The following is a 57,671-nucleotide window of genomic DNA, read 5'->3' as shown; positions in this document are numbered from 1 at the left end:
TATCCCTCCTCGGGCTGGTACTTCGCCATCTCGGTAAAGTGTCTGTCGCCGGAAAGCAGCACGACACCGTCAATCTCGCGCTCCGCAATCGCATTGAGCAGCCGCTTCCGGTCCTGCGGGAATCGTGCGAGCGTCTCGTACTCCGTATTCGGATTCAGCATTTGTCCCCCGTTCACGATCACCTTGAATGGCGCCTCGCTCGTCGTGAGCGCATCGATTAGCCACTGAAGCTGTGCGTCTCCCCACTGCGTCTTCTTCTCGCTGCGAGGGGCCGTCGTCGGGGACCGGTGATAGCGGTCATCCATCAGGAAAAACTCCACGTCGTTCCACATGAACGAACCAAACACGCCGGGAACATCCGGCATGCCGAACGTCGGGTTGGCCCAGTAGCGCTGAAAGAGTTCGAGCGCAGCATCCTTAAGTGGATACGAGCGATCCGAGTTGTTTGGGCCAAAGTCGTGGTCATCCCATGTCGCGTAGTGGTGCGTGCTACCCAGAAGCGCCTGCATCTCCGGGAGCTTCCGCGTGTGAGCGTAGCGATCGTTCATCGTCGACGCGTCCGCCCAGTCGACCTCACGGAGATACGTGTTGTCACCCGTCCAAAGCATCAGATCGGGATTTGCCTCCGCAATGGTCTCGAAAATACGGTAGTCCCCGCCGTACGGTCGGCCCGGCCGGTCGTACACCTTTTGGTTTACGTACGCGCAGGACCCGACGGCGACATCGAACGCGGGCGGGTCGGATCGCCACTGCCAGAGCCGCTGCGACTGGAACTCCAGCGGATACGGGCGCTCCACGCGAGCACCGTCAATGTACACTTCGTACCGGTACGTATGTCCCGGCTCAAGGTCCGTGAGCCTAATGAGCCCGATGCCGTCGGCCCCCGTTATGAGCGGTGTTGTCGTGGTCGTATCCGGGTCCGGGATGATACCCGCGTTCATCGCAACCGAATCTTCGGGCGTCACGGACCAGTAGCGCAGGTGGACAGGCGCCGGGTCGGTCGTCTGCACCCAGACGGCGGCGGTGCGGTGCGTTCCATATCCGACCATTGGACCGGCCTGGAGCGCGGGAGCCGATGTGACGGGGTTTGCCGGACGAGCGGTTGTGTCCGGAGCCTGTGCGACTGCAGCCGTTGACCACGTTGCGGCAACAGTAAGGAGAAAGACCAGCACACACGGTGCGAGCCGGCGAATCAACGTATCGGTACGAAGCATATTAGGCAACCGGAATGGCAGGAGGATGGTACCGTAAACTACAGCCCGTGACCCCCACGTTCAGTTTCCCGACGTTAACCCGCTTTGAAAAAGACGTGATGGATCGCTCTGTGCTGGCTCCTCTCGAATTATGATCGTGCCGCGGCCGGCCGTCTCGCCATCACCTGGTGGTTCCTTTCTTCTTCACCGTTTTGACGGAAACACAGAGACACATATCCGGCATATAACCGTGGTGCTTGGCTAAGATACGCAACCCCGAAGCCGAGCATTTACATTTTCCTGGCGTGGTAGCTCAGTTGGTGAGAGCGTCGGATTCATAACCCGGAGGTCGAGGGTTCAAATCCCTCCCACGCCACTGTCCGCTGAATACCAGCGGGCAATTAAGCCGTCCTGCTCATGGTGGAGTGGGGCGGTTTTTTGTTTGCCAATACGCCTTAGACGCCGATAAACCCGCTTTTTCGGCACGTATTGAAGATGTTTGTCGCCCGAGCGCTAGCCCCCGAACGAACCCGACCCTCTCCCCAACTGAGCTACCCTTCCGGGGCTTTCCACCCGTCGAAGCGCCGCTCTGTGTACAAACTGTGTACAATCGCTCCCTCCTGAAGAGGCGATAGGAAATCACTTCTTGTAACGCCGAGACATGGGCCGCGTTCGCCTTCTCTTCACATCGCGTGCGTAGCTGTCACCCATCGCCCCGGAAGGGCGGCCTCGAGGCGGTTCCTGAATCTCCACCTCCACCGCCTCCCTCTCAGGTCCGCGTCGCGTCCTGCTCGATGCCGCAGGTCGATGACCCGCGGTCCGGTACAAGGAGGTAAAGATCTGCTAGAAGTAGCCCCCTCCCTCCTCTCGGAGTTCGCGCTTTCGGCGTTCGTAGTCGGGCATGGCTCGCTCGACGCGGTGCCAGAAGGCATCGTCGTGCCGCGGCTCATGGATATGGGCCGACTCGTGTACGATCACGTAATCGATCAGCCGAGCTGGCAGGCAAGCCGTTCGCCAGTGGAAGTTCAGGGTACCGTCTCGACTACAGGATCCCCAGCGGTACCCCAGCGGCCTCACAGCGACCCCAGACGGGGATACCTCAAGACGGTCGGCATACCGTTCAACGCGTCCCCGAATGTAATCTTTGCCGTGGCGGACGTACCATTCGCGGAAGTGATCTTGGGCTCTAGATCGCTCCGTCGATAAAAGTCGCCACCGCCCCTGATAGAGGCGCAGGGGGGCCGTCTCAGGTGCCGCATCGTCCACGAGACGCAGCCGGTAGCTTCGCCCCAGGTAGTAGTGCCCTTCGCCTTCTACAAAGCGTTTCGAGGCCGTAGGGCGGCGGAGGAGCTTCTTCTCAGCCAGCTTCGTGTAAACCCAAAACTGCTTCTCTTCGGCAAAGGCTCGCCCCTCTTCGAGCGGGCAATCTTCGGGCAGGGCCAGTACTAGCGTCCCGTCCCGGTCGACCGTGATGCCCAGGGTGGTTCGCCTCGCACTCCAGCGCACCTCGAACGTCAAATCATTGCCGACAGAGACCGTCGTCGGGGTCTTGGTGGAGATCGGAGAAGCCATCGGGCAGGGTCGACGAGTGTCGATCAAACAGTGAGGTACGAATGACGGTGCTTCGCGAGGTCGACGATCTTGTCGGCCGTGGCCTCAAGCTTTTCGAAGGGGACAACCTCGTGTTCGTCAAGGTACATCACGAGATCACTGCGGAGTTGTTGCTGCGCAGCGTTGTTTCGCCAAAAGTCAACGGTTCGGACCTCCTGCTCGATGTGATCGACCATCTCCACCGTGACGTTGGCTAGATGCTCTCGCGTCGCGTCCGAAAGCGAATCTGCGTCGTACGGAGCAGGTGGCTCCGCCACGCCCTTCGCAGCGCGCTCCGCATCATTGGTTTGGCCCTGCGCCTCTGCGACGATCCGCTGCAGAAGGCTGAAGAAGGGAGCTTCTCGATCCGTGTCGAGCCCCGTGTCATCGGACGTGCGTCCCTGCCGCAGGTCGTGGATGAGTTCGTCGAAGAGCTTCGTCTGCGTCTCCCAGTCTTCTTCGTACTCGGCAAGGATTTGCTCCAGTCGCTCACTGAAGCGGTCGTAGAAAGCCGGGTCTTCGTCGCGGTGCTTCCGAATGTGGTGCCGCGCGGCGTGCTCCATCTCGGACGCCTTCGCCCGGTGCGAGGGCTGCTCCTGGACATGCTCCGAGAAGCCTGCGTCCAGCAGAGACACCGGGGGGATCTTCGGATCGATGCCCTCGGCGATCAGGTGCTCGTCGATCAGCTCTCGGACCTTGGCGCCCGCGTCGATGTGGGCCAGGGACTCGTCGCGGTACCGGTTGGCCGCCCGCTTCTTAATCTTGCCGAGCTGCGCCGCGTCGCTCTGATACTTCAGGGCTTCCGGGCGAGGCATGACCGTGTCCATCGAGGCCATGAGGTCTTTGTACCGCACGACAAACTCCGCGCGGAGCTTCGGGTCGCGCAGTAGCTGAACGGCTTTCTCTTCGTCTTCCCAGAGATCGTCAATCCCGTGCTTCTGAAAAAAGCCCATCACACGTGCGTGCCTGTCCCGCAGCCGGGGCAGTTCATCGCTAATGTCCGTCAGTGCGCCCCGGACGTCGTCGTCGCTGTACACGTCGAGGGCTTCGTCGAGGTGACTTGCGACGTTATAGTAGTCGACGACGAGGCCGTGCTCTTTGCCCGTGTACAGCCGGTTGACGCGGGCGATTGCCTGAAGCAAGTTGTGCTCGCGAATCTGCCGATCCAGGTACAACACCTGCTCGACCGGAGCATCAAACCCCGTCAGTAGCTTCGTGCAGACGCAGAGGAAGGCCAGCCCGTTTGCTTTACCGGGATCCGCATGCTGGAGGGGATCCTTAAATGAACCAATGTGCTGCTTTGTGGCGGCGTCCCCGCTCCATTGTCCCCAATCCTTAGGATCGTTCTTCTTGCCGGAGATCACGGCTGCAGCCTTGAGTCGACGCAGCACGTCGAGGTGCGCATGGGCCGTCGCTAAAAGCGCGTCCTCCGGGTTGGTCTTACGAAGCTCTTTGCGCTCATCGACGGTCAACTGGACCAGGCGGGGGTCGATCGATTCCGCTTTGGCGATGAGCTCATCGAGTGCCTCGCGAATGGCCGCCTGATACCGGACGGCAGCCTTGCGGCTGGCCGCGACGACTTGCGCTTTCATCTGGTTCGGCAGGACATGGGCGACGTAGTGCTGCACCATGTCTTTGGCCTTCGCCTGAATCAACTGCGTGGCCTCCAGCACGCTGCGCCGCGTTGCATGCCGCCGCTTGATCTCTTCGCGCTCCTCGTCCGTCTTTTCGGCAAACGCCGCGTCGAAGAGTTCATCCAACGTCCGCCCGTCCTTGAGCGCCGCCCGTTCCATGCGGCCCTCATAGAGGATCTTGACGATGACGCCATCGTCGACGGCCTGCTCGATCGTATAGGTGTCGAGGTACTCGCCGAAGATCTCGTGCGTCCGCTTCTTGGCCCCCATAAGAATGGGCGTCCCCGTAAACCCGATCTTGGCGCAGTTGGGGAGGGCCTGCATAAGGTTCGCATGCAGGCGGTCCGTATGCGATCGGTGCGCCTCATCAATTAAGACGACAATATCTTCGGACGTGTTGAGGACGGGAAAGTCCTCGGTCTCTTCCTGCTCTTGATACTTCTGGATCGTGGCGAAGACAAAACCCGGCCCCTCCTCCTTCAGGTAGTCCTTCAGCTCGTCCGTCGAATCAGCCACCCGGACAGTTTCCCCGGAAAGGGTTGCGGTCTTCGCAAGTTGCTCCTGCAGGTCGACGCGGTCCGTGACGACGACAACCTTGAACCGACGGAGGGCATGGAGCGATCGCATGACGCGAACCAGAAAGACCATCGTCAGGCTCTTGCCCGATCCCTGCGTATGCCAGACGATGCCACCCCTTCGGTCCTGGTTACCATCCTCGAGGCGCGTCTCGCCGTGCTGAAGACGGTACACGGTGTTGTGCACGGCACGAAACTGCTGATATCGCGCCACCATCTTGATGGTCTTGCCCTGCTGATCCTTAAACAGGATGAAGTGGCGCAACAGCTTCAACAGGTGCTCCGGGCGCAGCATCCCCGCGACGAGCGTCTCCTGCTGGCTAAGGCGCTCCACACCGAGGTTTTCGGCAATGGTATTGGACGGAACCGGGCTCGTGTCTTTCCAGGCAAGGTAGTGCTCCGGTCGCGCACCGACGGTGCCTGCGACTGCCTTGTCGTAGCTCGTCGCGACGAGCACCTGGTTGGTGTAGAAGAGCCGGGGGACGCCTTCCCGCTCCTCGATCCCATGCCGCTGGTTGGAGTACTGCAGAAGGTCTTCGACGGCGCTGGCGATCGGGTTGGTGGCCGTGGGACTCTTGCATTCGACAACGACCAGAGGGATGCCGTTGACGAAGAGGACCACGTCCGGGATGGCGTAGCCGGACGCTCCCGCATAGTCCACGCGAAACTGGCGGATGGCTCGAAAAGAGTTCCGGCTGGGATCGCCGAAATCGATGTAATGGATCGTCTGATCCCGGCCATCGTGATGCTCGGGATGCCCGTCCACGACCGTGCCTTTGCGGAGAAGGCGCGTCGCCGCCTTGTTCGCTTCCATTAAGTTGGGGGAAGCGACGCGCTCAAGTTCGTGGATGGCCTGGTCGATGCGTCTGTCGTCGAGCCACGGGCTGCCTCCCGCCCGGTTGATCCGAAGGAGCGCATCGCGGAGGTCCTGCCGCAAGATCACATCCCGAAAGCTGCTCCGGTCTCCCGACAAGTAGGGCACGTCCGTATCCCCGTCTTCCACGGTCCAGCCCATCTGTTCGAGCTGGTCCATAAATGGATTCTCCGTTTTTCGATACTCTCCCGGCGTCGATAGATCGTCCATCATTAAAGCCCGTTCTAACTACATCAGTAGACGGTTTTGGCATGCACTCATGCCTTAGATCCCGGCGCATCTTCGATGCTACCTAATCCTACGAACGCCACCTCATATCCTCCTCTTCTTCTTGCTGTCTTTCACGCTTTATGACCTCCCTATGGTGAGCGATTTCCTCGGTTGCCCATTGTCGAACAGCAGCGACATCATGTTCGAGTAGCTCTTCTAGCAGTCCAATTCTCCGCTTGTAGTACGGAATACGAGATCCCGTCGAACTGAAGCTGAACATATTGCTTCTCAAGGCAGAACGTACCTCGTCGACTTCTCCAAACTCGTCGAGAATCCGACGAGCCAAGGGGTACCAAACCGGGTTTGTCGGTTCGTCATCTAGACCTGCACGCTGTTCGGCGTTTGAATCATTCGGCTTGTCAAAAATTGGCACCGTCTCGGCGAGTAAGACTGGGGCTTGGGGAGTGTTGTTGTGACTCCAGTCAATTAAGAAGTCATCATCAATGCTTCGAAAGAGTGGCCCACCGGGAGCCGTTTCGGAGGTTGATACCACCGGGTTGGATGCGACGATTGCCGTGATGGCCATACTCTTGTAGGAGCCGGACAGAAGCGCATCGCTAAACGTCTCCCAAACGGTATCGACGTATTCCTTAAATAGAGCTTCCACAACTTGATCTAATTCATAAGCAAGCGATGTGGACGGTGAGGCAGACTCTGCGGTCTTTACAATCTGGGAAGCTACTGCTCGGGCCAACTCATCATCGTCTTCGCCGCTAAGTAAAGAGACGATAGCATCACGCCAAGAATAAGAGCGTTGCCAAAGGTCCTCTGTGAGGGTCAACCCTCTGAGACTCGTCAAAACAATTTGACGCTGAACGTCACGGAGTTGGCGAGACGTCTCCTCACGATTATGCTGATAGGACTGGATTATCTCTAAAAGTGCTGGTCCGTATTCAACACTTTCCTCCAACACCTGAAGTGCAAAATTAGAGAGATCGCCAGGCGATACGTCGTGAAATGAATAGGTAAGTTCGGTTAAATCCCGAGCGGCGATTGAACCCTCTTTAATGATATCCAGAAGCGAATCCAGATCGTCTTCTTCTACACCGACCGAAGAAAGGATGCGCCAGTACTCAGATCGCAAAGTATCTGACTGGAGAATCCAAGTTAAGGCGTGGTTCCTTTGACTTTGAGTAACTTGAGAAATCAAGCCCGCTAATAGCCCCCAGTGCCGACCTTTATCCTCAGGAATCTTCTCTAATACCTCAAGGATGTCCTCAATAACCGGAACGGGGTCCTCGAGTATCGACGCAATCTCAATTCCAAACACCCTGGCGAACTTTTGCCTACCGGTACATAGAACTCTCGCTATCGTCGTCCAATCCGCTTCGTCGTCATTCGCCAAGTCTCTCGCAAGAGTTCGCGCTCTCTGTTCCGCAACCTTTAGGTATTCGCCGTCCTCGGTTCGTCGCACCCACTCCGACTGGGGTGGAGAGGTAACCACGTACTCCAACTTTCCGACGAGGTCGGTAGGTTGAAGGTCGTCTCTGAGACGCTCTAATCGACTTCGGAGCCCCTCAGGCATCTTACCCGGACGAGTACCCAATGCCCGTCCCACAGCTTGTAGTGCTCCTCTCCAAACTCCATCGACACCCTCTGCTGCTACGCGTATTGATTCCTCTGCCTTCCTACTAATCCCGAGAATCGCCAGAAGAGAACCAGCCGTTCCTTCTAGTTGCTTTCTCGCCAGAGCCCCCTCATCTCCTCCATTCTTTATCTTGTCCACGAGGAGGTCAAGGCAACCTTCCCAATATTCGTATATCTCCTCGTAGCGATCAGGAGTCCAGTCGTGTGGACCACTTCCTCCAACTCTACCCTTAGCTTCGTCGCCTACGTCTCTAGTGAAGTGTTTTGTCTTTAATGCGCTACCTAACGCTTCTATAGCAATCCGTCGTCTGGCAGCATCATCAGACTCGAGACCATCCTTAAGAACCGTCAATCGTTCGGGCGCGGGTACCTGCGTCCCGGACAGGTACACGTGGAAAAGTCGTTTGAACCTTCCCGTGGCGTTGTTCGCCCATCCCTCCGTCTCTGCTGCAGCAAAGTGGTGAAGTATGCGTGCTGCGGGAAGAAAACTCTCTCGATGGAAGACCAGGTGTTCTAGTGCTCTCACAAGAGCGCGCCGCCCATCCTTAACTTCAAGGAGTTCGTCAGTTGACTTGTCGCCGAATGCCCGCTCTAATGCACCTGCAGCTGCTGGAGGATTGAGTACGGCCAAGGCTCGAAAGATTCTACCACCCGCGGAGGTCCTCAGGACCTCCGCTCGGGTAAAAGGACTGCCATCCTCGCAGAGCTCGCCTGCAATCTCGCGTGCATTTTCGACTTCACTAAGCCGCTCTAGCTGCAAGCAAAGAGAATCAACCAGTCCGGCCTCGTGCGCTGTCCTTAACAATTCCTCTGCTTCAACGGGTGGAGCCGTCTGCCACCATTCCGCCGCCAAACGAAGAGCGAGCGGGAGCGGCCGGACACGCATGTATCGCCCCCGTTCTTGGATTATGCTCCTTAGCTTAAACTCATTACATACCCGGTGAAACCGACGGGGATCAACATCGGCAACCTCTTCTGCAATAAATTGCAACTGATGATCCAGGTCACCCGCCACACCGAAATACGCGAAGAGAGCGCAACATCTAATCATGTGTCTCTTCTCTGGGTCATCACTGCGCCCAAAAAGCATCCGCGTGATGAGACGCTCATCACTCAACGTATCTCCGCCTACTCCCTCCGTTTCCCATGTTTCGAGGAGCAGTTCTGCAATCAAAGGAAACCCCTGAGCAAATTCCTCGACGCGCTCCAAATCCGGCTTACTCAGCCCGCGGGCGGCAGGAGTTTCTTCCAACATCTTGCGAACGACGGGGCGCTGCACCTCGGGGCTTAATTCGACTCGCTCACCCCTTCCTTCTCCTTTATCAAAATCGTAGTCCAACGTCAGCAAGCGAACTCTCGACCCCCCCCTGTCCACTATCGATGCGAGACGATCGTGAAATGCGATCCTGCAATCGTCGACAACGACTACTGCATCTACCTGTGCTTGGACTAAGCCTCGGACGCTCCTTAGCAAGTCTGGCTCATTTATGTCGCCCTCTTTAGCATATAACACCAGTTTATTCAGATAATCCCGAATACCAAGAGCACCATTGTCATCATCACTAATTTCGTTTTGCTCCGGGTTCCGCAAAGCCTCCAAGGCTAGACGCGTTTTTCCAAGACCAGATAGCCCAACAATTCTTGAGACGGATCCGGGATTTGACAGCCTCGACCGAATCCACTCCATGTTCGATGACATCTCATCCGATACGGCTAAATTGGCCGCAAGCCGAGTATTACCTGCCCAATCCTCCCACCGGATAAAACCATTCGAAACACGTTGATTGGTTAATCTGCGGATCAACGTAATGACGCTTGGATACTGCCGGGCCCAATTAACCAATTTGCTGGCATCAATGACATCGAATTGTATGTCCTCGGAATCTAGGTCGGCGTTACTCTCGCGAACCGCCTCCCGCATTTTCTCAATCCGGTCGTTGATTAGCTCATACGTTAATTGGCGGTTGTTAACCAATACGTACGATGCTCCTTCTTGGAGGACTCGTTTTACTCCTGGCTTCAGGTCATTCCCGCTACTATCAAGCAGTTCTTCTTTACAGGCTGACGGCCCCACATTGGTCGCCTTCACCTGAAAGGCAGTATCCCGAGAGTTGAACCCGGAAAGATTTTCGGGCGGCGGGTCTCCTTCCCACTGAACTCTACCGTCAATCCCACCGTCCCTGACCGTGATATTTAGAGGAATGTGGACTTTACTTAGCGAGCCTCCATGCTGGTATAACTCCAACCAGACTAGTTCTCGAAGGACCTTCGTTAATCCACCGCCATCAAGATCATCTAGAGAACTAGGCTCAACATCGAACAGCGGGTTGTCTGCACTCATATTCTGGCTAAAGCTGGTTTAGAGAAGCGACAACTACGGGAGGTTAATTTATACCTGCGCAATGTCCCTCAATAAAGTCGGCACGCTCACGGAGAGCCTGGTATTTATCTTGTTCGTCGCGACAAAACTTATACAGGTCTTGGAGCTCATCCTCCAACGTTTCACACATCTGAACCGCCCTATTCAAGATCGCATTGCATGGCTCTTCACCCAATTTTGCGCCATAGACTTGATCATTAGTACGAAGACTCGACAGGAGACGTCGCATCTGTACTTCATCAAAGTGCTCAATAAATTGCACCACAACCTTTCCGTAACGCTCTGTTTCAAAATAGCTACTTGCGTTGACGAAGTCATCCACAACCGTTTCTGCCAGGGAGTGGAATCCCTCCCATTCCATATTTTCGGGCAGGTAAGGTGCTGCCTCGGCAATTGCTTTTGGTCCTTCCCCCTTGATCCGTTGCATCGCTAGGTCCCTCAATTGACGAACCTTCAGGGCAAAGAGGAGATCTGGATGCACTAGCGATAGCGGCCGCCAAACAGTTTCATCCTTTCCAGAGGGTGTCACATCTATGTTTTGTAAATAGTCTGTGATTCGCTGCTGCTTGTTTCCAATAGAGGGAAATATATAATCGATACCGCCACACATAAACACAAACCTACCAAGCTGCACATCATCCATTCTATCCAGTACCTTTGTAGATTTACTTACAATGATATCTCGGACTGGATGAGAGTCTGCAACTTCCGGTAATGCCTTTAAGACTACACAGCGATTAAGAATCTCTTGACTTTGATCGTATCTGTTCAGGTCAAGCAGAGCATCTTTTAGGGTGATGTCAACAACGCTGCTAATCAACGACTTGCGAGCATGCCGAATCGGTGTAGCCTTGAGCCGTCGAACAGCACTTTCTTGCTCACCAGGAAAATAATCCGACCGGATATCGCGCATGATGCGATCGAGCGCTTCTGCTCCCTGCAGTGGCTCCCGTGAAAGTAGATGATCGACCGCATTTCTCATGTGAGTTCGAGCCACTTCTGGTGCAGGTTTATAAATTACCCCGCCGGGAAGTGCCGATGGGTGGGCACATCGATTTCGATCTTCGTAAATGCGTTTGAGATCTTCGTATTCGATTGGTGAAATCAGGCTAAACTCATCCTTTGCATCATCAAGAAGCGAACCTTCAAAATCGAGAGCTTGCTTCACATCTGCATTTTCAATTATTGTCTCAAAGCGCTTCACGCGCTGATCAGCCAGACTGTTATCTCCCAGAGCTAAGTCTCGAAATTTATCGATGATATCGTAACCGACAGCAACCCAAGTAGCGACGATACACGATCTATACGCAGTTGACTTATAGCAATTTATGGCTTCCCGGATGTATGCCTCTGATCTCTTCGTTCTGCAATCGAGAATAAGAGTTTCCAGATCTAGAATGCCTCTACTATTTCGCTGCAAGATTAACCTCGTTGAGTATTCTTGAATTTAATTTGTATCGCCCCAAAACCGATTTCCGAGCGTCACAACGATTGACTGGTTGTGATATTCTCTCAACTGAGTCAGTTCTCCACCCTCAAGCGCGCTCCCCACCTTCTTTTGAGGTCATGCGATCACATCGTTTACTCGCTTTTTGGCTTCAGGCACGCGGACACGTCCGTTGAGTAGGTCCTGCATGAGACCTGTTTTGAGGCATTGGAGCTTAGACTTGTACTCCCTTTCTTGATCAACGCGACTCTCTTGGGAGTGCAAGCGCTGAACGATGCTCCGCTGCTCCTCTCGTGGCGGAACCGCTACAGATAGCGAATACAAGTCCGACATATCAAACCTTTTGGTTCCATGCGTAGCCTCTGTGACAAGTCGCAAGAACGCGCCTTCGTGGGCTTGCATCCACTTGCCAAGATACTCACTCGCAATTTCGGCACTGGGAATGACAGCCTTCACATCTTGATTGAATGCCATCGGTCTATCGCTCACACAGACCGGGAACGTGTGGGCCAAGATCATCCCCCTAACAACGACGAATATCGATCCGGCAGGTGCGACTTTTGTCCCTGAAAGCCCTTCACTAGTCACGTAATCTGTCGTCCGCTCAACTCTGTAGGACTTCATGTCCTTCGGAGTGAGCCACGGGGTCTCACCTCCCCAATACGAAGGATTGCTGCGGCGCGGCGTGCCTCCACTTTTCCAAATGCCCACTTCACCTAATGTGGTGAGGTCCCACTCAGCCGGGACCTTACCTAAATCCGTAGTCTCCCGAAACGCCTCCGGCTCCTTCTCCGGGTCCCGCAGTCGTCCCTGGGCATCGAGACCGCGCGTGAGGAGATCTTGTAGGAGCCCCGTCTTGACCTGCTCCTGCTTCGCGATCACTTCGTCTGTTTCTTGGATCGCCGCGTCGACCGTGGCCAGCACGTCCGCGATGCGGCGTTGCTCAGACAGGCTCGGACGAGGAACAACGATCTCTGTAAAATCAGATTTGGAGATCTCGTCGAACGTACTTCCGCTTGCGAGTCGCTTCATCTCATCCGCGACGAATCGCAATACGTAGTAGTAGAAAATGGGATCATCGCCCGAGCCTAGCACCAGGTTTTTGAATCCCTGGTTCGTAGTTATCGGCATTGCAGCAATTGCTACCTCACCAATTGTTGCGCGCGTAGTCACAAGTAGAGACCCTTTAGGCACGAGATGGACCGACGTGCTTTCGTACCCAGATTTAGAGATCTGCTCCTCGGTATGGTGAATCCACTTACTCGTCCGACCAGTCACTTCGCTTGGCGTTAGCCATGGAATGCTGCCCTCCCAGTATTGAGACTCCGAACGTCGGGGGGTACTTCCTGCATAAACGCTTCCTAAATCACCGAGGCGAACTCTTCCCCACTCGGCAGGCAAACCGTCAAGATATTCCTGATGTGCTAGTGTAGACATGATAAATTGGTCCTGTGCCGTTTGCTGGCTCGGCAGATTATGCATACCCCATCGCATCGAGGTAACCATCCAGCTTCGCCGTCGTCTGCTCGCGTCGCGCCTTGATGTCCTGCATCGTCGTCCGATACTTGTCCCACCACGTCTCGAACGCAGCCACCACGCGCTGCCGGTGGACGTCGACGTAGCTGGAAAGTTCGTCTGCCAGTACGGTGCGGGCCACAGTGAGGACCAGGACCTGCTCGGCCTCCGTATCCAGCGCCTTGCGAGCCGCCTCGAGGCGCTCCAGCAGCTCCCCGCGGAGTTGCTTGACCGTCTTCTTGGCCTCTTTGATCTCGGCTTTGATCGCCTTGTACTGCGCCTGCTGCTTCTTGCAGTGCTTAATGGCAGCCTGCAAGTCGGCAGCCCGTGATGGGTTCTCTTTCATCTCGGCCTCAAGGTCGGTGATGTGCTCACCGAGAAATTTGTCGTATCGAACTGCGTCCTCATCGGCCCAGTCGTCATCCACCGGGTCGTCACCGGGCGGGTCCCCGCTCTCGAACGCATCCTTTCTCCCCTGCGCTTCTGAAAGAGCCTCCTCTGCCCCCTCGATTTCAGCGATATAGTCCGCCAGGAGCTGCGGGATGCAACGGTGGTCGAACGGATCGGGCGCGTCCTTATCAGTCCGAGCCGCGGCATCCTGAATCGAGGTCACCCACGAGTCGATTAGCCCGGAGAAGCCCTGGGCCGACAGCGTCCGGAAGTCGTTCTGCAGCGCATCCCACCACTCCGCGATCACCCCCGACACCTTGAACTCATCCAGGAGCCCGACCGGGCGGAGCGCCGCCTCGAACGAGTCGAGAAAGTCGGCCCTCACTTTCATCACGTCGGCCCCGTCGGCGAGCGCCGTGACCCGGGCTCGGTGATCGTCCCACCAGGAGCGAAACGCGTCCCGTAGGGCCTCCTCCTGGGCCTGTAGCGCGTCGTCGGCCTCGATGGCCTTCTTGATATCCGCCTTGGTCTCGAGGGCGTCTCGGAACGCGTAGTAGTCGCCGTGGCCGTTCCCGGTGGACGCATGCGTGAGCACGCTCGAGAGGTCGAGACCGTGGGCCTCAAACAGGTCCTGCTTGGCCTCTACCTCCGACGCCGGGATGCCCCCGTAGAGGTGCGCCCGCACGTCCTGCGGCTCGGGAGGCGGGGCGTTGTCCGCGTAGCGGCGGATGTTGAGGTTCCAGTCGTTGTTCTCGAGGTCCTCTACCGGAACGACCTTCGCGTAGCCGTCCACGTCCTCAAAGGTCCGATAGGTCGAGACGATCTTCTCGATGTGCTCGGCGCGAAGATGGTTCTGCGCACGCCCTTCCTCGTACTCCCGGTCGGCGTTGATAAAGAGTACTTTCCCTTTGCGCTCAGCCGGTTTGTCTCCCTTGTGGCGGAAGATCAAGATCGCGGCCGGGATGCCCGTGTTGTAGAACAGATTGCCCGGGAGCCCGATGACGGCTTCCAGGAGGTCGTCCTCGATCATCCCCTGGCGAATGCCCTGCTCTTTGCGGCTTCGAAAGAGAACGCCGTGGGGCATGACCGTGCAGACCTTGCCGCCCACGCGGAGGGAGGAGATCATGTGCTGGACGAACATGAGGTCCGCCCGCTTCGAGCGGGCCGACGTGTAGCCGTAACGGAAGCGCTCCTCGTGCGAGAGGTTCGTCTTCGAGTATTTCTGGCTGAAGGGCGGATTGGTGATGACCCGGTCAAAGCGCATCAGCTCCCCGCCCTCGAGGTGCTGCGGGTTCGAGAGGGTGTCTTCGTTTCGGATGTCGGCCCCCCGGATGCCGTGCAGAAGCAGGTTCATCTTGCAAATCGCCCAGACGCCCCCGTTTTCATCCTGACCGTAGAGGCCGAGGTCGCCCGCGTCCTGGTCGTGCTCCACCACGTAGTCTCGGGCCTGAACGAGGATGCCCCCTGACCCGACGCACGGATCGTAGATGCGCTGCCCCGCTTCCGGTTCAGCCAAGCGCACGAGAAGGCGAACCACCTCTCGAGGCGTGTAGAACTCGCCGCCCTTCTTCCCGGCCGTATCCGCGAATTGCTTGATCAGGTACTCGTACGCCGCACCGAGCAGGTCGGGAAACTCGAAGTCTTCGTTGCGCAGGCGGTACTTGTTGAAGTGCGAGATCAGGTCCCGCAGCTTCTGGTCGGAGAGGCGGGTCTTGCCCACCTTCCGGTTGAAGTCGATGTGCCCCAGCACACCCTCGAGTTCCGCGGCGTTGGCGCGCTCGAGGCCGCCGAGCGCCATGTTTAGATGGTTTCCGACGTCCTCGGTAAACTCCTGCACGAACGCGGTATATTCGTCGTCGCCTTCCGTGATGACGGAGACGTCCTCCCGGTCCCCGTACGCGTCGATGTAGCGCCACCGCGCTCCCTTGGGCACGAAGAGCGTCTTCCCGTACCGGGCATCGTGCTCGGCCCGTTTTCGAGCCTCGGCTGGGCTTTTCCCCTTTTCAATCCATCGGTTGAATATCTCCTCGTAGCGCGCTTCGAACACGTCGGAGGCACGCTTCAGAAAAAGCATCCCGAAGATGTACTCCTTGAACTCCGAGGCGTCCATCTTTCCCCGGAGGATGTCGGCAGCAGCGTAGAGATGCCGCTCGAGTTGCGGCAGCGTGAGAATATCGCTCAAGAGTTGTCGAAACTAATAATGGCAGAGGTGACCTCGAGGGCTGCCGCGATGTGGACAGCCGCATGTGGATGATACAAAACCTAAGCCCCGATCCCAACTCGACCTAAGTGAAAACGACGTATTTGGCGGTCATCCCCATGCCTATAAACTCATGCAATCATATACCCCGCTTTTCAATCAACTCCGCCTGCCCACACTGCGCTAGACAGGGAGTACATCGGCAGCCGACAGACGATTGCTCGTTGACGTGACCGACCAAGCAATTCCGTTTCATAGCGCCCAAGCGATGAACGGTCGTAACGCGATCAACGAACTGTCGCAATCATTCTATTTGGCGCTACAATTCCATCGGGCACTACACCAGCCACTCGGATAACTTCGGAACGTCACCCGCGCTTTACTCAGCGGGTCGCCGCATAGGTGGTCTTTTTCTCCCCTAGCATCGTTCACTCTTTTTGCCTCCCGGGGCGGCCTCGAGGCTGCTTTTCAAGCGAAGCGCCGCGTCCGTTCGCGAACCAACAAACTGTCTACCGCGCGCTTCCTTTACGCGCGCGTAATCCCTGCTCATCGGCTCGTGCACATCGCGATCGTCGAACCGCCTAGCTTCCTGCAGAAGACAAATACAACAGCATCTTCGGGCGTCCATCGAGGCAACGTTCGGGCCTTGACGCGACGATCCCAGAGTGCACGCAAAAAATCGGATCTGGGTGTACTTGACCTGCTTAACTGACTCCCTCCGGATACACCAACCCCTAGTCTTAAGGTACCGTCCAATCCCAGCCCACTCAGACGCGTACTGCCAACAACCGAGGCGCGATTTCTTGATCCGCAACTTCTTGATCTTGTTTGCGCCTCATCATGTTTGCGCGCGTCTACGGTGGAACGCGCGCCGCATCTTCGACGCCGCAAGCGGCGAAGGAGCAGGTTCTCGCTTCACGGTGGAGAGGCGATGACCAGCCAGAGTCCGAGGTCGATCGAAGACCCCACTACGCGCACCCATTTCCGGGCCGCTCGTTCTCTCAGTACCCGCTCCCTGTTCGGCGGTATCGATAACGAATCCCACGGTGAGGCCGCATGTAGCCTTGTGCGTCTGTAGCAACCCGAAGACTAGGTAAAGGGGGGGCTACAGGATCGTGGGGCGTAAGGGAGGGGGACAACGTCGATCTTCGCAGGGGCATACCCTGCTCTCGGTCACTACGAACCCGGCAGCCGAGCCTCAGATCCGCCTCAAGCGCCCAGAAACCCCGAAAAAATGCCCGCGTCAGGCTGAATTCGCATAAGTATAGGGTGATCGGTCATTTCGTATTGCCGAGCGTCGAGAGCAGGTTCAATACGTAACATCCGTCGGTTACAGCCCCCTCCCCACCCTCATTTCTTAACTAAAACTGCGCGGGATCGGGTGATTTTTTGCTCTCGATTGGCACGGCCGCCTACCTCAAGAGACCGTCCCCCCGGTTGCGATGGTGGGTAGGGGGGCGACTTCGTTGAAACGCGAAGCGCCCCCCTCCCCCTCGGTTGCCTTCGCTCTCCCTCCGAGCGACGGACCGATCCGAAAACCGACCATCGCCAACTGTCTACCCATGACGTACCGTCCTCGCTTTCCCTTCGTTGAAGAAGGGACGCCGATCTCTGTTCGGGAGGCCATTCTACGAATGCAGCCCGAACTCTCCACCTTTGCCTCCACCGCCACGCTTAGCTACTACAAGAGCGTGCTGACGCCACTTAAAGCCCGCTACGGCTCTGCCTCGCTCGACCAGATGTCCCGACCGCTCGTCCTCGAAATGGCAACGCGCGACGAGCCATCGACCGAGACGATTGAGCGACGCCTTGTCGTCCTCCAGGAGCTTGTTCGATGGGCCGCCAGCCGCGGCTACGCCTACCACGCCTCGGCTCTTGAGATCGATATCCAGGATGCCCTTGGCCCCCACGGCGACCGGGCCGCCCCGCCTTCCCTCTCGCCTGCCATGTGGCAGCGGCTCCGCCCGCACCTCACGCGCGGGGATGTGTTCGACCCGACGCGCTACCGCCACGAATGGCTGCACTGGGCCGTCCGTCTTGCCATCACGACGGGCCTCGGCCCCAAAGAGCTGTGTCAGCTCCGATTGCGGATGATCCACCATCCGCTCGGGTCGATCGTCCCAGCTGGCCTCGCGGCCTCGCCTGAGGGACCAACTCATTTCATCCCCATCTTCCGTGCGACGTGGGACACGCTGCACGCGATCGGCGCGGATGTCGAATCGCAATTCGTGCTCGTCGGGCCGGACAACCGGCCACTTCGTCCCACCCGTCTCCTCCAGGGCTTCGACGCCGCACGGCACAAAGCGGGGCTTCCCGAATCCATTCGATTCGACATCTGCCAACAGACGTTTATCGCAAGCCTCGTGCAGACGGGACACCTACTGTATCCCATCGCTGGGTGGCTCGGCCACGGCGACATCACGAAGGTCCTCCCGTTTCTCCCGTTGCAGCCGGGAACGGCCCCTCGCACGAACCGGCCCTTCGGTTGGTTGGACACTCCGCCCGACCCATCTCCTGGCGCGGCCGACAGCTAAACCTTTCGTGAGTCGATGATCCCTCAGCCCTCTGGCTGGGGGATCTTTTTTTGCTTCGTGAGAGACCCAAACAAGCTCGCGCCCCTCTCGGCTCGATAGAACAGGAAGAGACGCGTTAGTCATCGAAGGCATCCGCTAGTTCTCGCTTCAGCGTGTCGTTTGCCATATGGACGTATCGCATGGAGGTGCTGATATCTGCGTGACGGGCGGCCTCTTTGATGACCACAGCACTCTTGCCCGCTTCGGCCAAGCGCGTGCAGAAGCCGTGGCGGAGCGAGTGCAAGTTGAGCTTTCGCTCGATCCCCGCCCTTCGCCTCGCCTCACGAAACGCCTTGGAGGCACGCTCGCGGAAGCTGCGCGTGCTTCTTTTCCTCCTGTCAAAGGTCGGGCTTCGAAAGACGAAGTCCTCCGGGTCCCCCGCGCGGACTTCCTGCAATTGGCAAGCCGCCCTCGAGGTCAACGGGATGGTTTGTTCGCGGCCGTTTTTTTGCCTTCGAATGACAATCAACTCCCGCTCTCGATCAAGGTCGCGCCAGCGGAGCCGGGCGAGCTCAGATGCGCGCATTCCGGTGTAGAAGGCAAACCGAAACAGCGGCACCCGCCAGATCAGCTCGCCGTCGCGAACGTGACCGCGCTCTAGCTTCGCCCTGTAGTCCTTCCAAACAGCCGCGCAGATGCGATCCAGGTCGTTTACCCGGACCGCTTTTGGAAGCTTCTGGGGCCGCCTGGGGGCTTCTACGGCCTCCAGGGGGTTGCGTCGAGCATGCCTGCCCGCAACGCACCAACGGAAGAAGGTGCGTAGGTGCCCGTACCGCTTATGCTGCGTCGCCCGGGATAAGTCCGACCGCCAGACAAACCGTTGGAGGGCGTCTTCGGGTATGTCATCGACTCGAGGGTTTCCGTCGACCTGAGCTCGAAAGAGGGAAAGCACCTCCCGGTAGGTCCGAAGCGTGTTCGGGCGCCGCCCCGCCGCTTCCTTCTCTGAAAGGAACGCCTGCTCTGCTTCGGGAAGCCGTAGTAGGTCATACACCGGCTGGTCGAACGTCCAGGGGTCGTCCGTCCACGGATCGAACGCGCCTCGCAGATAGGCGTCCTCGAGGCGCACCATGCGGCGCCGCGCCTCGTGAGCATCTCTTGTCTTCAGGGAAAAGCGGTGTCGCTTCGGCGTCTTGGATGTATCGAAGAACTGTGCGTAGTAATGATCGGAGCGCTTGATAATGGAAGCCATGACTGGAAGGCAAATCGTGAGGAAATGCCTTCAAGAGGGAAGCGAACAGCTCGTTTGGGTACAGACTGTGTACAATTTGGGGCGGCGACCTCGAGGCCTCCGTTCTGTAACTCCAACCGAATTAGCAACTTAGCCACGGTACAAGAAAAGGGATCCGTCGGATTCATAACCCGGAGGTCGAGGGTTCAAATCCCTCCCACGCCACTGTCCGCTGAATACCAGCGGGCAATTAAGCCGTCCTGCTCATGGTGGAGTGGGGCGGTTTTTTGTTTGTCGCACGCCGAAACGTTGAAGCGCGGACAGCCGGTTCGCCGTGCCCACGACTCACTCGCGTCCGTCAAAAGGCAACGAGCAGTCCCACGCTCATTCCAAATCGGTCAATCTCGTTGCCGTTGGTGAATTGCGCCTGTGCAAACGGCCTGAGCAAACCGAGGTCGAGTTCGGCCCCCCCGACAATGTTCAACCCGGCCTCTGTGCGATCTCCCCCGAAGTAGGATTCTCCGACCTCCCCGCTCGATGAAACGCGAGCCACGCCGAGGCCAAGACCTACATACGGCATCAAGGCTTGATCTTCGGTAATGAAGACGAACACGGCGTTCACATCGAGGGTGAGAACGCTAAGGTCGTCGTTGATGGAATAATAGTCGATCGCGCCGTTCGCCTGGATAGAATACTCTTCGTGTCGGATACGAGCGTCCCCTCCGAGGGCCCAGCTGTCACCGGGGGCGTCGGAGATATCCCCAAATTCGACCGTCATGCGCGGCCCAACCTTGACGATGGCCTGCCCCTGGGCCGACGGTGCGGTCAGCAGCATCAGAAGAAGGATAGCAATCGTCGAGACGGCTTGCAGTCGTTGTTTTTGCATGGCCTCAGGCAGGTTACAAGAATCAGACGAAAGGCCACATCTGAAGTGAAAACACCGGCGCCATCCCACGGACTACTGTTCCCGCGGTGTGGTTGCGATTCACGGTCCTCCCTCCAGGGACCCGGACGAGCTTTACAGGGAGAAGGACGCACGGATTCAGCGATAGAGAGCGTCTTACAAAGTTGTTGCGCGCGTGATGGTAGGAGCACCGGGGTCAGCCCCACGCGAAATGACGTCGCTCGCCACGTAGCTCCCCACAGAATCAACTCCCTGCGGTCCGGCCCGACTACATAGCTCGCTGGAGCGCTCCGCGGTCTTCGCTCACTGGTTTATTGCCTCAGTGCCAAAGGGCGACCTTCGGCCCTACCAGGAGCATGACCTTCGGCTCTTGTTTCGCTCGTGTGGCTTCGAATCCATCCGCCAAACAGCACCTCCAACCACTACTTGAACTACATTTGACGGTGCACTCGGCACAGGGCCAGCAATCCACCATCGGTGTCGATCGGTTTCTCTGGTCGTGTATCCAGGTTTAGAACCTCACGAAGCCGCCGATGGACGTGGAAAAGCCGGGGACGGACTCGCTGATGCCGACGTAGAACGAGGTGTTGATTCCGTAGGACCCATTGTCCAGAAAATAGGACAGTCCGGCGCCGACTTGAACGGGCGGTTCTACATTGTCGATGATCTCAGCCTCGTAGCCAGCTACGCTGATCAACGCGCCGAGCTGGCCATCGAGAAACGCGCGTCCGATCGATGCGCTGTACGCGATTGAGTCGTTCAGTTCGAGCCCGTCCAGATCGCCGAGCCACCAGTACGCTACGTCCGCGAAGAGGAACCACGTCTCCACCCGCTGGGTGAGCCGCAGTCCGAGTGCGCCGTCCCATGCGCCCGTGCCGAATCCGGAATCTTCGTCAGCTACGGGCGCCTTCGCCGATGCTGTGAGCCGGATGCTCGGCCGCTGGTCTTTGCTCGTGATGAGAGCGAAAGAAGCGGACACGGAGGGGTCGCCGATACCCACATCCTGGTAGCTGACGGTGTCCTGGAGAATGACCGTGTCCCGCGACCGGGACCCCGACTGCTTACTCTGCCCCTCGGTAGAAGCATGTCGTCCACGCCGCTGCCGAACCACGTCCTGCTGGGGACCGCCGGACGGAACGCCCCCGATCGGCGTGTACGAGATCCACGGCGACGACTGGTAGAGAAGAGGAATCGAAAACGATAGATCATATCGATCTCCGCGAATGCCGAGGCCGTGTGTAAATGCAAGCGTGTGCGTCCGCTCGGAAAAGATGTAGGTACCAGTGGAATACCGGAGGGAGGTGTTGTACGTCCACTGCTGGGCATCCGCCGGATAAGCATAAACGCCCATCCACGTGATGGCGACGAGAGCGAGCAGGCAATGTCTGGATACGCGCCCAACTGGCTGAAACGGGAATACGCGCATAACGAATTGGAGAAAGGATAAAACGAAGGCCGCTGGATCTCGCACCTCGAACGGTTACGACATCCAGCGGCACGTTGTGTGAGGGTTAGTCCGTGCTCGCTGCTGTCGTCACGCCAAGCTTCTTCGACATGGCCTCCACCGACTCCACGGCTGCAGTTAGGTCTTCGCTCAGACGATGGAGCCGCGTCTGCAGTTGCTCCATCTCTGCTTCGGCGTTCTGCTGACGCAGCATATCGCGGTTCTGATTCATCGTTTGCGCACGCTCGGCAGCCGTCTTCAGCTGACCGGCCATTTCCCCGAGGTTCTGCCCCATCTGATGCATGTGCTGCAACTGCTCGCGACGCTGCTGGTCCTCAGCTTGCTGCATGTGCTGCTCCATCATGCGCGACATCTCCTGCGTCCGCGTCATCAACTTATCCATGTGGGACTGCATGTCCCGCATCTGCTGCATTTGGTGCTGCATAGCGCGACCGGGATCATCGACCTGGCCGAACGCCGGGTACGACAGAATTCCTGCGAGTAGCAGAGCGACCGTGAATGTGCGGGCGATCGAAATCATAGAACTGTCCGTATGTCGGGTATCGAGTGAAGGAGTCGCATCGCGACCCAACCGGACAATACGGCACAATGACGCAGAGCCATTCCTCATCCGCAGACATCAAGCGTCCACGCTTGTTGCAGTCCTCGGTAGGAGTTTTCCGGACAGCCGTCGGGGGAACCGGATGAATCTCCGGATTCGATCGACATACGGCCTTCGAGGATACCGAGGCGACGAATCCCAAGACGTGGCGTGGGACGGGCCGTCGGCGTAGGGCTCTTCGCAGAAACGAACGTTATCGCTGCGACAACGAACGGACTCCGCGCAGACGTGCACGGACGTACCGTTCTGACCTTTTTGGCGGACTGTGTCCTCCAGGCGCACTAACTTCCCGAAGATCGGCTCTAGCTTCACCGGTGTCGGCTTCCGGCCCATCCGCCAAACACGTGCTCGGACATAAAAAAAGCCCGCCAGACGTGGCGAGCGCTGCACTTTTTTGATTTGATCAACTGATTACAACATAGCAGGATTGCCGCACTTCTCCAAACGCCAAACGTAACGGTGACGTAATTCAGGGAGGAAAAGCACCGGATCACGGTCCATATTGAGGCGAAACGGGCTGCAACTTCCCCTTTTTGCCACTGTACAGATACGCCCCGTTCCAACACAATTCAGCAATCGCCTCATGTCCGACGATCCCTTCGGCATCCGTACAGCCCCCCGCCGAACCGAGACGGCGGGCCCGGCCGGCTACCTCCGCACCGCCCCCGACCGAGACGCTCTGGATGTTGCCGGCGCCGACCTCGACACCCAGCGGCGCGTCCTCCAGCGGTACGCCGACGCCGAAGGATTGGGCGAGTTGACCTGGTTCACCGATGAAGATACCCAGGGAGCAGACCTCGACCGAATCGGACTCCGCCGACTCATCACGGCGGTCAACAAGGGGGAGATCACCCACCTGCTCGTCTATCGCATGAATCGGCTCGCAAGCGTCCGTGCTCAACTCGTACACCTCTTCGATACGTACCTCACGCCGCAGTCCGTTCCGCTAATTTCCGTGACCGAACACATCGACACCGACGCGCCACGTGGAGCGTCGGTGATCGACATGCTACGCTCCTTCGAAGACCCGGCGCCACCTCCCTCCGATCATGAGGCGCAGATCCGGTCCCGGCAGCGCCAGCGCGAACTCGCGGAGTCGGGGGCATATGCCGGGGGGCGCATCCCGTATGGGTATCGCCGCATTGAGTCCAGCGGCTCGGATGCGGAGGACCGGACGCTCCGCATCGACCCGGACGAGGCGCGGGTTGTCCGGCGGATCTTCGACCTACGACGGGACGGACGCTCCCTCCGCGCCATTGCCAGCGAACTCAACGACGACGAAATTCTCTCTCCCCGGGGCGGCACGTGGTACGCCTCAACCGTGAAGTACGTGCTGTCGAACGAGACCTACTTCGGCTACCGGACCTACTCGCTGGACGGGCAGACGGTCACGCAGGATCTACCCCACCTGCAAATCGTCGCATCCCCACGAGACTAGGCATGACCATTCTCGAAAGCCCGCCCGCCGCCGGTCGTCGCTACGGACATTGCGACGATCTGCTCGTGCCATCCGAAAAGGTCGAACGTCTGGACACGCAGGTCAACCGCGAGCACCTCGCCGTTTCAAAGCAGAGCGAAGACGAGCAAAACCCTCGTCTCTAAATAACGCGTCTCACAGCAAAACGAACAAAACGGATGCATTGCGCGACATGCGCGTCACGAGATGAAGTCAGTCATATGGAAGACGCCACGTGCGCATCTCGCCCGGAATGGTGTAGACGACGGCGTCGGCTCCGTTTCAAACCGAGCGGGTCGGGCATGACCGATGGGGTTTCCTTTCCACATCCCGATAGAACCTGAGTCGATGCCTATAACTCACCCTGAAGACACAAAACCCGGTTGCCTCGCTGGATAAATATCGAGGCTTCCGCTACCGTCCCCCAACGGGGAACCGGCAGGAAATCAAAGCTCCTTCCGACATTCGTTTTCCATCCTTGCCATCGTTTTGTTTACTGTAACAGCGTGGACACGTTGCCCGATGGCCCCTCCTCCTTTCCCTGTCGATCCAGACGATGGAACCGGACGATCGCATTAAAGCTCAGCTCATGACCGAGCGTGATCTCGGCCGAACGCTCGACCGGATGGCGCAACAGATTATCGAGCTGACCGACCCCGACGTCGAGGAGGCCGGAGATGCGTTCGCGCTGGTCGGGATGCAAACCCGCGGCGTCTACCTGGCTCGCCGGCTCGCGGATCGTATCCGAACGCAGGAAGACATCGACCTGCCCGTCGGCGTTCTCGACGTCACGATGTATCGGGACGATGTGCGACTCCGTCTGAATCAGCCCCAGATCCGAGAGACCCGTATTCCAGTCGACCTCACGGGCCGTCACGTGGTGCTCGTTGACGATGTCGCCTACACGGGCCGAACCGCCCGGTCGGCGCTTGACGCCCTGATGGACCTCGGCCGTCCCGCTTCTGTGCGCTTCCTTGTGATTGTCGATCGCGGTCACCGAGAGCTCCCGATCGCGTCCGACATCGTGGGTCGACGCGTCCCCACCCTGCCCGGCGAGGAGGTCCGCGTCCGCCTACGCGAAATTGATGACCGCGAGGGCGTCTGGCTCGTCGAAACCCCGCATCCCCGTGGTCAATCCACCGAGACGGACTGACCCATTCGTCCGGTCGACTCCTTCCCTGCCTGCTTCAACTTCCGCTCGCCCGACTCCCCCGCTCATGGCTTCCGATGCTCAGGACACGCCGTCGTCCCTTCCCCATCGCCATTTGCTCGATCTGTCGGACTACAGTGCCGGCGACATTCGTCTGATCCTCGACACGGCGCGGGAATTCCGCTCGGTTCTCGATCGCCCCATCAAGAAGGTGCCGACTCTACAGGGCACGACGGTAGCCAATATGTTCTTCGAGCCGTCGACACGAACGAAGCTTTCCTTCGGACTGGCCGCCGGACGTCTTTCCGCCGAGACCATCAGTTTCTCTAAGTCGGGATCATCGGTCAAAAAGGGTGAAACCCTGCGCGATACCGCGGAGAACATTCTCGCGATGAAGTGCGACATGGTGGTCATCCGGCACAGTTCGCCCGGCGCCCCACATTACCTGTCCCGCGTCACCGATGCTGTGCTCGTGAACGCGGGTGACGGTGCCCACGCACATCCGACACAGGCTCTCCTCGATGTGCTAACGATGTCCGAGCACATCGATACCTTCGACGGCCTCCACGTCTCGATCATTGGCGACATTACCCATAGTCGTGTCGCCCGCTCGAACATCCAGGCACTGCGGACACTCGGAGCCGAGGTCACTCTCTGCGGCCCCCGCACGATGATCCCTCCGCAAATCGAACATCTGGGCGTTCATGTGACCCACCATCTCGATGAGGCGCTCGACCGTTCCGACATCGTTATGGCGCTGCGCATCCAGCTCGAGCGGCAGGACGAAGGGCTTTTCCCGAGCCTGCGTGAATACCACGACCGCTTTGGAATCACGACCGAGCATATGGAGGCCCATCCCGACCTCCTCGTGATGCATCCGGGCCCCGTAAACCGCGGCGTCGAGCTTGCGCATGATGTCGTCGATCACGAGCGGGCCATCATTTTGAGTCAGGTCACGAATGGGGTCGCCGTGCGCATGGCCGTACTGTATCTGCTGGCTCCCGGGCGCCAGACAGACGCTGCAGAATAATCGTTTCGTGTTACGCTTCCCCGGAAGTGTCCGACCGATGTGATTTTCTTCCTCCTGCTGACGCAGCGGGATCTTCCAGTACGCTCTATCACATATATTTCCTGCAGCATCATTTCTCCTGTTTCTCGACCGCCGAGTGCGCCGCCGCGCGGGGATGCCTTATGTCCTTCTCCTACGTCATCGACCCAACGCGAAGCCTCGGAGCCGCTGCGCTGACGAATCGAGTCGACGCCTCCGCATTCGTAAAGGCTGCGCGCAGTCTGTACCTCGACGAAGACTGGGAACCCGGCATGAAAGCGCTCTGGGACCTTCGCTTCGTAGATGAACTCGTCGTTTCACCGGCAGATGTCCCGGATATGGTTGAGGCCGTGCACTCGCTCCGTGACCGCCTGGGGGACGGTCGTGCCGCATTCGTCGCCCCGCATGAGCCGGTGCACTCCATTTCAAGGCTCCTTCTCCTCCAGACGCACACCCCACGGAGGAAGCAGCGAGTATTCCGCCAGCTCGATGATGCTCTCGAATGGCTCGACGTTGCGTTGCCCGACGACCATCAGCCACAGTCATCGTCCCATTGAGCCCTGCCCTCCATCTCGTTTCGGGCATCAGTTAAATCTCCGTAGTGGAACCGGTTTCGGGCTGAACCGGGTGTTTGCTGCACCGTGTCAGATCATGCAACGGTGAACTCGACCCTTCCATTAGCCATCTCTCGACGATGATCCAACGACGTACCGTGGGAATCGTAGGCACGGGCCAGGTCGGTACCGCGGCCGCCTACGCGATTTACAACCAGAACCTTGCGAGCGAACTGCTCCTCGTCGATGCCAACCAGGAGAAGGCGGAAGGCGAAGCGATGGACCTCATGCACGGGCAACTGCTCGTCGGTCGAGTCACCTGTCGGGCCGTTGACTACGACGCCCTCTCCGATGCGCAGGTGATCATTATCGCCGCCGGCGCCAACCAGGCATCCCCAGATGAGTCCCGGCTCGAACTTCTCAAACGAAATTCCGACATCTTCCGGCAGATCATCAGTGAAGTCGATAAGCACGCGCCCAACGCGATTCTGCTTATTGCGACCAACCCCGTAGATGTGCTTACGTACATCTCGCAGGAGTTGAGCGCTCGCCCGCAGGAGCGGATCATCGGAACGGGGACCCTGCTGGACACCGCCCGCTTCCGCGCATTGCTTGGCAATCACTACGGCGTCGATCCGAAGTCGGTGCACGCATACATCCTCGGCGAACACGGCGACTCCGAGGTACCCATCTGGAGCAATGCCATGATCGGCGGACAGGCCATTCAGAATGAAACGGTTCTCGGCCGCCCGTGGGACCAGGCAACCATGGACGCCCTCTTCGATGAGGCGCGCAATGCCGCGTACGAGATCATCCGACGGAAGGGCTACACGGACTCCGCCATCGGTGTCGTCATCGCTCGCATCCTCCGAGCAATCCTCGAGGACCAGCGTGCCGTGATGCCCGTAAGCGTGCGCCCGAATGGCGCCTACGGCATTCACGACGTCGCACTCAGCACGCCCTGTGTCGTGGGCATCGAAGGTGTCGCTGAACACGTGAGTCCGCAGCTCACCTCGAAGGAAGAAGCCGCTCTCCGAGCCTCTGCGGATGCGCTCCGAGAAAGTCGCGAGGGTCTGGAGATTTGAACGGATTGTGATCGAGTCGTGCACACACTGCCGATCGATCCACACTCGCCAATACGAAACGCGCTCCCCGCCACGTGGCGACAGGGAGCGCGTTTTACGTTGGAAGCATGTCGTCTCGTACAGCTAACGGCAATCGGCGCACGTGGCGTCTAGACTAGATCAGCGAGTGCGACTGTCCACCGTCCACGTTGATGCAGGCTCCCGTGATCAGGCTTGCCCGCTCAGAGGCGAGGAACGCAACCGTATCGGCCACCTCCTCGACGCGCCCAAACCGCCCAATCGGCAGGTTCTCTGCGATAAACTCTTTCATCTTCTCCGGCTGCTCCTTCACGCGGCGATCCCAACTCCCGCCCTCGAAGCGGATTGACCCTGGAGCGACCGTATTGACGCGGATGCCATCGGGCGTCAGTTCCTGCGCCATGACCTTGCCGAGACTGATCAGCGCAGATTTCGTCGTGTTGTAGAGCGAGAGTCCGGCGCCACCAAGCTCGCGACCGAAGATAGACGAAATGAACGTGATCGACCCGGCCTCTTCTGCCTCACGCATGTGCGGGACCGCCGCCCGGGCGACACGGACGTGCGACATCAAGTTGAGGTCGATGAGATCCTTCCAGTCCTCGTCAGACAGCTCAGCGAACGTCCCGCGCCGGTTTCCGCCGACGTTGCCGACGTAATGGTGAATGGCGCCGAAGCGGTCGGCCGTTTCCTCGACGAGCCGATCGGCTTCATCGGGATCGGTGACGTCCATCGGAATGGCCAGGACATCGGCCCCGGTTTGGTCCCGAATGTCGTCCGCTGCAGCATTTAAGTCGTCCGCCCCTCGTGCGCAAATAGCAATCGAGCAGCCTTCCCGGGCGAGGGCGTGAGCGATACCTTTGCCAATGCCACGGCTGGCACCGGTTACGATGGCGACGTTGTCGGTCAATCCGAGATCCATATGTTCGCTAGCTTACATTCGAGAAATCGACAGAGGCGTACAATAACCTACAACACGGTTCAAAGGATTGGTTACGCTCGACTTTTTCCATCATACAGCGTCCTTTTCGTGCAAACTTTGACGCGTTGATGGCACGCACGATGACGTTTGCTGGCGAAAGGTTGACAAACTGAGCGCTAACGTGCAATCTAACAACCTCACGTTTCAACTATCTTCCCTGTCACCGACATGTCCGAGTCCCCATCGGCGGCTAGCGCCCCCAACGTCGACGATGTCGACGAACTCTCTTTCGAAGCTGCGCTCGAACGTCTTGAGTCCATCGTCGAGACGCTGGAAGATGATCCGCCCGCCCTCGATGAATCGCTCGCTGCATACGAAGAGGGGGTCGCTCTCGCAAAATCCTGTCTTGAGCGCCTGGACAAGGCAGAGCAGCGCATCGCGGAATTGGATCTCGACCCATGATTCTCCGCCCAACGGGCCTTAATCGCTCGGATAGCCAGCGCTCGACGGAAGCGACCTGCATATCATCGGCCACGCGTTATTTCACGCCACGAACGGGGCGTTCCGGCACCTTATTTTTGTAAGGAGGACGACGACTTAACTCTCATCTCTCGGGCCTCCAGCATCCACACCCGTCCGTCCCCCTGAAAACGAAGCAAGTTGTCCTCCATGGACGGTGGCTTGAGGAGGAAGCGATTATCCGTGGCCGTTAGACCGGTCTGTAGATGCGTGGAGTCGACGGGCGCAGATGCATCGAACCGGTAGCGCATCGCATACACCTCGGTCTTCCCCCGCGCCGTGCAAAGTCCCCAGTAGTAGAACGCCCTATCCAGAACCGCCGGCGAGGAAAAGTTGGCATCGAAGCATGGAACGGACTGCTCGATGGGCGTCGTCGCTCCCCCTCCAGTGCGAAGCACATAGATCTGTCGACCGCGCCACGTGTCTTGTGGCCCGCGTGCCCCCTTCTTCACCGGAAGGTAGATGACGGAATCAGTTCCGATCGACTGGACTCCAAACGCCGCATCGATGGTGTCGACAACTTCATCGCCCCGGTACAAAACCGCCGCCTTTTCGCGAGCGAGCATCGTCTCATACGAAAGCGTGTCGCGAACGGTATACGGATCAGAAACTGTAGCAGACGTGTCTCCGCTTGCCTGATCGGTACCGGGTTTCGGCCTCTCGGCCTGGGTCACGGAATCTACCGGAGCATCAGACTCCGGCGATGGAGCGTCGCTCCCGCAACCGAAGACGAGTAGCAGCGTGCCAAGGACTGCGATACCAACGACGGCCTTCGCCAGAATACGAGGGCTCCATTTCTCTAAGACTCGGCAGTCTATTTTCGTTTGTTCGCGCATCACAGGGTGCCGTCATGACGTGGAGTCGATTCGGTAGGTCACACGAGCGTATGACGGAAGGGGGTCCCTTTTCGTGGGCGGATTCCTTTCCTACGCCGCCGCCACCAAACGATCGTTACACGCCGGAGAACGTCCTCGCCCGAAGCGTTGGAATGTCAACTCGGCCGAACGACTCCGTACCACCGGCTCGCCACACGATATGCTGGCTCTGTGCAGGAGTTTGTCATATCTGGAGTGTTTTCGTAACGGGCCCCTGCTCTGTTTGCCATTGGATGCGTGAAGTAGCCACCATGTTGGTTAGAGGTGTTTGCCCGAAACGCCTGTTTTGTCCACCGCCTCGCTCGCCTGCTGGAATCCTGGCATCCGGATCCGAAATCTATTATGGATTGGTCGTGGCTTACGACGAATCTTAGTGCTTCCCTCATGGTCCTGATCAAGGCCGTCGGGATTTACGTCGTGTTGATTGCCTTCACCCGGCTGGCCGGCCTGCGGAGCTTTTCGAAAATGTCGAGCTTCGACTTCGCGGTCACGGTCGCGTTCGGCTCGCTTCTCGCCAGCACCGTTCTCGCGAAAGAGCCGCCTCTCGCACAGGCTGTCGTCGCACTCGCGGCACTCTTTCTTATTCAGTATGGCGTGTCGCAATTGCGCATTCGTTCCTCCCTCGTCGTCGAGGCCGTCGACAACGCCCCTGTGCTCGTCATGATTGGCCCGGACATTCTAACAGAGAACATGAAGAGCGTCCAGATGACAAAGGACGACCTGTACGCAAAACTTCGCGAGGCGAACGTAACCCGTATGGATCAGGTGCGCGCCGTCGTCGTGGAGTCGACCGGGGACGTGTCCGTCCTTCACGCCGATCCCGAGGCCCCTCCGATCGACTCCGATATTCTCCACGGCATTCGTGACAAGGATGCGTATCTAGATTCGACGCCTCTCGGGTAAGCTGAACCAACGCCTCGATATTTCGGCGCAGCTCCACGCGTTGAGTCGTACGTGTTAGATGCACAGCGTCGTCGGAGCACCTCTTCGGGCACCGTTCTCGTGCCCCTTTCGCCTTTTGTTTTACAGACCACCCTCTTCATGCCTGCTGCCGAGCTCACTATTCGCCTCATTGCCGGCGTGTTGCTGACGCTCGCAAATGCGTTCTTCGTCGCTACGGAGTTTGCATTAACGCGCGTTCCCCAATTTGATCAGGACGAATTCACCGGACACGCGGGCCTTGAGCGCGCGTGGTCGATGACACAGCAACTTGAGATCTACCTCACCGGCTGCCAGCTCGGGATTACGACAACGAGCATCCTCCTCGGCATTGTGGCCGAACCAGCGGTTACCGCCATTCTCGAACCCATCGTGGCGGTCTTCAATCTGGGAAGCGAGACCACATCGATCGTTTCCGTCGTCGTCGCCGTCGTCATCATCAATCTGATCCATAAAATCTGGGGCGAGCAGGCCCCGACGTATCTTGGTGTCGAAAAGCCGAAGCTGATCGCGAAATACACATCCTGGCTCCACTACTGGTGGACGACAATTACGTACCCGTTCATTCTCTTCGGCGATGGGCTTGCGAAAAAGACGCTGGGTCTCTTCGGCGTCGAAATCAGTCGATCTTGGACGGAAGCGGAGCAGGAGGTAGAGGGCGTGGACGGGGATTCTACTCAGGTTGGGAGCCGGACGGAATTAAAGCGAAAGATGGCTGCACTCATGCGCTCTCAGGATATTCCGGTGGACCGGCGGCAGGAGATCATGAATACGCTGACGATCGGGGAGCGCCCCATCAGCGAAATCATGATCCCACGCGAGGATGTTGTTTCTCTGTCGACGGATAAAACCCTCGATGAGAACCTGACGATTGCAGCCGATAACGTCCACAGCCGCTATCCGATGATTGACGGCTCGTTCGACAACGTCATTGGCACGATCTACGCCGCATCGCTCCTTCGCGACTGGAATGCATTGCGCGATGGCGACGTGAGCCTCGAAGACCTTGCGGCTGAAGCAGTCATCGTGCCGGCGACTGCTAGCATCAGCCGGTTAATTGACTATCTGCAGGAGCGGAATCAGGAGTTGGCTCTCGTGGAAGACGATGACAAAATCGTCGGTCTCATCACGATTACCGATGCCTTCGAGTCGATTGCCGGAGAAGTGAAAGATCCGCTCGACGATGAAGCCCAAGTCGATCAATGGATGCAGACCCACCCCGAATAATCATCGCGATCTGAATCTCGGGTCGGCAGATGATTCGACCAGAAGGCACGTTCCATACCTGCAAGGGCCATTTCAGAACCGTTGGCTCGACGGTCGGCGAATGCCTAGAGGGCTATTTATCAAGAATCGCACGTTGCTCGGGCCCTGTTATTCGCCCAGTGTGCGTACCGGTTCGCCGAGCACATCTTCGATGTACAGCATCTGCACGAGCACGATCACGGCGACAGCCAGGGGCGTGGCCATAAACACTCCCAGCGCTCCCGCCACAATTCCCATGAGCACCTGGAAGCCGATCAGGACGGCAGGCGGCAGGGAAACCGCTCGTTCCTGAATCAGCGGGGTGATGACGTAGCTCTCAAGAAACTGGACCGCCGCGAAGAGGATGACGACATAAACCACTTTGGTCGGGCTTTCCGCAAACGCAACGAGCCCCGCTGGGATGACTGACAAGATGGGCCCGATGTAAGGGACAAACGAGAGCAGCGCGGCGATCAGTCCCAGTACAATCGCCAGAGGAATCCCCGCGATCCACAGGCCGATGGCGGTAAGGACACCGACAACGCCCATCGAGGCAATCCGTCCGACGAGCCACCACCGTAGCGCCTGGCCGAGAGAATGAACAACCGCTCGTCCACGCTCGCGACGCGCCTTCGGAAGAAGGCGGATGCCGCCCTTGATATACACATCTGGATTGACGGCCGAGTACAATCCAATAATCAAGGCGACCATAACGCTTGTGAGCCCGCCGACAATGCTGCTGACGCCTCCGGCGACGAACGACATCGCTTGTCCGGAATTCGGCGAACCCGACAGCAATCGTCGGCTCCATTCGTACTGCTCGATACTCGAGCGAAGGCGATCGAGCGCCGCTGGAATCCGCTCTCCGAGTTGATCAATCTGTCCGTCAATTCGCGGCCCGGCGTACCACACAGAGGCGACGAAGAAGCCCAGGAGAAGCGTAACCACAATCCCAAGGCACCACGCCCGCGGAATCCCAGAATAGTCGTGCAGCTTGCTTGTGAGACCGTCGAGAAATACACCCGCCAGGATGCCAGCGAAAAAGAGCAAAAGCACCGACGCGATCTGCCGCAGCAGAAGGACGGAAATGACGAGGGCCAGAAGGATAGCCGCGGCGATCAGTACCCGGCGCGTGTAAGGGTGCAGGTGCGTATCCATTCGATCTGACTTCTATTTGCAGTCGGGTGGCAAGGAGCATGACACCGCAGGGCGTGCCGAACCGACGCCGCCCTGATTTTGCGCAAGTTGTGTCGGACGATACGAAACCCGGAAACCTACCTACCGGACCCGTTCATTAGAGCGTAGGTCATTTCAGCCTTCCCGGCGCGGCTGCTCCAAATGCACGGGACGTACGAGATCCGTTTGTCGATGACATACGGATACATTCCGGTTTGAAATCAAAACGGTCCGGTAACTAGAGCCCGGACACGTCACTACTCGCGTAACGACGGCTCCCGAAAAATACGGTTTACTCCGACACTGGAAGCACGAACAAACGTACGTCGCGTGTTCGGTGAAGGGCCGTTGTACATGTAATAAGCAAGTGTGTCCCCCACGACTACCGGGGTTTGCGCCACACATCTGAAGGGGTCGCCTGTATGAGTCTCACGCGGCTACACGACCAGCACAGGGGGACCCAAAAATGAGCGTCAGGAAAAAACAGTACCAAACAGCGGGTACGCAGACATCTAGCGGGTGGACGGACACCCTTGGCCGGGCAGGGTATATGGCAAAGGGGGTGGTCTATGCTGTGATTGGCACGCTGACGGCACAGCTTGCATTCGGCGCAGGCGGATCGGCAACCGGTACACGCGAAGCAATTCGGGAAATCGGGTCGGCGCCGCTCGGCCAGGTCGGACTCGCGCTTGTCGCCCTTGGGCTGGCCTGCTATGCCACCTGGCGCCTCATCCTTGCGACGATGGATCCAAAGCATGAGGGCACAGATACTGAAGGCGTCATCAAGCGGTCGGGCTTTGCGGTCAGTGGGTTTGCGAACCTGGCACTCGGGCTTTACGCGGCACAGCTCCTGATTGGCTCCGGCGGAGGGGGCGGCTCCTCCAAGAAGGCTGTGACCGCCGAACTGATGAGTCAGCCGTACGGTCTATGGATCATCGGCATCATCGGTTGTATCGTCGTCGGCGTCGGGCTGTATCACTTCTACCGTGCGGCCAACGCCACTTTTATGAAGAACTACAGCGTCGGCGACATGGACGCGGATACGCGGATGTGGGCGAAACGCATCGGTCAGTGGGGTCTGACGGCGCGAGGCATCGTCTTCGTGATCATCGGCATCTTTCTCGTTCAAGCCGCGCTACAGGCCGATCCAAGCGAGACCAAAGGCCTCGGCGGGGCATTGGAGGTCGTCGCCCGGCAACCCTATGGTCCGTGGCTGCTGGGCTTTGTAGCTCTTGGCCTGATTGCCTACGCTATCTACTGCTTCTCTTACGTCCGATATCGCCGGTTCGCCGAGCCGGCAGGCTAACATCTCAACCAGGGCGATCCACACGTTCGATCGAAGGGCACAGACACCTAAAATAGCCGGAGGCGGAGATCACGCATGTATCTCCGCCTCTCGTTATGGTCAAACTATCTCTATTGATCAGACGCAGCATCATGCTCTGATGTCTCCCGTTCCCTATTCAACCCTGGAGATCACGCTGCGGGCCCACGCGGGTCTCCACCGGAGAGGGACGGGAGCTCGCTAAATGTGCGTTGGGCTCGATCCCCCACAGCCCGGGTCTCCATGCCATCGCTGATGGCGCCAATGGCTCCGCCAAGTAAGGGTAGACTGCGCGACGCGTGGTTCGCCCGCCGGGCAGCATAGCTCCCCAGTCGGAACGCCTGCTCACCGAGAAACCGGATGCCACGCTCACCCAGCTTTGTCGTAAACCGGTCAATGAGCCCAATAACCTCTTCATCGCCCGTATCGGGGTCGTGCTCCGTTCTTGACGTGGTGGATGACCCCGGTCCTCGATCTGCGCGGTCGACCTCAATGTCATCGCGCGTAGCGAGGACGCACCGAATGGACGCTTCGCGCACGGTGTCCGTATGCGGATCATGGTCTTGGAGCGCCGCCAGAGTTGCGCACATGTGCAGCTGAATGAGCAGCACGCCTCCGACATTTGACGGGACCGTGATGGGCATGGTGAGATAGCCGGGCAGTCCCATGACGAACCCGGTCGTTCCACTCACCGTCACGGCGCGCCGAATGATGTGTCGGGCTGCCTCGTCGTGATTCATGATGGGCCGGAGATACCGGGCCTCGTCTGCCGGCCGACCGAGGAGAGGCAGTCCACGAGCGGACTGATCGTACAGCGTTCTGAGCATGTGGAGATACATAAGATACCTTGCTCTTGGTGATGAAGAGTGATGGCGGATCAGAACAACGATGCCGGCAGGGCACGTGGACGCCGTACAGTTGCGTGCTTCGGTCGAGTGCCCCCCCGGCACTATCGCCCCATAAGCACGGCCACGGGCCGGAGTACGGTGATGCTGTCACAAATAATCTTGATGGTTGCCAGCAAAGGAACGGCCAATAGGCCACCGGTAATCCCCCATATCCACGTCCAGAATGTCAGCCCGATGAAGATGACGATTGGGTTCAGGCGTAATCGCCAACCCATCAGCGCCGGTGTGACAACACTTCCCTCGATCCCGTTGATAATCAGGTAAACGACCCCGGGCAATAGGGCATACGTGACGGACTCGAAGCTCACGAGCGCGACGATGGTTACGATCACGATGTTGACGAGCGGTCCGATATACGGGATGAAGTTCAACAGCCCACCGAGCACCCCCCAGAGCAACGGATTGGGCATACCCAACAAATACATGGCGGCTGCGAGTGCCGCACCAAGCCCCGTATTGATGAGCATGAGGGTGGTCAGGTAGTGCGTCAGGTTTTCCTCCGTGCGGCGGACAATTCGGACGGCGTTGCGTCGATGCCGAAACCGGGGGAGCACCGACACGAGCTTTCGCAGGAACAGGTCGCCACTTGCCAGAAGGAAGAAGAGCAGGAATAACGTAATGAGGAGCCCCGAGATAAAGGTCTGAGCCTGACTCATCAGCAGTTCGCTGGTCGACTGCTCTTGAACACGTACGGTCTGCCCGGACTCTCCCCCCTCCATGTCGGTCGCTTCATCCACTTTCTGCGCTGCCTCCTGCATCTTCTCCAGAGCGTCCGTCATGCCGCGCAACTTGTACTCAGCAATCTGCAGGTTGCGCGGGGCGGACTCGACCCACTCCATCGCTGGCCCGGAGAGGTAATACACCCCACCGCCGATGATGCCGGCAAAGCCGAACAGTACGATTGCAGCTCCCATAGGCTTGGGAATGCCCACCTTTCCCATTCCACGCACAAGCGGGGATAAGAGACGGTCGAGGAGATGCGCCACCAGGATCGGAATCACAAAGGCCGCCGCCGCATCGAGCGCGAAAACGGCAGCAAGGATGAAAAGCCCCACGACGGCTCCCTGAACGACGCCGAGCGAATTCTTCAGCTTCCGACCGAGCTCCGTGATATCGGGCTGCATCCATGATGGTGAGTCCTGCGAGTCTGAAGACGGTTCCGGTTGAGATGTGATGTCGTCTTCAGCAGTGGGTTGTTCGGGGTCAGTCATGCAAAAAGGCCGATCAAGTTGACTACTCGGTGTTGTACACCATCCGGATGGTTCAAATCCCTACCTCTGTTCCATCATGCTCTGCCGGGTGTACGTCCAGCAGAGCATCCTTCGGCAACAAACATACGGCTAGCCGGTCCGGGACGTCGTTCGTGGTCGTTGCCTCCCCGATTAACGAGGCTATGCATATGCCTATGCACACAACGGCCACGAAACGTACGCCTTCGCCGAACCGGCGCTATCCGCACTATGGATTACACTGATTTGGTTTCTCTAGACCCCGCGGCCTCGAACCAGATTAACGATGAGTACGATCAGGGCGATGACCAGTAAAATATGGACCAGGTTGCCCCCTATGCCCCCAAAGAATCCCAATAACCACAGGATGACGAGAATCAGAATGATCGTCCAGATCATAGTTTATGTCCTCGATATGATTTCTCTAATGCAAGGTCGGGAGCACCCTGTCGCGCCTCGGCGGCACATTCTCGACCACCAAGACGCGAAGGGCTGAATCCCGTGTCAGCCATCTCCTGCTGTAGCTAGCGTCGCGTGGACATCCGGTCGAGCTTCTTCCGAATTTTCTCCCGCGACTCCCCAGTTTTTTCCTGGATGTGACCCTCTAACTGGTCACGTTTCCCCTCATACCGGTCCAGATCGTCATCCGTGAGGACGCCCCATGCCTCTTTGATCTTGCCTTTGAGCTGCTTCCAGTTTCCTTTCGCTTGCTGCTCTTTCGGTCCGGCCATAAAATTTCCCTCTTGCGTGTTGAGTGTAAAATCGACGCGAGCATTTAGATTGACAATCCGGTTCGGGAAATTGACAATCCACCCGTAATGGATCGATTGTGCGTCGTCCGACAGATCGCAGAACGCTCGCGAATACATCATGTGGTCAACCTGGTGTGAGCCTCTGACTCTCGAGGACTCACACGTTGCGTACTCAAGTCGCGACATGCACAGACCAAACCGAAAGATGGTTTCTCATATCACAACAACTGCTGTTACATTAGCGTGAACGCAAATGACTGATTTAGGTAACGTTGTACTGTATTAAACTCAGTAGATATGCATAAAATCGAAATCCATCTCAAGCATCAGACTCTGACATTTGTCGACGGGGAGCCGAATTGAAGTAGGCGGACGGCATCCACTCAAAATTACTCGACCCGTATACAGCGCACACGACATGATCCAGAGCGCGCAATTGACGGCTTCTTGTAATTTTAATTTCTGCAGCTAGCTGAACGAAACAGACATACACCCAAAAGAGATCATGTTAATCAAAAGTTATTTAATCAATTAAGCGAGGGTTTTTATATTGTTATAAAACAGGATATTCATCACTTCCGATCCATATCCGAAGCTCTTTTAACGACACGATCGACTGGATCTATATATTTTCGACGCCTATCATCCATACACAAATATCTCACCTACACCACATCTTACTTATGGCCACCGATTCAGCCGAAACGCTATTCGGCGTGGTATCTGTTCGAACTGATTGCTACACGCCTTACTACAACGGTGCGCTCGTCACGACGATCGGTCTCTTGTAAATGCGAAAGAGTGCCTGTGACGAGCGGTCTCGGTACGCCGGCCTCCCCCATGTAACCAACCGCGCTATCCGTACAGCTTCCACATAAGAGTGTGTTCGTCGCGAGACATCCATACAAGATCAGACCCGAGTGAGCGTGCACTGAACTCTTGCTGAATGCAATACCGGAACCATGCATCGGAAGGTGAAGACACGGACATAGTAGACGTGACGTATCAAGTGTCCACCCACCGCGTCATCCCAATTGGCTAGTCGCTCGCTTCGCCAAACGTTGGCACCGCACGCGCTTCTGCCGCGGCCTCGGTACTCGCAATCCCATTGGTCCGGATGTCATCGATGAGCCATTCCATTTCGCTGATCTCCTTCCGCTGAGCTTGTATGATCTCGTCGGCGAGCTTGCGAACGCGAGGATCGTCGATCTGCGCACGCTCGCTGGTCAGAATGGCGATCGAGTGGTGTGGAATCATTCCTTCCATGTAGTCGACGTCGCTCACGGTGATCTGACTCCGTACGAGCCAGACGGCAAGCACCATCAGCAGCACGCCACCGACAAAAATCCCAAGATTGGTTCGTCGGCTCGCGTACATCCCGAGCATGAACGACAGCATGATCACCATCATGGAGCCGCCCATGAGCAAGGTCATGAACAGGCGGGTTTCGCTGAACCAGGCGTGCCCGATAATCTGATAGGAGTGCGCGTACATCAGTGCGAACATGGCTACCATCGCCGTGACGATCATAGCGAAGAACCGCCCGTAGCCGCTCCGATCTGTGTTTTTGCGTGTCTTGCTTTTCGTTTCCACAATTACGTCACCTCGATCGATGAGAAGGTCGTGCGCGCGGAATCGACTGGAAGACGATGTGCTTCGTAACGTAGCGACCATTGAGACGGGCCGGTACCATGCAATCGGAGCGCATTCCCCGTCTCCGATGCGAGGGTCGAAGAGTCACCAGGAACAACACCGAACCTTTGCCCGAGCGAAGACCAGGGTTCACATCGTGCCGTGCAGATCGGGCGCGGTAGCCCCCATGAGTCGAAGATCGAGCAAGGACTGGCCGCCATGATGGATGGGCTCTCACACAGAGGGCAGCACCGCGTTGACTACCGCATCGCGAAGAGCCGGGGCAAGCGACCGTGTCACGTCTTCTTCTGAACGGGTACCCACAACACGGGCAAAGCGGCTACAGGCCTTGCCTGCATAAACCACAAGTTGCTCCGTGGTCTGGTCCGTGGCCGAGTCCGTCGCAAGAAGACGCAGATCATCCATTGTGTCACCGTTCTCTCCTCAGACGATGACGCGACCCTTCGCCCGAGAACGATCGCACGGCGCGACGCGCTCTTCTCTACGTCCCGTCTCGTTCGGCTTTTCGAAATAGCCAGGCCGACACAAGCCATATCCCGGCGAACGCGCCATTCGCGACAACAAGTTCCACCGGACCGCTGCTCGGCTGCCCCCACTCCATCACGATGGCGGTTCCCATGATGACCGTTTGGATGACGGCCATGGCAAGCAGAACACGGCTCATTGCGCGCGCTCGAAAGCGACCAACGAGAGCACCAATCACGCCGACGGCAAGGACACCTGCATACATCAGGTTCGCGGGATTGCCCGCCGCGCCGATCAACCCGACGGCTCCGTTCACCCAAATCAGCAGAAACGCGCCGCCGAGTCCCCCTCCCATGGCGTAACGATAGATGGATGAGGGATTCGTGCGGATGACCGTCTCGACTGCGGCGCCGGCAAGCAACAACATCCCCCCGAACAGAACGAAGTCACCCACGCCCCAGGCGACCTCCTCGGTAAATTGCATGGCCAGCAGCGGGGCGAGTAGAGCCAGACCGGCTACCGTCCAGGCAACTCGTCGCCATTGCTGCCATGACCGCGCATGATTGCTGTCCTGGTTTGCACCTGCTGTCTCCCGCGTATGCATATTCGCTGTTGTCTTGAACCCTGGTGTCACCACAGACTCAGATTACTTTAAAATATAAAGCTTCGCAATACCTGCAGCGGACGAAGAGAATTTTTTCGTGTGATGTAAGCCGGGCCAGATTTCCAAGGACCTTGCCTATCACGTCACCTCCTTCGCAGCACGAACCATGTGCGCAGATACATCGAAACGCACGCCACCCTCCGGCTGAATAAATCGATCGAGTTCATGTTCGGCCCGCTCAACGATGCTGTTGATGGTTTGATCGTCGAGGTGAATGTTCGCGAACGGGAACCATCCTTTGACATCGGAAAGCACCATTTGACGCATATTCCGAAAGCGAGCTACGACCGTCCCGGTAGATACGACCGCGCCATGGATACCGGCCTGCTCGAAGAGGGTGACGAGATCATCTGGATCTCCCATCGAGAACGGAACACGGAGTGCTTCGGCAACGGACGGACCGACTGTACGCTCATAGATATCCACGATCGCGTCGTACGCCGGAAGATGCTGAAGGGAGTTGAACACGACAACGCGTAGACTGCCCTCCGGTTTGAGCACACGATACATTTCTTTGAGCCCCGCCACGGGAGACTCGAATAGCATCAGGCCAAACTGGCTTAGCACTACGTCGAACAGGTTCGAATCGAAGGGCAGCGATTCGGCGGTGCCTTCGGTCCAGTTGACCTCCGGTTCGAGAGTGCGCGCAATGCTGAGCATTCCCGGGTTCGGGTCCACGCCGGTTACCGACCCTGTTTCACCAGCGTACGCAACGACGGCACGACTCAGAACACCCGTCCCGCAGGCTACATCGAGCACGCGATCACCCCGTTGGACGGCGGCGCTTTCTGCAACATGATCAGCCCAATCAGCAAACAGCGCCGGCACGAGGAGATCCTCATATGCTTGAGCTGTTTTTTGCAGTTCAGATCGATTCATCACGGCCATGATGTCTCCCCCGTTTGATCAACCGGCACGTGCAAGGGAGCAGGTCCTGGTTCCTGCGATAAATCAATCTACCGCACTCGCTCGACAGATACGGGGAGTCCGTCTTATTTCAGAGGTTGCCGGACACGATGCGTCTCGTATGGCGGCCATTCCGTGCCGCGAGAACGTCCGGGCGACGCCAAGGACGCAGCCGATCGTTGACGCTGTCAACCGCCTCATTATGCATCATCACCACGCTGAGGACCGTCTCGGCATTGACCTATTCGTACGAGCTTTTCGCAATCGCCGCACAGATTGCCGCCTTCGGGAGGATGCTCTCGCGTCACATAACGAGGGAAGGGACCGTTCCCGCGTATCGGATCCCGCGAACAGTTTCGGCACCAATGCCAGAAATCGTGTTTCCCGCCCCCGATGCGCTTTCGATATTCTGCCATCACCCGCTAATTTGTTTCGGTGCGAGAATCGGTACACATCGCGAACAACACCATGATATCGCGGAAGCACGAGATGCAACGGACAAGCGGTCTGTAGCGCACGCAAGATCGGTGATAGCTGAGCAGCGAATTATAGGATCACCAAAATTCGGCAAACGATTTGGCTACGGAGGCGCGCCGATCGGCTTATTCGGTCACGAACGTGAGGGTCGTGTCGATCGGTGCAGCATCGTTCCGTTGGAACTCAAACGTATAGGTTCCCTCCGCTGGCACCGTCGTACTCCACTCTCCGGATATCGGCGTAAACGCATCTCCGCAAACGACTCCGATCGGCTGTTGACCGTACATCGTGACAGAGTACGTCATCCTCTCACGGCTCGCCTCAACACGAGAAAACTCGCCGCACGTATTTCGCCATTCGCCCGTTAGCCCGAAGGTGATGGACAAACCAGACTGCTCCTTCACCTCAAACGTTTGTACTGCGACCGGAGCAACCTCAATATCACGTCCAAAGTCGGGACGATCACCAAAACTGGAGCATCCCGGGAGAAAAATCAGGATGGAAAACAGAATCCCGTGCACCGCTCGGTCGAACATGTTTGGGTCCGTTATCTGATGAAAAGCGAAAACCTGCGAAGAGCCTGGACCGAAGGTCACGTTCACCGGAGAGATGTTCTGTGCGTCGAGCAAACGTGGTTATCGTAACACGGGCACCCCGATGCGCCGATTCACTCGGGAGAAACCTGACGTAATACAGGCTCCATGCTTCGGCCCTTCGGACGTATCAACACGCAAGCATCTGGCAGTGCACAGGTCCTCCGGAATGTCCACGTCGGACCTCTGACGGGTGGCCGTCGCCCCCGGCTGCGCTGTGTATTGCAGGAGTGGAACAGCTTATTGCAGGAGTGGAACAGCACATGACCGTTCCCTCCAGCGCGTTCTCCACATGACATATTGCAAGCGGCGGGAACAGCAGTAACCGGGGTATCACTCCATTGTATCCGGAATGGGCAAGCCATGCTGCCTCAGGAATGACAGCTTATCCCAGTATCCTCTCTGGAATACGATCTTTCCACCTTTGACTCTGAAGAAGCCACAGCCGCGCAGGCCGAGTGGGTCTCGCCATTCCAGTATGGCCCACTCGCCGTCCTCGAAAATATTCTCTACGATGCACGTCATATCCGCATTTTCGAACTCGCGCTCAAACATTTCCAAAATCGAGCGCCGCCCTTCGACCGGCTCCTCCGGAACCTGATGGTTGACGGCCTCCTCAGCATAAAGTGCAGCAAGTGCGTCTGGGTCTGCCTGGTTGAAGGCATCGACCCATTGTCGAACAACGTCTCTTGGACTCATTCCGTCTACTGATGGTTTTGTGATGCAACCGGAAGGTGCTACGATACAATGTAAACGACCGAGGCCACGACACTTTGCGGCGCTTGATCCCAGACATCACATGCGAGCCACGGCCCACGTCCGCTACGCCCCGGCTCTTTGTGTGACGTTTTTCATTGCTCTGCCGCACACATCGGCTAGTTCTTCTTTCGTAGCCGTCTCAAGTGAAAGCATGGCTTCATACGGATCCCCGTCCAGGTCCAATAGCTTCGCGAAGGCGGGCTCCGTTCCGACGCCCTCCTTCTTCATCGCCCGAACCGTTTCTCGCAGCCGCGGCTCGACATTGAGGAGGCGCTTCATGGCGGTTAAGTGACGCCAGGCCATCTGATCCTGCACCGGCCGTTCTTTCCCGAAGATCTCGACCGGAAACGCCTCCGTTTCAAATTGAGCCACTACGGCCCCATCGTCTCGCTGCCACATCCGAAAGTCACGCCGCGCCCCGTATCCATTCTCGACGGTAGCGCGAAATTCCGACTCATCGCGCATCTCGCAGATAACATCGAGGTCGCTGCCGGGCACATCCAGATCCACACAGACGGTGCTCACCAGCGCAGGATCGAACGGACGAAGGCGCGCGAGGATATCCAGATCTACCAGGGTATCGTGTGCAGCGCGCTGTCGTACCGTTCCCTTTTGCAGATACGCAATCTCTCGCCAGTTCATGATGCGACAACCTGTTTGGCCGATGATTCGCGAAAAAGCCAGCATGGTCGTTCATGTCTATTCGCAGGCAAGGGTGATCCGTTGCCCCAGCCGCACTAGACACGGTGCCCGATAGTAACGACGCCTGGTATCGCGAGTATAGAGATGACCGGAATCGGTCCGTCGAGAGACCGGTGCGTTCTGAATTCCGCTCTCGCTTTGTTGAAAGGAATCAGGCGGATTGAACCGCGGCGTCGACCTATGTCCTCGGGAGGGCGGCAAAAGTGCACACCTCGAGCTGTTATCTCCCCCTAAATCTACCCAAGATATCGGGTTTCGAAGTGACGAATGTTCTCCGTCATGCCTGCAATGATGAGAGCATCCTCCTTCGCGATTTCGAAGGTGTTTGGGTCCATATCGAGGTGCGTCTCTCCGTCGCGGTAAATAGCAAGTACGACGACGCCTGTTTCTGTCCGTACGTCTGCATCCGCAAGGGTCATTCCCGCGAGGCGACCGGCCGGGAGTTTGACAATTTCAATCTGCTGCTCGAAGGACAGTACTTCTTCATCCTGTAAGATCGTAGACGCCAGCATCCGGCCGCTCACCGTGGCCAGAGACTGCACGTAGTTCGCACCCGCCCGATACAGCTTACGCTCATCGGACTCAGCATTTGCCCGGACGATGATGTAGAGGCCCGGATTGAGATCTCGCATGACGAGCGTGGCGAGAATCGCCGTTGTATCATCGTCGACGGTTATGATCGCGGCCGTGGCATCTTTGACGCCGGCCTCGACCAGCACATCCGGATCGCGCACATCGCCCACGACATCGACCGGACGACTCGGCTCCCGGTCGAGTACCGTAACAGACGCACTCGTCTCCGCCAACACGGACGCCGCAGCCTCTCCTGCTCGCCCATATCCTGCAATGACGACCGACCGTGGCGGAGCGTATGCGAGCGTCGCGGATGCTTCTTCCTGAAGAGCCTTGATGCGTGATGCCGGGCCGGCAACCAACAGCCGTACACCGGAATCCAGCACAAAGTTGTCGGGCAGAGGGCTCGTAAACTCTCCATCCTTCCAGGCACCGATGAGATCCGTTGCATATTCCCCGCGATTCAGTAGATCTCCTATGGTCTTTCCGATGAGCTCTCCGTCGGGCTCAACTTTCAACTCCACGAGCTTGATCTCACCGCCGAGCGGCACACCTTCAGCGATTGACGCCCGCATCACCGTCGGAACCTGACGTGCGAGACTTTCGCCCACGAGCTGCCGCGGCGACAACACGTCGTCAGCCCCCGCCAACCGGTGATACGTCACAAGAGCGGGATCTTCGACCAACGTGACAACGCGGATATCGGAATCGATCTCGCGGACGGACAGGGCAATACTCGCATTAACATCGTCTTCGGCATCGGCGACCACGGCCATCGCGTCCGCGATGTTCGCGTTCTTCAGCACATCGACCGACTCCGGGTCACCAACCATCACCTGATAGCCGTCGTCGTAGAGCCTTCGGGCCACGTCCCGATCGGGCTCGATAATGACATAGCCCTGGTTTCGAGCGATGAGTTCCGATATAAACGCATCTCCACGAGCGGTGTGCGTGCAGATAATGATGTGGCCGGTGATGTCCGTCGACGACGGGGGATGCGACCGTATGACCTCGCGAAAGAGCGGCACAAGGAACACCGGAACGGCAAGGAAGACGAAAAGGACACCCGTCAGGTTCATAGCGAGAACCATCACGTTCAGCACCCCGCTCTGCCACGGAGCATGGCCGCCGAAGCCGGCCGTGGTGATCGCCTCCACCACCACTTGCAGCGCCTGGATGTAGGTGACGGGCTCCCCTTCGAAGGTTCGCATGCACCACTGATACACCATCGCATAGAGAAGAAATACCGCCGACACGGTACCTATGGCATAGAGAAATCGCCGGGTCCAGATGTTCATCGAGTATCAGACATCAGTCTACTGGGGCAGAGCGGAGAGACGTTTCCGCAGACGAGCCGCTAGCCTGGCATGCATCTACAGGTCGTCATCGACAATCTGCCCGCCTTCCATATCTATGATTACGCTGTGGTACTCAACGTCAAACCAGTCACGAAACATCTTCAATGTTCTTCTGCTGGGCCACAGTGATGGATCCGTGTACCATCCACCTAACTCATGCTCAAAGACCTCCTCAAAATTTGCTTCAAGCCATCGGTTGACCGCTTCCTCCCCATCAACCACATCTTCAGAGACCAAGTACACCGTCCGGTCTTGTTGAAGATCTTTCGCCCCAATCTCGAACTGCTCATCGTAGGGGTCGGTCTCGTTAATCCAGCGGATGGCCGGCTCTCGATACTTAATTAGAATTGCGCCTCGATTGACCATTTGCTCATGCCGTTCTGAACGTAATGCGGAGGATATGCAACAACGGGAACCCGAGGCGCAGGGGAATCTAGATTGACCAGGACATCGAGAGCGTTGTTCTATGCTGGCGGGGTCGTCAAGTACGGCCTCGTCGTTTTCGACGAACGAGGCACCACCTCACCGGTATCGTCGATGGTTATTGCCACTCGGAGCCGCTGCGAGGACGTGGGTTGGGCGATCCCGACACTATCATTCGGAAAACGTATAAGCATGAGGCTGGGGTTCTATCCTGACAGTCGGAGTGAGAACGTTCGCGGTACGATGGGACGTCACCGTTTTCGCGCCACGTAGAATCCATAGCTATACCACTCCTGATAGCTCCGGTATAGGTCGGCCTCCTCTCGCTCCATGGCGACGATCTGTGCTGCTTCGGGTCGGTCGTCGTGCCGATCCAAAAACGCAGGCATTCGCTTCTCGGTCGGCTCGTAGTAGTTGTCGATCCAGTTGTTCGGCGGAAGGACAAGGTATCCCAGCAGGTCAAAGCCGACATCCTCCAGGATATTGATCTTCTCGGAAGCGGTCGCAATCTGCGGATATTCGGCGTTCCAATGCCGCCGAATCGTCTCCGGAGGGTCGGGGCGCAGCCAGGTAATCTCGGAAACCGCAAGTACTCCGCCCGGGCGCAGGAACGGTTTCCACGTTTTGATTCCCTCGCTGAACCCCATGTTGTAAATGGCCCCCTCCGCCCAGATAAGGTCCAACGACTCAGAGTCAAACGGTAAAGACTCCATTGATGCTTCCAGTGGATCGACCCGTTCGGACACTCCGGCCTTTCGCGCACGCCTCGACAGGACATCAAGAAACTCGGGAAACAGATCTACGGCCGTAACTTGGGCGTTCGGGAGACGGCTCGCGAGCACGAGGGTCGACGCGCCGGTTCCACACCCAATATCGGCAACCTGAAGAGCAGCCTCTTGATCAAGTCGCGTCAGATCGAGCGCACGGAGCGTCTCCTCCTCACTTCCAGGGCCCTGACGTTCGCCATCTCGGTGCAAGTCCACCATCAGGGTAAACATAGCCTGCTCATCCATACGATATCGTTCCTAAGAGGAACACATTTGATTAGATACAGCGACGACCGTCTGAACTGCCTCCGATCTCAGAGTGCCCGTTCTGGAAACCCTCCAAGCAGCAATAAAGGGCGTGGGCTTCTCCTCTCAACTGTCGCACTAAGCCCCTCAGGACACGACATCAGCTTTCCGAATGCCACGGAAGATGATGACGATGGGTATGGCACTTGCCCAGAACAGGGGCATCGTGATCACGGAAGAAGCGTCCGGGGAATCGACATGAATGATGCTCATCAACCCGACGATCACGCCCAGCAAAAACACGCCGGCTACGATATACCGGATTGCGTCGCTTTTCAACACCAGGGGCCCTATCTGCAACGAAAACGAGTTGTCTGACATAGGTCGTGGGTTTCTCTCAAGGTCATCACGCAGCATGCACCACGGATCGCCGATCGGTCGCTGGAGATCCACGTCCAAGTATAGCAGGACGTGTCGACAAATGCTGCACGAGAACGGACGCTCAAACAAAGCGACGTATGACACCGCCCTTCTCCCCCTATAGAGCGTCCAATGAGTGCTGGCAGACGCCGGTTGAGCGGTACGCGGTGAAGGGTGGAACCGAGACCGACGAAGAGGACATGCAATACTGTCCAAGGAGAATCGCAGATGTTCGCCTACCTACCCCGGACAAACGACGCGTTCAGCAACACCTGAATCCGATCTGACGACAATGGCTCTCGATGTGCTTATTGGCACGAATGGTCAGTCGGCATCGGCGAAGGGTACCCCACTTTAACGGAACGGAAAGCGATGAATGCATTAGATTTCAGATTCAAATCGAATGCTTCGAGACCATTCACCTTCTCGCTACCATCGGTTTTCGCTACAGTCCCACCAGAAGTCCAGTCAAAATCATCGCCACCATGAGGACGAATACCGTTAGGTAGGTCCCAGCGGTCGCCTGCACGAACCCATCCAGACCAAATGTCAAATTTGCGCTTTCCTCCGTAGACCGGGCGGACCGGTCCGACGCGACATCCTGATCCACGGACATGCTTGTTTCCTCGAGAACATGGCGGGCCCGGTCTACCTCCTGGTCGAGGACGAGAAGCTTTGCGCCCTCCGTGAGTTGGAACGGAGGATGGACGTCGTCGGCGACGATCATGGCGTCGATCTCATACTCGGCCAAGCGCGCCCGGGCGATCTCCGCATCCTGGCGATTCGAGAACGTCGACACAACGGTTGTTTTCTCTTCGGGAAGGTGTCGAGACATCGTGGTCTAAGCCATTTGGAATGGAATCGAACGTGCGCCCACAACGGGAAGACGGTCAGCCACCAGGCGTTCTCTTTGTTCGTGTTTGGCCTCTCTCAGTCACGGGACTCGATGCTTCGAATCTCAATGGTTGGTCCGGTCATGTAGATGCTCCCTACATCATCTCGAACTCTTGCACGAACACGCACCCGCTGGCCATCCACCTCAAAGATAGCGGGCAAATTCATCGGTTCATACGTGTTGGATGCCTCTGAACCTGCTTTCCGTCCCTCGATGACCCACAAGCCGCCTTCAACGTGCTCGTAATCCACTCTCCCAGTAATTGCGAGCGTCCCCGTCGTGTCTCCGAGTACGACCTTCCCGGGGGGCGAATCTCCTTGATTCGAGAGATCGCACCCGCTGCTGGACGCAAGAACAAACAACGACAGAGCAATACATAGATATTTTACAACACTAAACTGCACGGTAGAAAGCATTGTTCTATAACACAATGGTTCGGGAAGTTAAGGATGGCGCCACAAGTATTGTTTCCCGGACCCATATCGCGTCTTGCTCCAGCGTTACGCTCGACCTGCACGCCTCGTCAGCTACAGCACGGTGGGATCGCACTAGGGGCGTCCCCACTCCATAGATCGTGAAGTCTAAAAAGCCTGTTTGGCGGACAGCCGTCGGTCATCCAGAAGGACGGACGTCCCGACGGCGGGTCCTCGAGACGCCTACGAACCAGGCCTCGTTCGTTTCGCGCACCGTGGCTTTAGCACACGTGCCATAGGATTACGATCGGGCCTGCGAATAGACATGCACGCCCGAGCTTACGTATTTGAGACCCATCCCCCAAACAGGTTCTCACGGATGCGATCCGCTTCCCAGTACCAACCTTCCTATTCATCCTGCATGGGACCGTCGTTCTCCGAGCCATCGTTGCCAGAGGGCGACGCCGTTGCCTCGATGTTGCCGCGGGCGAGAATGATCGACCGATTCGCGTTGCTCTCGTGCACAGTGACGTGCCCGTCGATGTCGGTGAAGACCTCGAACCGTTTTCGGATGATCCTGGAGCTTCTCGCCGCAGGGTCCATCCCACTGATCGGGCTCAGCGCCAGCGTGATGTCGACGCCCCCCGACGCACTCTTCCCGCGGATGTAAACCGGATGAGCCACGTCGGCTCCGGTCGAGCCGGAGGACGGTGCAGGATCCAGTGCGACCGTTACCAGCGTTTTCCCATGAGTCAACTCTCGAAACCGGACGGTACCGGCACGTCCATCCGGCACGGCACGCCCCTCGTTCGGCACAGCGTGGAGATCGAGCACGAGCGTCCGCGGGTCTGTGACGAGTTCGAGCCCGGCGTCCCTCGTGACACCGTCTGCGTTCGTCCCGATGTTTCCCTGAGAGATGACCGTGGTATCCGCGATACGTTCGCGAATCTGCACGTGTCCGTCGAGATTCAGGAATGCGTCGATCGGTTCCATCACCAAGCGTGCGCTCTCAAGGGCAGTCGTCCGCGCGTCGATAGGGCTCAAGCGATAGATCCGCTCCCCTCCCCGTGACACACGGCCGCGGCGGATGGACGTGGCGAAGGATACCTGTGGAGGCCCCGGTTCAGGGCGCCGATTCAAGCTCGCAGCTAGGTCTAACGTGACGAGGGTGGAGTCGCCGCCCAGGTCGTAAAACGTCACTTGCCCGCTCCGACCGAGCGGGAACGCCCCGTCATTGGGCTGGGCCTTCAATTCATAGGAGACGGCGGCAGGGTCGTCCTCCTGCCTGTCCCTTTCCTGCATTCCACCTCCCTGTCCGTCGCACCCGGCCCCGACGAGTGCGCCACCGGCGACGAGCGTGGCGAAGAGAAGAGGGCCGAGCAAGCGCGTCAATATCGTCATTTCTGATCTCCAATCATGGATACAGACCTCGAATTTGTGATACGACCGCGGTGGGTCTATGAGGAATGAAAACCCTGGCCTTAGGCAGCGAGCCTCCACCCGGCGCAGGTGCTTTTCGTCACCGACGAAGACGACGCCCTCGCTCAGACGCCACTGTTGTCTGTTTCCTCATGCTAATTTGTTTCGAGCGGGAAATGGTTCTTTGCCCAGGCGACCATGCCCTCCCCACCCATTCCTAGTGCTACCCGCTCCGTATCCTTCCGCGTCGTCGTTCCCTGCCCAGCGTCCTCGTCGGTGTTCTTTTACACAATGCCCCCGGCACGCCGAGAACCTCCAGCGTGTTGACATGGCGCATCATGGGTTGGTTTCGGTAGAAGCTTCCAACAGAAACCTCGTCCCAGGAGCCATACTTTTTGAGAAACGCGATACCTTCCTCGATGTCCGTGTCCATGGCCACCATGACAAACTTTGCAGGCGAGAGGGCGCGGATGCTCTCACACTTCGACTCGATGGATTTGACGGCCTGAACCACCTTTATGGAGGAAGATTTGCAAAGAACGAAGCGCGGTCGTTCATGCCGATCATCGGGCCGACGATGATCCGTTCGCATTGACACAGCAAACAGGATACACGAGATCAACCGATCCTAGTCCTGCAAGCACCGCGAGGACCGACCGGCAGGAGGTCCGTACGCCTGGATCGCCGAGGGCTGTTCGCCAAACAGGTTCTGAATCACTTCAGAGCGGTTGCATGGGCCGCAGACGTTGCCCCGAAATAGGACACGACGTACGCCGTCTCATCGGACACCGCTTGATCAGCAGTTTGGGCAGATGCTTCTTGAACCGGCTCCGCGAGAAAAAGGCAGACCAGAAGCGGAAGCGTCAACAACAGCGAGCGGGTGGGCATAGCTTCTCATCGGAATTGAGCGAGGATGGTTAAAAAGAAGATTTCACTGGCATAGCGAAAAACCTCAGCCGACGTGGCCGGGAAGACATTTCTTTCCATTTCCCCGGCATTGAACTGCAGCGTCCGACCGTTTCAAAGAACTCGTCCGGACCATTCAACAATCTGGTACACGATCAAACCGGGTACGGCTACCATGTGGAGCCAGCGCCGATGCACGAGGGCAAGCCCCACGAATAGCGCAATCAGTAAAAGGTTGGGGATAGAACCCGCAAGCACCGACACGGTGCTCATCTGCTCCGGCAAGCCAGACGCGGCGTACGTGAATGCGTCTTGAGCGAGGATAGAAAATATATACGCAGCATATAGAAACCAAAAATACGAACCGTTCGACTGGTAGAACACATGCAGATCCAGTCCGTCGTCGGATGGAACCTCGTCCGGCAGAGCGGAAGCGCAGAGCAGAAAAAGAATGACCAGTTGAACGAATATCGGGAGGAATTGAGCAAACTCCCACTCGCTACGACCCGTGTAGCCGTAGAAACCCCACCAGAGATCGAGGACAGCAAGAAGGGCTAGGAGCGCGGCCAGGAGAGGAAGCCAGTCCCACTGGACACGACGCCGTGCCTCAAGGAGCCGGTGCAGACTTGTTGCTAAATCAGCTATGGCAAGTCCGACAAGGACAGATGTCAGCGGAAGCAGATACTCGAACGGACTCACAATGCTTTCGCTCGTTCGGCTATACAACGATAGTGGGCTGCTGCGAAGGGCACCGCCAAGCACGAATGTGGCGTAGGAGACGCGACCGGCTGAATTTTGGCCGCAGCCCTTCGCCAACAGAAGAGCGGGGTTATGCTGCAACCTTTATTGGCGGCTGTACTCACGCAGTTTCTGTTGCCAAAACCCGGATGCTTCTTCGCGTTCTACGCCCAGCACCTGCTCCATCGCTTCAAAGATTCCCGATTTCGAGTTCGCAAGCGATAGAAACGTCGTTAGCGTCTCGTTTCCATCTTCGTCGGCCGCTTTGACGAGCACGGCTCCACCTACGTAGCGCGTCCTCGCTCGCACGCCTCGGCCGCTGATCATCCTCTCGAGCGTAAGATCATTCTGCTGGACGCGTTGATCGACGTCTGCGACCAGTTCGTGAAAAGACTGATCTCCGATCCCTCCGAGGTACGTAGCGAGTCCTTCGCTAATGAGCGGGTGAAGGTCGTAGTCCGCAAATACCATATGGACCAGCTCGTGCGGGTACGACGCCGAAGCCGTGCCGACAAAGATTTGACGGTTGACCAGGTAGGCGCGCCCGTCATTGCCGTCCCAGGCGTAGTCGAGACCGCTGATCCTGGCCATCTCGTCGTAGCTGCGCGCTACGTAGTAGGTGATCGGCTCGGTCTCGGGAAGATCGTATGCCTGCTCCAACGAATCTACGAAGGCAGCGGACCGCTCCGCCGCTTTTTCGTTGAGGGTGTGACCGGGCGGATAGATGTAGCGAAGAGCGCCCGCGCGCGCCCGGTTCCAGTCTTTCGTACGAACCGACAGGGCGTTGTACAGCTTCCATGCGCCGTTTTCCTTTCCGGCATAGACGCGTTGGAGCGAATAGATTTCTTGCGCATGAGCGAGGTCATCCGGCGCGTAGAGCGTACGGATGGCGTAGAGGCTGTCCTGCCGCTCGATGCTCAAGACGCGCGGTTTGAGTCCGTATGTCTCGTGAATGCTCCTTCCGCCGACTTCGTAGCCGTATGTCCAGCGCCTGGAGATGTCGAAATCCGCGTAGCGTTCTTTCTCCTCCTCTGACCAGTGCGGATTGTCGTAGACCGAGTCCGGCCGGGACCTCAGGTACGACCGCCAGAGCTGGTACACCTGCTTGACGTCAGCGTCGGTCGTGTCCACGCGGGGGGCTATGGGCACGTCGATCGACTCTTGTGGCGTTTGCGCGAAGGAAAAAGTCGGAAAAACCGATAGAAGAAGAGCAACGGCGCTGCAGTACGTCCAGCACGAAGCCATGTCAGAAGATTTAGTGTCTTGCTGTGTAACGGAATCGATTCGTTCGCAAAGGGTAAGGAAAAAGCTCGGTATTCCGGCATGTCGATCAACCAACGCCGTTCCCTAAGCACGCATTGGCTCGGCCCTACACTTCCATGTAGCGACAGCGAAATCGCCCCATGCATCTCGCTCGAAACTGGCACTGGCCCTTCGGCAACTACAGTGTGGGGGTATGCCGTGCTGTGTCCCAGCTTTTCGGTATCCGAGGAAGCCTTCTATCTAAATTTGTCTTGTCGGGTCATCTGCGCCCCGTCACCGGTCTCACCTTGGGTTAAGTTGCCTCACTGACCTTGGTCTCATCGGTCGTAGTGTCGCTCTTACTGAGCCACCAGTCCTGCAGCTCTAGGACCGCTGTCACAAAAAGGGCAATCGCGACAGCCTCAAGAGCCTCGGTCGACCACTCGGAGGCCGCTGGGGCAATTGACCAAGCGATCGCTTTATAAATGATAACGCCAAGAAATGCACCGCCAAATCGCTTATCCATTGGATGGAAGAGTCTAAAAATAGGTACTGAGAGGAAAGCCGATAGTGCTTGACAGGAAACGTATCTATCGACTCCTTTTCGGTCAACCAACCTCGGCATTGTATCTCGGAAGTGGGCAGGTGTAAGCTGAGTTCGTAGCTTGCCGGGGCCGGGCAGACTGCAGCGGCATGAAGCCAGAGCGGCTTGCCTTCGGCAGGCCCGTTGAGCTTGACCGTTAGACCCGTCCCCCCGCCCCGGCTCCTGCCCATGCTGAGGAGTATCCAAGGCCTGACGGCGTAGCAGCGCCTTCGTCAGATCCTGCATCGTGCAATATCCGCAGGCAGGAAGCGCAGGGCGGGACCGACCGGCCATTCACTTCTCTTAAAGCATACGATGAGACGCGCTCATGCACAACCACCACCCACGGCGCTATCCTCCGTCCACCTTCGCTGGGATCGATGTCAGCAAGGACCATCTCGACGTCTGTCTCGACCGGACCGATGACAAGCGCAAGACGCGGCGCTTTGCCAACGACGCCGACGGACACCAACAGCTGATCCATTGGCTAGGCACCGACGATGCCGTGCGGGTTTGTCTGGAAGCCAGTGGCCTGTACAGCCTCGATCTCGCTCTCGCCCTCCACGCGTCTGGAAGCGCCGATGTCATGGTTGCCAACCCGCGCGCCATGAGCCGCTTCCGCGATGCCCTCGTAGAGCGCTCGAAAACGGATCGCTCGGATGCGGTCGTCATCTGCGCATTCGCGCGCCGCATGCCATTTAGGGCATGGACGCCTCCCGAACGCGCCGTGCTGGACCTCCGAGCGATTGCGCGGCGGATCCAGGCACTTACCGTCGAACGGACGCGCGAGAAGAACCGCCTGCACGCCGCCCAGCAGAGCCGGACAAGTTCTGCCGTCGTCGTCAACGATATTGAGGTCAACGTTCGTCATCTTGACCGCCGCATTGCCGAACTGACACGGCAGGCCATGAAGGTCACTGCCAAGTCCGAGCGCCTGAAGGTCGCTCTGGATCACCTGACCTCAATCCGAGGCATCGCCGAGAAGAGCGCGCTGTTGATCCTGGCCGAGATTGCGCTCCTACCCGACGATATGACCGTGCGCGAGTGGGTCGCCTACGCCGGGCTTGACCCGCGCCGACATCAGTCTGGCAGCTCGGTTGACCGACCGGAACGAATCTCAAAGGTGGGCAACGCTCGGCTCCGGCACGCGCTCTACATGCCGGCCCTGGTAAGCATCCGCTGGGAGCCCAACGTGGCCGCATTCTACGAGAAACTCACCGGGCGTGGGAAGAAGCCAATCGTGGCCGTCGTGGCGGTGATGCGCAAACTCCTGCACGCGATCTACGGCATGCTCAAACACGGCCAAGACTTCCAAGGCGAGAAGTTCTACAGAGTGCCCGAAAAAGTGCTCACCGCCGCTTGACTTTGAAGAGAGTATCTAACGGGAGAGCTCTGCTGCGAAGGGCAAGAAAAGGTACGAGCCCGGCAGTGGATTCTGCGGCGCCGGAAATCGGCTCCGCCCTTCGTCAGCAGCAGCGTGGGGTTATGTGTAAGGTTTAGTTCAAGATGTCCTCAGCTTCTAAAACTTCGAATTCTGACGCCACTCTCGTCCGATGGAAGGCCCGCTGACTCGGCATTAACATCTTAGATTGATAGTAATCTGCATCGAGCTCTTCGAATTCATCCCTCATTTCAACCATCGTCTTGATCATCTGCGTCATAAATTTCGACTGTCTAACACTTAGACCTCCTGGTAACGGGTAGCACAGTCCGTCACCAAGGTGAATGAAGCAAAGACCGCCCTTCTTAACCCAAGATTCAGGACTGTAGTCGATTGAAAACTCAAGACGTTGTGATCCATCATACGAGTCAAGCCAGTAACAACTTACAGCCTGAACTTGGCAGTCATCGACGATCAGTCCATCTGCACCGCATAGGGCATCCATGAGGGGCTTCAGAATGTTGTCTATATCGGGCGCAGCATCACTTTCATACCGATCGCGCTCGTGGATGAACCAGCGGATTTCAACTTGTACGTCATCGGATAGCAAATACTGAACACCCTCCAATTTTTTGGAGACTCTGCTTTTCACTTCTTGCCTACTGCTACTACTGGACTGAAGAGATGCCGGTTGACCCTCCACAGAAAACTGCAGCGAACCGTAGTCTGGAGGCCGCTCTAAGTTTTCTTCTAAGTCAGCCATCAGCGCAAGTACACATAAGGAAAGAGCTCTGCTGCAACGGGCAATGATAACTTGCGGAAGAAGCGCTGCAGACGCTACCCTCACGGATTTAGCTGACGCCCGTTGTCAGCAGCAGCGTTGGGTTATGTGTTTCAACTATCCTCCTTCTTACTGACAAAAGTGACTACACTTTCACCATTGTATATTTCCATTTCCCAAATCGATCTGGGTAGCTCTTCGACTGGTTTGTACCGGTACCTAAAAACACCGTTGTCTCCAATCTGCGTCCAGGGAAGATTCACAAGATCACTATTAATCCGGCCAATAAGTTTCTTGCCCGCATCCGTATCTTCTTCATGTCCGAATGTACTGACAACCGAGAAATTCGCTTCCACGTACATTTTCTCCTCCAGGTACAGCAGCCCTTGAGTGATGAACTCAAAAATACGGTTTACGCGATTGACTTCTACTTTCAAACCCGTTCTCTGTATGGTTTCACCCTCTTGGTTCTGGGTCTCGACATTACTTGCTGAACGCTGAATCATATTTGCGAAACCCGCCTTTTCAGGTTTTTGAAGAGAGCGGATGACTTTCTCTTTCATCTTCTGTGCCACTGGGTGGTCTTTGCTGGCTTCTAGAACTGCAAAAACGAGCCTAAAGTACTCGTCGTCATCCGATTTCTGGTTATTACAGGATTCGCAGCATGGAATCACTGCGTTGTGCGAGTCCACGTACAGCCCCTGCGGTACGACGTGCTCATCAGTAACCTTTTTCTCTTCGCCGCAATAGACACACTTTCCGTCTCTCATTGCACTGGGTAGACGTTTTCCAAACGCATAACGGATGGGCGTTCACCGGCGATGGATAGGTGAGCAGCGAGGGCTAAAGGTCGCGGGACGTGCAGCCAACCGCTACAAATCGTCTGAAACGGCACACCGACATCGTCCGGTGCACCGTACCTTTATGCGAAGCACAGCAAAGAAGAAGGGGCCTCGCTACACTGACTCCGGTCCTTGATTCCATTCACCAGCTTCGCTTAGCCCCTCATGCTCAAGATCGTAGCTGCGACTCCCACCGTCAACCCTTCCACGGATCTCGTCTGCTGCTTCGACGTCTCGAAGCACTCGCTCTCCCTCTACACCGAATACCACGCCACCAAACACGACGCCGGGCCCTCGGTCTGCCGCGTCGAGGACACGATTCCGAACCAGACCGACCGGATCGAAGCACTGCTCCGCCGCCTGGACCGCCTGGCCACCGAGGTCGACCTCAACTGCGTGCGGGTCTGCGCGGAGGCGACCGGCGGGTACGAACGCAAGCTCCTGCACACCGCTCGGCGTCTCGGCCACCCGACCGCGCTGATTAGCCCCGAGCACGTCGCCAAGCTCAAAGCGGTCGAGTCGAACGACACCGGCAAAACCGACCATAAAGACCCGCGGGTGATGCACCTCGTTGCCCGTCTGGGCAAAACGCAAACCGACCGACTTCTACCCGAGGTGTACCGCCGGATCCGGCTCCTCACCGCCTACTACGACGAGGATGAGCAAACGCTCGCTACTGTGCGCCAGCGTATCCAAGCCGGAATTGAAGCTCTCTTCCCCGACTACGATAAGTCCGCGACGTTTACGTTCGGCTCCACGGGTCAGGCACTTATGGAGGCGTACGCCTTCAACCCGTACCACATCGTCCGCGCCGGATATGGCCGCTTTACGGCCGTCGTGAAGCGGCGCGTACATGCCCGGTTCGCGACGCTGGAGCACCTCTTCGATCGAGCCGAGCAGTC

The 57,671-nt window shown here is 57.7% G+C and carries 50 protein-coding genes and 1 tRNA gene (1 of these 51 running past the window's edge); 14 read left to right on the top strand and 37 right to left on the bottom strand.

Annotated features, from left to right (window positions below):
- Nucleotides 1-1,214, bottom strand: partial view of an alkaline phosphatase D family protein gene (locus CRI94_RS12040; protein WP_098076080.1) — the 5' portion only. Its footprint begins 229 nt before the window's first position; the window shows 1,214 of its 1,443 coding nt (coding positions 1-1,214); the start codon lies at nucleotides 1,212-1,214; the stop codon falls past the left edge of the window.
- A gap of 281 nt (nucleotides 1,215-1,495) precedes the next feature.
- Between CRI94_RS12040 and CRI94_RS12035 the strand changes: the two genes are divergently transcribed.
- Nucleotides 1,496-1,569 (top strand) — tRNA-Met (locus tag CRI94_RS12035).
- Between the two features lie 467 nt (nucleotides 1,570-2,036).
- Here CRI94_RS12035 and CRI94_RS12030 read toward each other — a convergent pair.
- The 6 genes from CRI94_RS12030 to CRI94_RS12005 all read right to left on the bottom strand — a co-directional run bounded on the left by CRI94_RS12030 (nucleotide 2,037) and on the right by CRI94_RS12005 (nucleotide 15,637).
- Complete coding sequence (locus CRI94_RS12030; RefSeq protein WP_218919391.1) at nucleotides 2,037-2,765, bottom strand: M48 family metallopeptidase; 729 nt, start codon at nucleotides 2,763-2,765, stop codon at nucleotides 2,037-2,039.
- Between the two features lie 23 nt (nucleotides 2,766-2,788).
- The gene (locus CRI94_RS12025) at nucleotides 2,789-6,076 is read right to left on the bottom strand and encodes a type I restriction endonuclease subunit R (RefSeq protein WP_098076581.1); all 3,288 of its coding nucleotides are present in this window, start codon (nucleotides 6,074-6,076) and stop codon (nucleotides 2,789-2,791) included.
- An 88-nt stretch (nucleotides 6,077-6,164) separates the two neighbouring features.
- Complete coding sequence (locus tag CRI94_RS12020; protein ID WP_098076078.1) at nucleotides 6,165-10,064, bottom strand: hypothetical protein; 3,900 nt, start codon at nucleotides 10,062-10,064, stop codon at nucleotides 6,165-6,167.
- Between the two features lie 43 nt (nucleotides 10,065-10,107).
- Entirely contained in the window at nucleotides 10,108-11,307 is a 1,200-nt protein-coding gene (locus tag CRI94_RS12015) for a hypothetical protein (protein ID WP_143815393.1), read from the bottom strand.
- A gap of 360 nt (nucleotides 11,308-11,667) precedes the next feature.
- On the bottom strand, nucleotides 11,668-12,987 hold the full coding sequence (locus CRI94_RS12010) for a restriction endonuclease subunit S (RefSeq protein ID WP_179862278.1): 1,320 nt from the start codon (nucleotides 12,985-12,987) through the stop codon (nucleotides 11,668-11,670).
- A gap of 37 nt (nucleotides 12,988-13,024) precedes the next feature.
- Nucleotides 13,025-15,637 carry a type I restriction-modification system subunit M gene (locus CRI94_RS12005; RefSeq protein WP_218919390.1) on the bottom strand — a complete coding sequence of 871 codons (2,613 nt, stop codon included), beginning with the start codon at nucleotides 15,635-15,637 and terminating at the stop codon, nucleotides 13,025-13,027.
- 1,580 nt (nucleotides 15,638-17,217) lie between these two features.
- Here CRI94_RS12005 and CRI94_RS11995 point away from each other — a divergent pair.
- Nucleotides 17,218-18,189: a site-specific integrase gene (locus CRI94_RS11995; protein WP_098076070.1), complete on the top strand. Its 972-nt coding sequence runs from the start codon at nucleotides 17,218-17,220 to the stop codon at nucleotides 18,187-18,189.
- A 115-nt stretch (nucleotides 18,190-18,304) separates the two neighbouring features.
- Here CRI94_RS11995 and CRI94_RS11990 read toward each other — a convergent pair whose 3' ends face one another.
- The 4 genes from CRI94_RS11990 to CRI94_RS11975 all read right to left on the bottom strand — a co-directional run bounded on the left by CRI94_RS11990 (nucleotide 18,305) and on the right by CRI94_RS11975 (nucleotide 22,285).
- Nucleotides 18,305-19,417: a tyrosine-type recombinase/integrase gene (locus CRI94_RS11990; RefSeq protein WP_098076068.1), complete on the bottom strand. Its 1,113-nt coding sequence runs from the start codon at nucleotides 19,415-19,417 to the stop codon at nucleotides 18,305-18,307.
- A gap of 337 nt (nucleotides 19,418-19,754) precedes the next feature.
- On the bottom strand, nucleotides 19,755-20,282 hold the full coding sequence (locus tag CRI94_RS11985) for an outer membrane protein (protein ID WP_098076066.1): 528 nt from the start codon (nucleotides 20,280-20,282) through the stop codon (nucleotides 19,755-19,757).
- Nucleotides 20,283-20,811: 529 nt separating this feature from the next.
- Nucleotides 20,812-21,726 (bottom strand): transporter, encoded by a 915-nt coding sequence (locus CRI94_RS11980; RefSeq protein WP_098076064.1) that lies wholly within the window; start codon nucleotides 21,724-21,726, stop codon nucleotides 20,812-20,814.
- 85 nt (nucleotides 21,727-21,811) lie between these two features.
- Nucleotides 21,812-22,285: a hypothetical protein gene (locus CRI94_RS11975; protein ID WP_098076062.1), complete on the bottom strand. Its 474-nt coding sequence runs from the start codon at nucleotides 22,283-22,285 to the stop codon at nucleotides 21,812-21,814.
- 664 nt (nucleotides 22,286-22,949) lie between these two features.
- On the opposite strand from CRI94_RS11975, the gene CRI94_RS11970 reads away from it, so the two are divergent.
- From CRI94_RS11970 to CRI94_RS11950, 6 genes are all read left to right on the top strand, one after another.
- Complete coding sequence (locus tag CRI94_RS11970) at nucleotides 22,950-23,804, top strand: recombinase family protein (protein WP_098076060.1); 855 nt, start codon at nucleotides 22,950-22,952, stop codon at nucleotides 23,802-23,804.
- A 2-nt stretch (nucleotides 23,805-23,806) separates the two neighbouring features.
- Nucleotides 23,807-23,968 carry a hypothetical protein gene (locus CRI94_RS17725; RefSeq protein ID WP_179862277.1) on the top strand — a complete coding sequence of 54 codons (162 nt, stop codon included), beginning with the start codon at nucleotides 23,807-23,809 and terminating at the stop codon, nucleotides 23,966-23,968.
- A gap of 410 nt (nucleotides 23,969-24,378) precedes the next feature.
- Nucleotides 24,379-24,975 carry a bifunctional pyr operon transcriptional regulator/uracil phosphoribosyltransferase PyrR gene (gene pyrR, locus CRI94_RS11965; RefSeq protein WP_098076058.1) on the top strand — a complete coding sequence of 199 codons (597 nt, stop codon included), beginning with the start codon at nucleotides 24,379-24,381 and terminating at the stop codon, nucleotides 24,973-24,975.
- Nucleotides 24,976-25,039: 64 nt separating this feature from the next.
- A complete protein-coding gene (locus tag CRI94_RS11960; RefSeq protein WP_098076056.1) occupies nucleotides 25,040-26,002 on the top strand; it encodes an aspartate carbamoyltransferase catalytic subunit in 963 nt (320 codons plus the stop codon).
- Between the two features lie 161 nt (nucleotides 26,003-26,163).
- Nucleotides 26,164-26,577, top strand: coding sequence for a hypothetical protein (locus tag CRI94_RS11955; protein ID WP_098076054.1), 414 nt, complete (start codon nucleotides 26,164-26,166; stop codon nucleotides 26,575-26,577).
- Between the two features lie 137 nt (nucleotides 26,578-26,714).
- Nucleotides 26,715-27,659 (top strand): L-lactate dehydrogenase, encoded by a 945-nt coding sequence (locus CRI94_RS11950; RefSeq protein WP_098076052.1) that lies wholly within the window; start codon nucleotides 26,715-26,717, stop codon nucleotides 27,657-27,659.
- A gap of 154 nt (nucleotides 27,660-27,813) precedes the next feature.
- Here the strand turns inward: CRI94_RS11950 and CRI94_RS11945 are convergent, their stop codons facing one another.
- A complete protein-coding gene (locus tag CRI94_RS11945) occupies nucleotides 27,814-28,596 on the bottom strand; it encodes an SDR family NAD(P)-dependent oxidoreductase (RefSeq protein WP_098076050.1) in 783 nt (260 codons plus the stop codon).
- A 228-nt stretch (nucleotides 28,597-28,824) separates the two neighbouring features.
- On the opposite strand from CRI94_RS11945, the gene xseB reads away from it, so the two are divergent.
- Nucleotides 28,825-29,058, top strand: coding sequence for an exodeoxyribonuclease VII small subunit (gene xseB / locus CRI94_RS11940; RefSeq protein WP_098076048.1), 234 nt, complete (start codon nucleotides 28,825-28,827; stop codon nucleotides 29,056-29,058).
- A 110-nt stretch (nucleotides 29,059-29,168) separates the two neighbouring features.
- Here the strand turns inward: xseB and CRI94_RS11935 are convergent, their stop codons facing one another.
- Nucleotides 29,169-29,951: a hypothetical protein gene (locus tag CRI94_RS11935; RefSeq protein ID WP_098076046.1), complete on the bottom strand. Its 783-nt coding sequence runs from the start codon at nucleotides 29,949-29,951 to the stop codon at nucleotides 29,169-29,171.
- Between the two features lie 423 nt (nucleotides 29,952-30,374).
- On the opposite strand from CRI94_RS11935, the gene CRI94_RS11930 reads away from it, so the two are divergent.
- Together CRI94_RS11930 and CRI94_RS11925 are read left to right on the top strand one after the other, a co-directional pair.
- On the top strand, nucleotides 30,375-30,893 hold the full coding sequence (locus CRI94_RS11930) for a DUF421 domain-containing protein (RefSeq protein WP_218919389.1): 519 nt from the start codon (nucleotides 30,375-30,377) through the stop codon (nucleotides 30,891-30,893).
- Between the two features lie 138 nt (nucleotides 30,894-31,031).
- Nucleotides 31,032-32,156, top strand: a complete 1,125-nt coding sequence (locus CRI94_RS11925) for a CNNM domain-containing protein (RefSeq protein ID WP_098076042.1) — start codon at nucleotides 31,032-31,034, stop codon at nucleotides 32,154-32,156.
- Nucleotides 32,157-32,303: 147 nt separating this feature from the next.
- On the opposite strand, the gene CRI94_RS11920 is transcribed toward CRI94_RS11925, so the two are convergent.
- The gene (locus CRI94_RS11920) at nucleotides 32,304-33,332 is read right to left on the bottom strand and encodes an AI-2E family transporter (protein WP_098076040.1); all 1,029 of its coding nucleotides are present in this window, start codon (nucleotides 33,330-33,332) and stop codon (nucleotides 32,304-32,306) included.
- A 484-nt stretch (nucleotides 33,333-33,816) separates the two neighbouring features.
- On the opposite strand from CRI94_RS11920, the gene CRI94_RS11915 reads away from it, so the two are divergent.
- Entirely contained in the window at nucleotides 33,817-34,656 is an 840-nt protein-coding gene (locus CRI94_RS11915; RefSeq protein ID WP_098076038.1) for a DUF1206 domain-containing protein, read from the top strand.
- 170 nt (nucleotides 34,657-34,826) lie between these two features.
- Here the strand turns inward: CRI94_RS11915 and CRI94_RS11910 are convergent, their stop codons facing one another.
- The 21 genes from CRI94_RS11910 to CRI94_RS11810 all read right to left on the bottom strand — a co-directional run bounded on the left by CRI94_RS11910 (nucleotide 34,827) and on the right by CRI94_RS11810 (nucleotide 53,708).
- On the bottom strand, nucleotides 34,827-35,501 hold the full coding sequence (locus tag CRI94_RS11910) for a hypothetical protein (RefSeq protein WP_143815392.1): 675 nt from the start codon (nucleotides 35,499-35,501) through the stop codon (nucleotides 34,827-34,829).
- Nucleotides 35,502-35,623: 122 nt separating this feature from the next.
- Nucleotides 35,624-36,793 carry an AI-2E family transporter gene (locus tag CRI94_RS11905; protein WP_098076034.1) on the bottom strand — a complete coding sequence of 390 codons (1,170 nt, stop codon included), beginning with the start codon at nucleotides 36,791-36,793 and terminating at the stop codon, nucleotides 35,624-35,626.
- 273 nt (nucleotides 36,794-37,066) lie between these two features.
- Nucleotides 37,067-37,210: a lmo0937 family membrane protein gene (locus CRI94_RS18090; RefSeq protein ID WP_143815391.1), complete on the bottom strand. Its 144-nt coding sequence runs from the start codon at nucleotides 37,208-37,210 to the stop codon at nucleotides 37,067-37,069.
- 125 nt (nucleotides 37,211-37,335) lie between these two features.
- Complete coding sequence (locus CRI94_RS18030) at nucleotides 37,336-37,542, bottom strand: CsbD family protein (protein WP_098076575.1); 207 nt, start codon at nucleotides 37,540-37,542, stop codon at nucleotides 37,336-37,338.
- Between the two features lie 1,059 nt (nucleotides 37,543-38,601).
- Entirely contained in the window at nucleotides 38,602-39,093 is a 492-nt protein-coding gene (locus CRI94_RS11895) for a DUF305 domain-containing protein (protein WP_342751893.1), read from the bottom strand.
- A 604-nt stretch (nucleotides 39,094-39,697) separates the two neighbouring features.
- Nucleotides 39,698-40,285 carry a hypothetical protein gene (locus CRI94_RS11885; protein ID WP_218919388.1) on the bottom strand — a complete coding sequence of 196 codons (588 nt, stop codon included), beginning with the start codon at nucleotides 40,283-40,285 and terminating at the stop codon, nucleotides 39,698-39,700.
- A 138-nt stretch (nucleotides 40,286-40,423) separates the two neighbouring features.
- Nucleotides 40,424-41,224, bottom strand: coding sequence for a class I SAM-dependent methyltransferase (locus CRI94_RS11880; protein ID WP_179862276.1), 801 nt, complete (start codon nucleotides 41,222-41,224; stop codon nucleotides 40,424-40,426).
- Nucleotides 41,225-41,853: 629 nt separating this feature from the next.
- On the bottom strand, nucleotides 41,854-42,264 hold the full coding sequence (locus CRI94_RS11875) for a hypothetical protein (RefSeq protein ID WP_143815390.1): 411 nt from the start codon (nucleotides 42,262-42,264) through the stop codon (nucleotides 41,854-41,856).
- Nucleotides 42,265-42,654: 390 nt separating this feature from the next.
- Nucleotides 42,655-43,020 carry a nuclear transport factor 2 family protein gene (locus tag CRI94_RS11870; RefSeq protein WP_098076022.1) on the bottom strand — a complete coding sequence of 122 codons (366 nt, stop codon included), beginning with the start codon at nucleotides 43,018-43,020 and terminating at the stop codon, nucleotides 42,655-42,657.
- Between the two features lie 123 nt (nucleotides 43,021-43,143).
- A complete protein-coding gene (locus tag CRI94_RS11865; protein ID WP_098076020.1) occupies nucleotides 43,144-43,767 on the bottom strand; it encodes a DUF4269 domain-containing protein in 624 nt (207 codons plus the stop codon).
- A 251-nt stretch (nucleotides 43,768-44,018) separates the two neighbouring features.
- Nucleotides 44,019-45,653: a potassium channel family protein gene (locus CRI94_RS11860; protein WP_098076018.1), complete on the bottom strand. Its 1,635-nt coding sequence runs from the start codon at nucleotides 45,651-45,653 to the stop codon at nucleotides 44,019-44,021.
- Between the two features lie 75 nt (nucleotides 45,654-45,728).
- Nucleotides 45,729-46,079: a hypothetical protein gene (locus tag CRI94_RS11855; protein ID WP_098076016.1), complete on the bottom strand. Its 351-nt coding sequence runs from the start codon at nucleotides 46,077-46,079 to the stop codon at nucleotides 45,729-45,731.
- A gap of 308 nt (nucleotides 46,080-46,387) precedes the next feature.
- Nucleotides 46,388-47,149, bottom strand: a complete 762-nt coding sequence (locus tag CRI94_RS11850; protein WP_098076014.1) for a class I SAM-dependent methyltransferase — start codon at nucleotides 47,147-47,149, stop codon at nucleotides 46,388-46,390.
- Between the two features lie 147 nt (nucleotides 47,150-47,296).
- Complete coding sequence (locus CRI94_RS11845) at nucleotides 47,297-47,530, bottom strand: hypothetical protein (RefSeq protein WP_098076012.1); 234 nt, start codon at nucleotides 47,528-47,530, stop codon at nucleotides 47,297-47,299.
- Nucleotides 47,531-48,014: 484 nt separating this feature from the next.
- Complete coding sequence (locus CRI94_RS11840; protein ID WP_098076010.1) at nucleotides 48,015-48,404, bottom strand: hypothetical protein; 390 nt, start codon at nucleotides 48,402-48,404, stop codon at nucleotides 48,015-48,017.
- Between the two features lie 881 nt (nucleotides 48,405-49,285).
- A complete protein-coding gene (locus CRI94_RS11830; RefSeq protein ID WP_098076006.1) occupies nucleotides 49,286-50,278 on the bottom strand; it encodes a hypothetical protein in 993 nt (330 codons plus the stop codon).
- Between the two features lie 241 nt (nucleotides 50,279-50,519).
- Nucleotides 50,520-50,810: a hypothetical protein gene (locus tag CRI94_RS11825; protein WP_098076004.1), complete on the bottom strand. Its 291-nt coding sequence runs from the start codon at nucleotides 50,808-50,810 to the stop codon at nucleotides 50,520-50,522.
- A 200-nt stretch (nucleotides 50,811-51,010) separates the two neighbouring features.
- Nucleotides 51,011-51,184, bottom strand: a complete 174-nt coding sequence (locus tag CRI94_RS17720) for a hypothetical protein (RefSeq protein ID WP_179862275.1) — start codon at nucleotides 51,182-51,184, stop codon at nucleotides 51,011-51,013.
- Nucleotides 51,185-51,316: 132 nt separating this feature from the next.
- Entirely contained in the window at nucleotides 51,317-52,018 is a 702-nt protein-coding gene (locus CRI94_RS11820; protein ID WP_098076002.1) for a hypothetical protein, read from the bottom strand.
- Between the two features lie 27 nt (nucleotides 52,019-52,045).
- Nucleotides 52,046-53,089 carry a hypothetical protein gene (locus CRI94_RS11815; RefSeq protein ID WP_143815387.1) on the bottom strand — a complete coding sequence of 348 codons (1,044 nt, stop codon included), beginning with the start codon at nucleotides 53,087-53,089 and terminating at the stop codon, nucleotides 52,046-52,048.
- Between the two features lie 406 nt (nucleotides 53,090-53,495).
- On the bottom strand, nucleotides 53,496-53,708 hold the full coding sequence (locus CRI94_RS11810) for a hypothetical protein (protein ID WP_143815386.1): 213 nt from the start codon (nucleotides 53,706-53,708) through the stop codon (nucleotides 53,496-53,498).
- 385 nt (nucleotides 53,709-54,093) lie between these two features.
- On the opposite strand from CRI94_RS11810, the gene CRI94_RS11805 reads away from it, so the two are divergent.
- Nucleotides 54,094-55,128 (top strand): IS110 family RNA-guided transposase, encoded by a 1,035-nt coding sequence (locus tag CRI94_RS11805; RefSeq protein ID WP_098075996.1) that lies wholly within the window; start codon nucleotides 54,094-54,096, stop codon nucleotides 55,126-55,128.
- A 133-nt stretch (nucleotides 55,129-55,261) separates the two neighbouring features.
- Here CRI94_RS11805 and CRI94_RS11800 read toward each other — a convergent pair whose 3' ends face one another.
- Complete coding sequence (locus tag CRI94_RS11800) at nucleotides 55,262-55,909, bottom strand: RusA family crossover junction endodeoxyribonuclease (protein WP_098075994.1); 648 nt, start codon at nucleotides 55,907-55,909, stop codon at nucleotides 55,262-55,264.
- A 131-nt stretch (nucleotides 55,910-56,040) separates the two neighbouring features.
- Nucleotides 56,041-56,697 (bottom strand): hypothetical protein, encoded by a 657-nt coding sequence (locus tag CRI94_RS11795; protein ID WP_098075992.1) that lies wholly within the window; start codon nucleotides 56,695-56,697, stop codon nucleotides 56,041-56,043.
- Nucleotides 56,698-56,934: 237 nt separating this feature from the next.
- Here CRI94_RS11795 and CRI94_RS11790 point away from each other — a divergent pair.
- Nucleotides 56,935-57,671 (top strand): IS110 family transposase (locus tag CRI94_RS11790; RefSeq protein ID WP_143815385.1); only part of this gene is annotated, 737 nt, incomplete at its 3' end.

The organism is Longibacter salinarum (assembly GCF_002554795.1).
Lineage (GTDB): Bacteria > Bacteroidota > Rhodothermia > Rhodothermales > Salinibacteraceae > Longibacter > Longibacter salinarum.
The sequence above is the reverse complement of the archived record's forward strand: the minus strand, read 5'-3'. Positions and strand labels throughout refer to the sequence as shown.

Bases quoted from the DNA above. Each gene is read 5' to 3' on its own strand.
- CRI94_RS12030 (WP_218919391.1), bottom strand. From the start codon at position 2,765: ATGGCTTCTCCGATCTCCACCAAGACCCCGACGACGGTCTCTGTCGGC.
- CRI94_RS12025 (WP_098076581.1), bottom strand. From the start codon at position 6,076: ATGGACGATCTATCGACGCCGGGAGAGTATCGAAAAACGGAGAATCCA.
- CRI94_RS12020 (WP_098076078.1), bottom strand. From the start codon at position 10,064: ATGAGTGCAGACAACCCGCTGTTCGATGTTGAGCCTAGTTCTCTAGAT.
- CRI94_RS12010 (WP_179862278.1), bottom strand. From the start codon at position 12,987: ATGTCTACACTAGCACATCAGGAATATCTTGACGGTTTGCCTGCCGAG.
- CRI94_RS11995 (WP_098076070.1), top strand. From the start codon at position 17,218: ATGACGTACCGTCCTCGCTTTCCCTTCGTTGAAGAAGGGACGCCGATC.
- CRI94_RS11990 (WP_098076068.1), bottom strand. From the start codon at position 19,417: ATGGCTTCCATTATCAAGCGCTCCGATCATTACTACGCACAGTTCTTC.
- CRI94_RS11985 (WP_098076066.1), bottom strand. From the start codon at position 20,282: ATGCAAAAACAACGACTGCAAGCCGTCTCGACGATTGCTATCCTTCTT.
- CRI94_RS11980 (WP_098076064.1), bottom strand. From the start codon at position 21,726: ATGCGCGTATTCCCGTTTCAGCCAGTTGGGCGCGTATCCAGACATTGC.
- CRI94_RS11975 (WP_098076062.1), bottom strand. From the start codon at position 22,285: ATGATTTCGATCGCCCGCACATTCACGGTCGCTCTGCTACTCGCAGGA.
- CRI94_RS11970 (WP_098076060.1), top strand. From the start codon at position 22,950: ATGTCCGACGATCCCTTCGGCATCCGTACAGCCCCCCGCCGAACCGAG.
- CRI94_RS17725 (WP_179862277.1), top strand. From the start codon at position 23,807: ATGACCATTCTCGAAAGCCCGCCCGCCGCCGGTCGTCGCTACGGACAT.
- pyrR (WP_098076058.1), top strand. From the start codon at position 24,379: ATGGAACCGGACGATCGCATTAAAGCTCAGCTCATGACCGAGCGTGAT.
- CRI94_RS11960 (WP_098076056.1), top strand. From the start codon at position 25,040: ATGGCTTCCGATGCTCAGGACACGCCGTCGTCCCTTCCCCATCGCCAT.
- CRI94_RS11955 (WP_098076054.1), top strand. From the start codon at position 26,164: ATGTCCTTCTCCTACGTCATCGACCCAACGCGAAGCCTCGGAGCCGCT.
- CRI94_RS11950 (WP_098076052.1), top strand. From the start codon at position 26,715: ATGATCCAACGACGTACCGTGGGAATCGTAGGCACGGGCCAGGTCGGT.
- CRI94_RS11945 (WP_098076050.1), bottom strand. From the start codon at position 28,596: ATGGATCTCGGATTGACCGACAACGTCGCCATCGTAACCGGTGCCAGC.
- xseB (WP_098076048.1), top strand. From the start codon at position 28,825: ATGTCCGAGTCCCCATCGGCGGCTAGCGCCCCCAACGTCGACGATGTC.
- CRI94_RS11935 (WP_098076046.1), bottom strand. From the start codon at position 29,951: ATGCGCGAACAAACGAAAATAGACTGCCGAGTCTTAGAGAAATGGAGC.
- CRI94_RS11930 (WP_218919389.1), top strand. From the start codon at position 30,375: ATGGTCCTGATCAAGGCCGTCGGGATTTACGTCGTGTTGATTGCCTTC.
- CRI94_RS11925 (WP_098076042.1), top strand. From the start codon at position 31,032: ATGCCTGCTGCCGAGCTCACTATTCGCCTCATTGCCGGCGTGTTGCTG.
- CRI94_RS11920 (WP_098076040.1), bottom strand. From the start codon at position 33,332: ATGGATACGCACCTGCACCCTTACACGCGCCGGGTACTGATCGCCGCG.
- CRI94_RS11915 (WP_098076038.1), top strand. From the start codon at position 33,817: ATGAGCGTCAGGAAAAAACAGTACCAAACAGCGGGTACGCAGACATCT.
- CRI94_RS11910 (WP_143815392.1), bottom strand. From the start codon at position 35,501: ATGCTCAGAACGCTGTACGATCAGTCCGCTCGTGGACTGCCTCTCCTC.
- CRI94_RS11905 (WP_098076034.1), bottom strand. From the start codon at position 36,793: ATGACTGACCCCGAACAACCCACTGCTGAAGACGACATCACATCTCAA.
- CRI94_RS18090 (WP_143815391.1), bottom strand. From the start codon at position 37,210: ATGATCTGGACGATCATTCTGATTCTCGTCATCCTGTGGTTATTGGGA.
- CRI94_RS18030 (WP_098076575.1), bottom strand. From the start codon at position 37,542: ATGGCCGGACCGAAAGAGCAGCAAGCGAAAGGAAACTGGAAGCAGCTC.
- CRI94_RS11895 (WP_342751893.1), bottom strand. From the start codon at position 39,093: ATGATCGTCACGGCGATGGTAGCCATGTTCGCACTGATGTACGCGCAC.
- CRI94_RS11885 (WP_218919388.1), bottom strand. From the start codon at position 40,285: ATGCATACGCGGGAGACAGCAGGTGCAAACCAGGACAGCAATCATGCG.
- CRI94_RS11880 (WP_179862276.1), bottom strand. From the start codon at position 41,224: ATGAATCGATCTGAACTGCAAAAAACAGCTCAAGCATATGAGGATCTC.
- CRI94_RS11875 (WP_143815390.1), bottom strand. From the start codon at position 42,264: ATGTTCGACCGAGCGGTGCACGGGATTCTGTTTTCCATCCTGATTTTT.
- CRI94_RS11870 (WP_098076022.1), bottom strand. From the start codon at position 43,020: ATGAGTCCAAGAGACGTTGTTCGACAATGGGTCGATGCCTTCAACCAG.
- CRI94_RS11865 (WP_098076020.1), bottom strand. From the start codon at position 43,767: ATGCTGGCTTTTTCGCGAATCATCGGCCAAACAGGTTGTCGCATCATG.
- CRI94_RS11860 (WP_098076018.1), bottom strand. From the start codon at position 45,653: ATGAACATCTGGACCCGGCGATTTCTCTATGCCATAGGTACCGTGTCG.
- CRI94_RS11855 (WP_098076016.1), bottom strand. From the start codon at position 46,079: ATGGTCAATCGAGGCGCAATTCTAATTAAGTATCGAGAGCCGGCCATC.
- CRI94_RS11850 (WP_098076014.1), bottom strand. From the start codon at position 47,149: ATGGATGAGCAGGCTATGTTTACCCTGATGGTGGACTTGCACCGAGAT.
- CRI94_RS11845 (WP_098076012.1), bottom strand. From the start codon at position 47,530: ATGTCAGACAACTCGTTTTCGTTGCAGATAGGGCCCCTGGTGTTGAAA.
- CRI94_RS11840 (WP_098076010.1), bottom strand. From the start codon at position 48,404: ATGTCTCGACACCTTCCCGAAGAGAAAACAACCGTTGTGTCGACGTTC.
- CRI94_RS11830 (WP_098076006.1), bottom strand. From the start codon at position 50,278: ATGACGATATTGACGCGCTTGCTCGGCCCTCTTCTCTTCGCCACGCTC.
- CRI94_RS17720 (WP_179862275.1), bottom strand. From the start codon at position 51,184: ATGCCCACCCGCTCGCTGTTGTTGACGCTTCCGCTTCTGGTCTGCCTT.
- CRI94_RS11810 (WP_143815386.1), bottom strand. From the start codon at position 53,708: ATGGATAAGCGATTTGGCGGTGCATTTCTTGGCGTTATCATTTATAAA.
- CRI94_RS11805 (WP_098075996.1), top strand. From the start codon at position 54,094: ATGCACAACCACCACCCACGGCGCTATCCTCCGTCCACCTTCGCTGGG.
- CRI94_RS11800 (WP_098075994.1), bottom strand. From the start codon at position 55,909: ATGGCTGACTTAGAAGAAAACTTAGAGCGGCCTCCAGACTACGGTTCG.
- CRI94_RS11795 (WP_098075992.1), bottom strand. From the start codon at position 56,697: ATGAGAGACGGAAAGTGTGTCTATTGCGGCGAAGAGAAAAAGGTTACT.